The organism is Sphingomonas phyllosphaerae 5.2 (assembly GCF_000419605.1).
Lineage (GTDB): Bacteria > Pseudomonadota > Alphaproteobacteria > Sphingomonadales > Sphingomonadaceae > Sphingomonas > Sphingomonas phyllosphaerae_B.
Window position 1 is genome coordinate 531,443 of record NZ_ATTI01000001.1, and the last position, 57,671, is coordinate 589,113.

Annotated in this window: 47 protein-coding genes (2 of these 47 running past the window's edge); 30 read left to right on the forward strand and 17 right to left on the reverse strand. The window is 69.8% G+C overall.

The window, feature by feature from the left end:
• The 4 genes in view from mutS to SPHPHY_RS0102600 are tightly spaced (at most 25 nt apart) and all read left to right on the forward strand, a layout consistent with a single transcriptional unit that may run on beyond the window.
• On the forward strand, positions 1-319 hold the 3' portion of the coding sequence (gene mutS, locus SPHPHY_RS0102585; RefSeq protein WP_022685155.1) for a DNA mismatch repair protein MutS. Its footprint begins 2,258 nt before the window's first position; 319 of the gene's 2,577 nt are visible here — the last part of the coding sequence; its start codon lies beyond the left edge, outside the window; it ends in the stop codon at positions 317-319.
• A gap of 5 nt (positions 320-324) precedes the next feature.
• Positions 325-615, forward strand: a complete 291-nt coding sequence (locus SPHPHY_RS21695) for a hypothetical protein (protein ID WP_156024977.1) — start codon at positions 325-327, stop codon at positions 613-615.
• Positions 616-624: 9 nt separating this feature from the next.
• A complete protein-coding gene (locus SPHPHY_RS0102595) occupies positions 625-1,005 on the forward strand; it encodes a hypothetical protein (protein ID WP_022685157.1) in 381 nt (126 codons plus the stop codon).
• A 25-nt stretch (positions 1,006-1,030) separates the two neighbouring features.
• Positions 1,031-3,772, forward strand: coding sequence for a [protein-PII] uridylyltransferase (locus SPHPHY_RS0102600; protein WP_022685158.1), 2,742 nt, complete (start codon positions 1,031-1,033; stop codon positions 3,770-3,772).
• Between the two features lie 131 nt (positions 3,773-3,903).
• Here SPHPHY_RS0102600 and SPHPHY_RS0102605 read toward each other — a convergent pair whose 3' ends face one another.
• From SPHPHY_RS0102605 to SPHPHY_RS0102620, 4 genes are read right to left on the reverse strand one after another with little or no spacing between them, the layout of a single operon-like run.
• Positions 3,904-4,845 (reverse strand): Gfo/Idh/MocA family protein, encoded by a 942-nt coding sequence (locus SPHPHY_RS0102605; RefSeq protein WP_022685159.1) that lies wholly within the window; start codon positions 4,843-4,845, stop codon positions 3,904-3,906.
• Entirely contained in the window at positions 4,842-5,837 is a 996-nt protein-coding gene (gene araD1, locus SPHPHY_RS0102610; protein WP_022685160.1) for an AraD1 family protein, read from the reverse strand. The genes SPHPHY_RS0102605 and araD1 overlap by 4 nt, the downstream gene beginning before the upstream one ends.
• Positions 5,834-6,475 carry a 2-dehydro-3-deoxy-6-phosphogalactonate aldolase gene (locus SPHPHY_RS0102615; protein ID WP_022685161.1) on the reverse strand — a complete coding sequence of 214 codons (642 nt, stop codon included), beginning with the start codon at positions 6,473-6,475 and terminating at the stop codon, positions 5,834-5,836. The genes araD1 and SPHPHY_RS0102615 overlap by 4 nt, the downstream gene beginning before the upstream one ends.
• A complete protein-coding gene (locus SPHPHY_RS0102620; RefSeq protein ID WP_022685162.1) occupies positions 6,472-7,350 on the reverse strand; it encodes a 2-dehydro-3-deoxygalactonokinase in 879 nt (292 codons plus the stop codon). The genes SPHPHY_RS0102615 and SPHPHY_RS0102620 overlap by 4 nt, the downstream gene beginning before the upstream one ends.
• 110 nt (positions 7,351-7,460) lie before the next feature.
• Between SPHPHY_RS0102620 and SPHPHY_RS0102625 the strand changes: the two genes are divergently transcribed.
• Positions 7,461-8,333, forward strand: coding sequence for an SMP-30/gluconolactonase/LRE family protein (locus SPHPHY_RS0102625; protein ID WP_028056405.1), 873 nt, complete (start codon positions 7,461-7,463; stop codon positions 8,331-8,333).
• 64 nt (positions 8,334-8,397) lie between these two features.
• On the opposite strand, the gene SPHPHY_RS0102630 is transcribed toward SPHPHY_RS0102625, so the two are convergent.
• Positions 8,398-9,723, reverse strand: coding sequence for a sugar MFS transporter (locus SPHPHY_RS0102630; protein WP_028056406.1), 1,326 nt, complete (start codon positions 9,721-9,723; stop codon positions 8,398-8,400).
• A gap of 167 nt (positions 9,724-9,890) precedes the next feature.
• Between SPHPHY_RS0102630 and SPHPHY_RS0102635 the strand changes: the two genes are divergently transcribed.
• Positions 9,891-11,006, forward strand: a complete 1,116-nt coding sequence (locus SPHPHY_RS0102635; RefSeq protein ID WP_022685165.1) for an aldose epimerase family protein — start codon at positions 9,891-9,893, stop codon at positions 11,004-11,006.
• Between the two features lie 18 nt (positions 11,007-11,024).
• Complete coding sequence (locus tag SPHPHY_RS0102640; protein ID WP_022685166.1) at positions 11,025-12,824, forward strand: IlvD/Edd family dehydratase; 1,800 nt, start codon at positions 11,025-11,027, stop codon at positions 12,822-12,824.
• A gap of 795 nt (positions 12,825-13,619) precedes the next feature.
• On the opposite strand, the gene SPHPHY_RS0102650 is transcribed toward SPHPHY_RS0102640, so the two are convergent.
• Together SPHPHY_RS0102650 and SPHPHY_RS0102655 are read right to left on the reverse strand one after the other, a co-directional pair.
• A complete protein-coding gene (locus tag SPHPHY_RS0102650) occupies positions 13,620-14,327 on the reverse strand; it encodes a FadR/GntR family transcriptional regulator (RefSeq protein WP_022685168.1) in 708 nt (235 codons plus the stop codon).
• A gap of 65 nt (positions 14,328-14,392) precedes the next feature.
• Positions 14,393-15,205: a DUF4336 domain-containing protein gene (locus SPHPHY_RS0102655; protein WP_022685169.1), complete on the reverse strand. Its 813-nt coding sequence runs from the start codon at positions 15,203-15,205 to the stop codon at positions 14,393-14,395.
• Positions 15,206-15,318: 113 nt separating this feature from the next.
• On the opposite strand from SPHPHY_RS0102655, the gene SPHPHY_RS0102660 reads away from it, so the two are divergent.
• The 5 genes from SPHPHY_RS0102660 to maiA are packed head-to-tail and all read left to right on the forward strand — an operon-like array spanning position 15,319 to position 19,241.
• The gene (locus SPHPHY_RS0102660; protein WP_022685170.1) at positions 15,319-16,437 is read left to right on the forward strand and encodes an 8-amino-7-oxononanoate synthase; all 1,119 of its coding nucleotides are present in this window, start codon (positions 15,319-15,321) and stop codon (positions 16,435-16,437) included.
• Positions 16,434-17,057 (forward strand): dethiobiotin synthase, encoded by a 624-nt coding sequence (gene bioD, locus SPHPHY_RS0102665; RefSeq protein ID WP_022685171.1) that lies wholly within the window; start codon positions 16,434-16,436, stop codon positions 17,055-17,057. Before SPHPHY_RS0102660 ends, bioD begins: the two co-directional genes overlap by 4 nt.
• Complete coding sequence (locus tag SPHPHY_RS0102670) at positions 17,054-18,292, forward strand: adenosylmethionine--8-amino-7-oxononanoate transaminase (protein ID WP_022685172.1); 1,239 nt, start codon at positions 17,054-17,056, stop codon at positions 18,290-18,292. The genes bioD and SPHPHY_RS0102670 overlap by 4 nt, the downstream gene beginning before the upstream one ends.
• Positions 18,293-18,314: 22 nt before the next feature.
• A complete protein-coding gene (locus SPHPHY_RS0102675; protein ID WP_022685173.1) occupies positions 18,315-18,551 on the forward strand; it encodes a hypothetical protein in 237 nt (78 codons plus the stop codon).
• Positions 18,552-18,593: 42 nt separating this feature from the next.
• Positions 18,594-19,241, forward strand: a complete 648-nt coding sequence (gene maiA / locus SPHPHY_RS0102680) for a maleylacetoacetate isomerase (RefSeq protein WP_022685174.1) — start codon at positions 18,594-18,596, stop codon at positions 19,239-19,241.
• Between the two features lie 514 nt (positions 19,242-19,755).
• On the opposite strand, the gene SPHPHY_RS18985 is transcribed toward maiA, so the two are convergent.
• The 4 genes from SPHPHY_RS18985 to SPHPHY_RS19000 form a co-directional block, all read right to left on the reverse strand.
• Complete coding sequence (locus tag SPHPHY_RS18985; protein ID WP_022685175.1) at positions 19,756-21,072, reverse strand: MFS transporter; 1,317 nt, start codon at positions 21,070-21,072, stop codon at positions 19,756-19,758.
• A gap of 693 nt (positions 21,073-21,765) precedes the next feature.
• A complete protein-coding gene (locus SPHPHY_RS18995) occupies positions 21,766-23,526 on the reverse strand; it encodes an alpha-amylase family glycosyl hydrolase (protein WP_022685177.1) in 1,761 nt (586 codons plus the stop codon).
• Between the two features lie 204 nt (positions 23,527-23,730).
• Positions 23,731-24,726 (reverse strand): substrate-binding domain-containing protein, encoded by a 996-nt coding sequence (locus tag SPHPHY_RS0102705; RefSeq protein ID WP_022685178.1) that lies wholly within the window; start codon positions 24,724-24,726, stop codon positions 23,731-23,733.
• A gap of 95 nt (positions 24,727-24,821) precedes the next feature.
• Positions 24,822-25,535, reverse strand: a complete 714-nt coding sequence (locus SPHPHY_RS19000; protein ID WP_022685179.1) for a TetR/AcrR family transcriptional regulator — start codon at positions 25,533-25,535, stop codon at positions 24,822-24,824.
• A 92-nt stretch (positions 25,536-25,627) separates the two neighbouring features.
• Between SPHPHY_RS19000 and SPHPHY_RS0102715 the strand changes: the two genes are divergently transcribed.
• The 9 genes from SPHPHY_RS0102715 (at position 25,628) to SPHPHY_RS20815 (ending at position 36,379) form a co-directional block, all read left to right on the forward strand.
• Entirely contained in the window at positions 25,628-26,833 is a 1,206-nt protein-coding gene (locus SPHPHY_RS0102715; RefSeq protein ID WP_022685180.1) for an efflux RND transporter periplasmic adaptor subunit, read from the forward strand.
• 6 nt (positions 26,834-26,839) lie between these two features.
• Positions 26,840-30,064 carry an efflux RND transporter permease subunit gene (locus SPHPHY_RS19005; protein ID WP_022685181.1) on the forward strand — a complete coding sequence of 1,075 codons (3,225 nt, stop codon included), beginning with the start codon at positions 26,840-26,842 and terminating at the stop codon, positions 30,062-30,064.
• Positions 30,065-30,080: 16 nt separating this feature from the next.
• Complete coding sequence (locus SPHPHY_RS0102725; protein ID WP_022685182.1) at positions 30,081-31,637, forward strand: efflux transporter outer membrane subunit; 1,557 nt, start codon at positions 30,081-30,083, stop codon at positions 31,635-31,637.
• 65 nt (positions 31,638-31,702) lie between these two features.
• Positions 31,703-31,960 (forward strand): hypothetical protein, encoded by a 258-nt coding sequence (locus SPHPHY_RS0102730; RefSeq protein ID WP_022685183.1) that lies wholly within the window; start codon positions 31,703-31,705, stop codon positions 31,958-31,960.
• 411 nt (positions 31,961-32,371) lie between these two features.
• Positions 32,372-34,297, forward strand: a complete 1,926-nt coding sequence (locus SPHPHY_RS0102735) for a heme lyase CcmF/NrfE family subunit (protein WP_022685184.1) — start codon at positions 32,372-32,374, stop codon at positions 34,295-34,297.
• Positions 34,294-34,821 carry a DsbE family thiol:disulfide interchange protein gene (locus SPHPHY_RS0102740; protein WP_022685185.1) on the forward strand — a complete coding sequence of 176 codons (528 nt, stop codon included), beginning with the start codon at positions 34,294-34,296 and terminating at the stop codon, positions 34,819-34,821. The genes SPHPHY_RS0102735 and SPHPHY_RS0102740 overlap by 4 nt, the downstream gene beginning before the upstream one ends.
• Before the next feature lie 5 nt (positions 34,822-34,826).
• Positions 34,827-35,210 (forward strand): cytochrome c-type biogenesis protein, encoded by a 384-nt coding sequence (locus tag SPHPHY_RS0102745; RefSeq protein ID WP_051148359.1) that lies wholly within the window; start codon positions 34,827-34,829, stop codon positions 35,208-35,210.
• Positions 35,211-35,264: 54 nt separating this feature from the next.
• Positions 35,265-35,750 (forward strand): hypothetical protein, encoded by a 486-nt coding sequence (locus tag SPHPHY_RS0102750; protein WP_022685187.1) that lies wholly within the window; start codon positions 35,265-35,267, stop codon positions 35,748-35,750.
• Between the two features lie 44 nt (positions 35,751-35,794).
• Positions 35,795-36,379, forward strand: a complete 585-nt coding sequence (locus tag SPHPHY_RS20815) for a hypothetical protein (RefSeq protein WP_022685188.1) — start codon at positions 35,795-35,797, stop codon at positions 36,377-36,379.
• Positions 36,380-36,548: 169 nt separating this feature from the next.
• Here the strand turns inward: SPHPHY_RS20815 and SPHPHY_RS22195 are convergent, their stop codons facing one another.
• Positions 36,549-36,716, reverse strand: coding sequence for a hypothetical protein (locus tag SPHPHY_RS22195; RefSeq protein WP_022685190.1), 168 nt, complete (start codon positions 36,714-36,716; stop codon positions 36,549-36,551).
• Between the two features lie 165 nt (positions 36,717-36,881).
• Here SPHPHY_RS22195 and SPHPHY_RS0102770 point away from each other — a divergent pair, with 165 nt between their 5' ends.
• The 4 genes from SPHPHY_RS0102770 to SPHPHY_RS0102785 all read left to right on the forward strand — a co-directional run bounded on the left by SPHPHY_RS0102770 (position 36,882) and on the right by SPHPHY_RS0102785 (position 45,407).
• Positions 36,882-38,858, forward strand: a complete 1,977-nt coding sequence (locus SPHPHY_RS0102770; protein ID WP_022685191.1) for an autotransporter assembly complex protein TamA — start codon at positions 36,882-36,884, stop codon at positions 38,856-38,858.
• Positions 38,858-42,985, forward strand: coding sequence for a translocation/assembly module TamB domain-containing protein (locus tag SPHPHY_RS0102775; RefSeq protein WP_022685192.1), 4,128 nt, complete (start codon positions 38,858-38,860; stop codon positions 42,983-42,985). Before SPHPHY_RS0102770 ends, SPHPHY_RS0102775 begins: the two co-directional genes overlap by 1 nt.
• Before the next feature lie 66 nt (positions 42,986-43,051).
• Positions 43,052-44,827: an SLC13 family permease gene (locus tag SPHPHY_RS0102780; protein WP_022685193.1), complete on the forward strand. Its 1,776-nt coding sequence runs from the start codon at positions 43,052-43,054 to the stop codon at positions 44,825-44,827.
• Between the two features lie 97 nt (positions 44,828-44,924).
• The gene (locus SPHPHY_RS0102785) at positions 44,925-45,407 is read left to right on the forward strand and encodes a DUF4142 domain-containing protein (RefSeq protein ID WP_022685194.1); all 483 of its coding nucleotides are present in this window, start codon (positions 44,925-44,927) and stop codon (positions 45,405-45,407) included.
• A 150-nt stretch (positions 45,408-45,557) separates the two neighbouring features.
• On the opposite strand, the gene SPHPHY_RS0102790 is transcribed toward SPHPHY_RS0102785, so the two are convergent.
• Entirely contained in the window at positions 45,558-47,207 is a 1,650-nt protein-coding gene (locus tag SPHPHY_RS0102790; RefSeq protein ID WP_028056413.1) for an alkaline phosphatase family protein, read from the reverse strand.
• 98 nt (positions 47,208-47,305) lie between these two features.
• Between SPHPHY_RS0102790 and SPHPHY_RS0102795 the strand changes: the two genes are divergently transcribed.
• From SPHPHY_RS0102795 to SPHPHY_RS0102810, 4 genes are all read left to right on the forward strand, one after another.
• Positions 47,306-49,288: a protein-disulfide reductase DsbD family protein gene (locus tag SPHPHY_RS0102795; protein ID WP_022685196.1), complete on the forward strand. Its 1,983-nt coding sequence runs from the start codon at positions 47,306-47,308 to the stop codon at positions 49,286-49,288.
• An 88-nt stretch (positions 49,289-49,376) separates the two neighbouring features.
• Complete coding sequence (locus tag SPHPHY_RS0102800) at positions 49,377-50,879, forward strand: circularly permuted type 2 ATP-grasp protein (RefSeq protein ID WP_022685197.1); 1,503 nt, start codon at positions 49,377-49,379, stop codon at positions 50,877-50,879.
• Positions 50,879-51,814: an alpha-E domain-containing protein gene (locus SPHPHY_RS0102805; protein ID WP_022685198.1), complete on the forward strand. Its 936-nt coding sequence runs from the start codon at positions 50,879-50,881 to the stop codon at positions 51,812-51,814. Before SPHPHY_RS0102800 ends, SPHPHY_RS0102805 begins: the two co-directional genes overlap by 1 nt.
• A gap of 95 nt (positions 51,815-51,909) precedes the next feature.
• Positions 51,910-52,710, forward strand: coding sequence for a transglutaminase family protein (locus tag SPHPHY_RS0102810; protein WP_022685199.1), 801 nt, complete (start codon positions 51,910-51,912; stop codon positions 52,708-52,710).
• 4 nt (positions 52,711-52,714) lie between these two features.
• Here SPHPHY_RS0102810 and SPHPHY_RS0102815 read toward each other — a convergent pair whose 3' ends face one another.
• The 4 genes from SPHPHY_RS0102815 to SPHPHY_RS0102830 all read right to left on the reverse strand — a co-directional run bounded on the left by SPHPHY_RS0102815 (position 52,715) and on the right by SPHPHY_RS0102830 (position 56,742).
• Positions 52,715-53,482, reverse strand: a complete 768-nt coding sequence (locus SPHPHY_RS0102815) for a hypothetical protein (RefSeq protein WP_022685200.1) — start codon at positions 53,480-53,482, stop codon at positions 52,715-52,717.
• A 143-nt stretch (positions 53,483-53,625) separates the two neighbouring features.
• The gene (locus tag SPHPHY_RS0102820) at positions 53,626-54,393 is read right to left on the reverse strand and encodes an arginyltransferase (protein ID WP_022685201.1); all 768 of its coding nucleotides are present in this window, start codon (positions 54,391-54,393) and stop codon (positions 53,626-53,628) included.
• 114 nt (positions 54,394-54,507) lie between these two features.
• The gene (locus SPHPHY_RS0102825; protein WP_022685202.1) at positions 54,508-55,749 is read right to left on the reverse strand and encodes a threonine ammonia-lyase; all 1,242 of its coding nucleotides are present in this window, start codon (positions 55,747-55,749) and stop codon (positions 54,508-54,510) included.
• 264 nt (positions 55,750-56,013) lie between these two features.
• Positions 56,014-56,742 (reverse strand): DUF4163 domain-containing protein, encoded by a 729-nt coding sequence (locus tag SPHPHY_RS0102830; RefSeq protein WP_022685203.1) that lies wholly within the window; start codon positions 56,740-56,742, stop codon positions 56,014-56,016.
• Between the two features lie 44 nt (positions 56,743-56,786).
• Here SPHPHY_RS0102830 and SPHPHY_RS0102835 point away from each other — a divergent pair, with 44 nt between their 5' ends.
• Positions 56,787-57,671, forward strand: the 5' portion of a protein-coding gene (locus SPHPHY_RS0102835; protein WP_051148361.1) for an amidohydrolase. 786 nt of this gene lie beyond the right edge of the window; the window shows 885 of its 1,671 coding nt (coding positions 1-885); its start codon is at positions 56,787-56,789; its stop codon lies off the right edge, out of view.

Sequence of the window (57,671 nt, forward strand, 5' to 3'; positions counted from 1 at the left end):
GGTGCTGCTCCACGAACTCGCCGACGGGCCGGCCGATCGCAGCTATGGCCTGGCGGTGGCGCGGCTTGCCGGGATGCCCCCTGCGACCGTCTCGCGCGCGAAGGCGGTGCTGGCGAAGCTGGAGGCGGGGCGCGCGAAGACCGGCGGCCTTGCGGCAGGGCTGGACGACCTGCCGCTGTTCGCCGCCGCCCTGCAGGCGGAGGAGGAGCAATGCGACGCGATCCGGGCCGAAGTGGAAGCGCTCGACGTCGACGCGCTCACGCCGCGTGAGGCGCTGTACACGCTCTACCGGCTTAAGGCGCTCGCGCGGGAGGGGTGAGGGGGATGTCGCGCGACGTCGAACTTACGCGGCTAACCCCTGATAACGGTGGTGGACGAAACGGTCCGCCCGGCCGTGTCGCGACGGTGGCCGCATTTGCAGTCGGGTTGTCCACGGTCGGATTGTTGATCCTGCCGGGAATCGTCACGGATGCGATGCCGCTGCTTGCCGACCCGAAGTTTGACCCCGCAGCCGGTATGGCGATCCTCGGTTTCGTGCTGGCGCTCTGGGCGGCTGTCCACATCAGTCGCTTGCCCGTCGAGGAAATCCGGGGATCGCGAGCTGCACGCTGGTAGCTCCGTATCATGCTGCCGCTGTGGCTCGGCTTCGGTGCCGCCAACCTCGGCCGCCGCGCTGCCGCGGCGTCCGGTTTCCGCCATAACGGCATCGTCACTTCTGCGACAGCGCGCGTCCCGGGAAAGAGCGTCACGGCGCTGCGCCGCCGCACGCGCTACGATGTCGCGATCGTCAGCCCGGCCTACTGGGGCATCGTGACGCTGGAGGTCGGCACGACGCTGCACGACCGTCTCGTTCCCGGACGCGATCGCGTGAGCCTGCTGATCGAAACCGCTCCGGACGGCGCGATGCGTCTTCTGCGGCCGCTTCGTTGGAGGGTGCCCTGTGCCCTGGGCGACGCCCCGTTGCTGATGCCGTCGCACTCCGCGCGCAAGGGGGCGACGCGTTAACCGCAATCGCCTATCCCCTCCCGTCATGAACGCCCGTTTCGATCACCTTCCCAATCGCCGCGCCATCGTCGATCGCCGATTGCTTGCCGAGCAGGTCGCCGCCGCCACCGGCAAGGACGCCGCGGCGCTGCGTCATCAGGTCAGCTTGCTGCTCAAGAGTGCGCTCGACGCCGGACGCGCGGAGATCGCACGCCGGATCACCGCCAACCCGACGCGCGGGATCGAGGCGGCGAACGCGCAGGCCTATCTGATCGACCAGTTGCTGTGCGTCCTGGCCGACTTCACGCTCGAACGGCTGTACCCGCTGTCCAATCCCACCGCGGGAGAGCGGCTGTTGCTGATCGCGGTCGGTGGATACGGACGCGGGGAGATGGCGCCGTTCTCGGACGTCGATATCGGCTTCATCATGCCCGGCAAGCAGACCCCGTGGGCCGAGCAGGTGATCGAGTCGATGCTCTACACCCTGTGGGATCTCGGGCTGAAGATCGGCCATTCCAGCCGCTCCGTCGACGAGATGGTGCGGCAGGCGAAGGGCGACGTGACGGTGCGCACCGCATTGCTGGAGGCGCGCTACGTTTGGGGCGACGAGACGCTTTACGAGGAAGCGTCGCGCCGCTTCGCCGACGACGTCCGCCGTGGGACCGAGCGACAGTTCGCCGCCGACAAGCTGGCCGAACGCAATGCGCGCCACATCCGCATGGGCGACACCCGCTACGTCGTCGAACCCAACGTCAAGGAAGGGAAGGGCGGATTGCGCGATCTCCACGCGCTGTTCTGGATCGGCAAACATACCTATCAGGTGCAGCGCGCGAACGAGCTGGTGGCGGTCGGGCTGTTTACGCGTGAGGAATACCGGCTCTTCCACCGCGCCGACAATTTCCTGTGGGCGGTGCGTTGCCACCTGCACCTGATCGCGGGCCGGGGCGAGGATCGGCTGACCTTCGACTATCAACGCGAGATCGCGCAGCGGATGAACTACGCCGACCGCCCCGGCAAATCGGCGGTCGAGCGTTTCATGCAATTCTACTTCCTCCAGGCGCGCACCGTCGGTTCGCTGACCGGACTGTTCCTTGCGCACATGGACGAGCGTTTCTCGCGCCGTCGCCGCCTCGGGCTGACGGTGGCGCGCACGCCCAAGCGGCTGGGCGGCTTCGCCATCGACGGCGGGCGAATCGCGCTGCCTTCCGACGATTTCTTCCAGGCCGACCCGCGGCGCCTGGTCGAGATCTTCGCGCTCGCCGCCGAGCAGGGGATGGAGATCCACCCGCTCGCGCTGCGCTGCGCGACGCGCGATGCGCGGCTGGTCACCGCGATGCGCCGCGACGCGCAGGCCAACGCACGCTTCCTCGATCTGCTCGCGGGGCCGCACGATCCGGAACTGCCGCTGCGGTGGATGAACGAGACCGGAGTGCTCGGACGCTTCGTGCCGGACTGGGCGCGGATCGTCGCGCAGATGCAGTTCGACATGTATCATCACTATACCGTCGACGAGCACACGATCCGCGCGATCGGGCTGCTGGCGCGGATGGAGACCGGCGCGCTCGCCGACGAGCATCCGTTGCCCAGCGAGGTGATGGGGCAGATCGTGTCGCGCCGCGTCCTCTACGTCGCGGTGCTGCTCCACGACGTCGCCAAGGGTCGCGGCGGCGACCATTCGATCCTGGGCGCCGAAGTGGCGGAGCGGCTCTGCCCGCGGTTCGGGCTGACCCCGGCGGAGACCGAGACGGTCGCGTGGCTGGTGCGCCACCACCTGTTGATGAGCGCGACGGCCTTCCGCCGCGACCTGACCGACTTCAAGACGATCCTCGATTTCGCGGAGGTGGTGCAGAGCCCGGAGCGGCTCCGCCTGCTGCTGGTGTTGACCGTCGTCGATATCCGTGCGGTCGGGCCGGGAACATGGAACGGCTGGAAGGGGCAATTGCTCGGCGACCTCTATGACCGTGGCGAGGAGGTGCTCCGGCTCGGCCACAAGCAGAAGGGCCGCGGGGAGCGTGTGCTCGCCAAGCAGGAGGCGTTGCGCGTCGCGCTGCACTGGAACGCGGACATGCTGGCGGGGTACGTCCGACGCCTGCCCGAACCGTATTGGATCGCCGAGCCAAACGACGTGCTGGCGCACAATGCCGCCTTCGTCTCGCAGGCCGGCGAGGTGCCGCTCGCGATCGATGCGCAGGTCTATCCGGAGCGTGGCGCGACGTTGGTAACCGTCTACGCCGCCGACCATCCCGGTTTGTTCAGCCGCATCGCCGGGGCGATCCACGTCGCTGGCGGGAACATCATCGACGCGCGCATCCACACCACGCGCGACGGCATGGCGCTGGACAATTTCCTGGTGCAGGATCCGCTTGGCCGCCCGTTCGACGAGGCGGGGCAACTCATGCGGTTGAAGACCGCGATCGAGGATGCGCTGGCCGGGCGCGGCAAGCTGACCGATCGCCTGAAGGCCAAGCCGCTGCCGCGCGCGCGCGCCGACGCCTTCCGGATCGAGCCCAACGTGCTGGTCGACAACAAGGCGTCGAATCGCTTCACGGTCGTCGAGGTGGCGGCGCGCGACCGCCCGGCGCTGCTCAACCAGCTCGCCTATGCGCTGTTCCTGTCGAAGGTGACGATCCACTCCGCGCACGTCGCCACGTATGGCGAGCGCGCGGTCGACGTCTTCTACCTGACCGACCTGACCGGCGACAAGATCACCGCCGTGGCGCGCGTTCGTACGCTGGAGAAACGCCTGCTGGCGGCCGCGGCGGGCGCCCCGCACGAGGAAGCGGCGTAGAATCCGAGGCGGATGCTCGTCATCGCGACCCCGGCGCGGGCCGGGGAAGCAATCCAGGGCCGGACCAGAACGCCCTGGATTGCTTCGCCAGCTCGCAACGACGGGTCAGCTTGCGCCAACCTGCTCCCGCGTCATTCGACGAACGGCTCGACGGTGACGTGCCGCCCGCGCAGGAACGCGTCGGCGACCAGCCGCAGCGGCGAGACGTCGACGTCGGACACGCCGGCGCGCACGATCGCGGCGAAGCGATGGTAGAGGCCCGGATATTCGCCGTGCAGGTCGGCGTCGTGCGCCACCGCTTCCTTGCCGTCGATCGTCAGCACCGACCCGCCCTTCGACAGCAGCAGCGTGCCGCCGTCGGTAACGACCTCGATATCCCAATGCTGTGGGCCTTCCTGGCGGAAGTCGAGATCCATCGCGATCGCGGTGCCGGCGGTGTCGCGGAATGCGACGCGCGCGGCGATCGGCGCGGCGCGGTTCGACGGCACGTCCAGTTCGGCGGTCTCGACGAAGAACGGCCGCGGCAGGATGCGCGTCGCGATCGACAGCGCGTTGATGCCGGGATCGAACACACCGAAGCCGCCCGGCTCCCAGATCCAGTCCTGACCCGGATGCCAGACGCGCACGTCCTCGCGCCACGTGATCGTCGCCGCCGTCACTTCGCGCTCGCTCAGCCACGCGCGCGCCGGCTCGACCCCGTCGGCGTAGCGCGAGTGCCAGCTCGCGAACAGGCTGACCCCCTTCGCCGCTGCGGCATCGCGCAGCGCGGTGACCTCTGCCAGTGTCGCGCCCGGTGGCTTTTCAAGGAAGACGTGCCAGCCCTGCTCGATGCAGAATTGCGCGATCTCGCGCCGGACCTGCGGCGGGGTGCACAATGCCACGGCATCGACCGCGACGCCGCTGTCGGCCAGCGCCCGCACGTCGCGGAAGAACGGCAGCCCGTTCACCGGCTCGCCGCTGCGGCTGACGGTGGCGACCAGATCGAAGCTCTTGCCGGCCTCGATCGCGGGCAGATGCTGGTCGTGCGCGATCTTGCCCATGCCGACCAGCGCGAGGCGGATGGGGGCCGTCACAGTGCGCGCACCGCGACCGGGGCGGCCGCCGCGTCGGTCAGTCGGTTGCGAAGCGGCAACGCGAACGGCGCCGCGTCGATCTCGAACACGTCCCCGGCCTGCGTCTTCACGCCGTCTGCCACCGACAGCGTCGCGGTGCCGAAGAAGTGCACGTGCACGTCGCCCGGACGGCGGAAGCCGGCGTATTTGAAATGATGATGCTCAAGATTGGCGAGGTGATGCGACATATTGTCCTCGCCGGTGAGGAACGGCTTTTCCCACAGCGTCTTGCCATCGCGGACGATCCGGCTGGTGCCGCGGATATCCGACGGCGGCGTGCCGAGCAGCAATTCGGCGCCCAGCGACGCCTGCCGCAGCTTGGAATGCGCCAGCCACAGGTAATTGTGCTTCTCCGTCACATGGTCGCTGAACTCGTTGGCGAGCGCGACGCCCAGCCGGTACGGCGTGCCGTCCTCGCCGATCAGGTAGACGCCCGCCAGCTCCGGCTCCTCGCCGCCGTCCTGCGCGAAGGCAGGCGACGCGAACGGCGCTTCGGGAGCGACCAGCGACTGGCCGTCGCCCTTGTAGAACCATTCCGGCTGCTGTCCGACCGCGCCGGCGGCGGGCTTGCCGCCCTCCACGCCTTCCAGGAACATCCGCATCGAGTCGGTCTGGTGCTCCGACGACGATGCCGCCTTGTGCATCGCGTCGCGCCCCGAAGCCGAGCCGAGGTGCGTCAGGCCGGTGCCGGCCAGCATCAGCCGCGCGCCGTCTTCATGATCGATCGCGGGCAGCAGGCGCCCGGCGTCCAGCTCGGCGGAGATGTCGACGGTCTCGTCGCTGCGCCGCTTTGCTGCAGCCTCGGCCAGCGTCGTACCGGCGGCGATCGCTTCGTGCGCCAGCGCGCGCGTGGTCTCGACCCCGGTCAGGAAGACCGCGCGGTCGCCCTCGGCCAGGATGACGCGACGCCGCCCGTCGGCACCGCGATGTTGAAGCAGGCGATTGTAGGTCATGCGAGGTCCTTGAGCGCAGAGATGTAGCGGCGTGCCTCGGCACCGACCGCGTCGGCGGTCTTGCCGGGACGATAAAGATTGGAGCCGAGCCCGAAGCCGTCCGCGCCCGCTGCGCGCCACGGCTCCAGGTTATCGGGCACGATCCCGCCGACCGCCAGCAGGCGCGTCGCCTTGGGCAGCACCGCGCGCTGCGCCTTCAGATAGGCCGGCGTGGTGCCATCGGCGGGGAACAGCTTCAGCGCGGTGGCGCCGGCCGCGAGGGCGGCGAACCCCTCGCTGGCGGTGAAGTAACCGGGCAGCGAGATCAGCCCGCGTGCCGCGCTTGCGCCGATCACCGCGGCGTCGGTGTTCGGGGAGACGATCAGCGTTCCGCCGGCGTCCTCGACGCGCAGCACGTCCTCGACCGTCAGCACCGTGCCTGCGCCCACCATCGCGCGATCGCCGAGCCGCGTGGCAAGCAGGCGGATGCTGTCGAACGGATCGGGCGAGTTGAGCGGCACCTCGATCAGCGTGAACCCGGCCTCGACCAACGCGTCGCCGACCGCCGGCGCCTCCGCCGGGGTCAGCCCGCGCAGGATCGCGACCAGCGGTGCGGCCGCGAACGCGACGTCGAACCTTGCATGCGTGTCAGTCGTCATTGGGTCAACTCCCACAAGCGGTGGATACCCGCGGCGAACGCGCGCTCGCTGTCGAGCGTCACCGGACGCCCGCCGGCGTGCGTGATCGCCGCGGCATAGAGATCGGCGAGCGCTCCGCCCGCCAGCAACTGCACCTCGCGGCCCGCCAGATCGTCGCGCGAACCGACGTCGGCGCCGATCAGCACCCCGCTCGCGAACGCCGCGGCGTCGGCCGGCGCAAGCCGCCCCAGCAGCACGCGTGCGCGCACCTCGAACAGCGCCACTGTCAGGTCGCGTGCGCCTGCTCCGCGTGACAGTCCGTCGCGGAAGGGCGCGCCGTCAGCAACATCGCCGTCCAGCATGCCGGCCAGGATGCCATGCCCGCGCAGCAAGGCGAACAGCTCGCCGGTCAACGCGGTGGCGATGTCGCTCACTCGCCCGTCGGCCGTGGCGATCCATTTGTTGTGGGTGCCCGGCTGGCAGAACAGCGCGTCGTCCGGGGCCAGCCCGGCGGCAATCGCGCCGAGCACCTGAACCTCTTCGCCGCGCATCACGTCGGCGCGGCCCGCGCTCCGCAAGGCGACTCCCGGGATCAGCCTGACCCCAAAATCGGCCAGTTCGAGCGTGCCGCGCGCGAGATCCGCGATGTCGGCCGGCGCGTCCACGTATGGCACCTCGCGCCAGCCGCGGTTCGACCCGACCATCCCCGCGGCGATCACCGGCAGGTCGCCGAGTCTTTCACGCAGCGCGCTGATTTCGCTTGGATAATCTTCGGGGGTAAGCGACAAGATGCCGCGCGCGTCCTTGGCCACTTCATCGGGGATCCCGCCGGCGGACATGCGCCATGCCCGTCGGTTGGTCGTTCCCCAGTCGATGGCGATATAGTCGCCCGCCACATGATCCTCCCGCTTTATTTGTAGGACATAAAGCCTTGCGCGAAGAGGTCAAGGCTGTGCGTCCCGCGCGCGATCCTGTACGTGTCCAACCCAATAGCAAGGAGAGAATGATGACCGAGGTGCGGACGGTGTGGCGCGGGGCGGCGACGCTGGGCGAGGGGCCGGCATGGGATCCCGCGCGGGGCGTGCTATGGTTCGTCGACATCAAGCAGCAGCGCGTGCACCGCTACGATCCGCGTGGCGGCGACGTCGCCTCGTGGGACGCGCCAGCGCAGATCGGCTGGGTTCTGCCCGCCGCCGCCGGGACGTTGCTCGCCGGGCTCCAGACCGGGTTGGCGCGCTTCGATCCGGAAAGCGGCGCGTTCGCGCATCTCGCCGACGTCGAGCCGGACCTGCCCGGCAACCGCCTGAACGACGCGACCGTCGCCGCGGACGGCACGGTCTATTTCGGGTCGATGGACGATGGCGAGAGCGCAGCCACCGGGCGGGTTCATCGCTGGGACGGTGCGCAGGTGACGACGACCGCCATCGAACCGGTGGCGATCACCAACGGTCCGGGAATTTCGCCCGATGGTACAACGCTTTACCATGTCGATACCGTCGGCGGGGTGATCCATGCCGTGGTGCTGAACAGCGACGGTACGGTTGGCGCGGCGCGTGAATTCGCCACGATCGACCCGGCCGATGGTCACCCGGACGGCGTGACGGTCGATTCAGGCGGTAACGTCTGGGTAGGGCTGTGGGGCGGTTGGCGCGCACGCTGCTACGCGCCCGACGGCAGCATCCGGCAGGAGGTGAAGCTTCCCGCCGCCAACGTGACCAAGATCGCGCTCGGCGGCCCCGACCTGCGCACCGCCTTCGCGACCACGGCGCGCAAGGATCTCGACGACGCCGCACTGGCCGACCAGCCGGACGCCGGTGGCCTGTTCGCCTTCGAGGTCGAGGTGCCCGGCCAGCCGCTCCCGCCGGTACGCTTGGCCTGATACGACAACGGCCGGCGGCTCCTGTGAGCCGCCGGCCGTCCTTCGTTCCGTCGCGGACCGTGGATCAGTGCGCGGTTTCGTTCACCGGCACGTCCGGCAGCGCATTGGTCGTCTTGGCGCCCCACAGCGCATAGAACAGGATGTAGAGTTCGCACGCCGCGGTGAGCAGGAACGACGGCTGCAACCCATAGCTGTCGGCCAGCTTGCCCTGCACCACCACCAACGCACCGCCGGCGATCGCCATGATCAGCAACCCCGAGCCTTCCTCGGTCAACGGCCCCAGGCCCTTGATCCCCAGCGTGAAGATGGTCGGGAACATGATCGAGTGGAACAGCCCGACCGAGATCAGCGCCCACATCGCGACCGGACCGGTCGTGAAGACGGTGATAAGCATAACGATGAACGCGCCGATCGAGAAGGCGGCCAGCACCGTTTCGGCCGGAATGCGCTGCATGATCGCGGAGCCGGCGAAACGCCCGATCATCATGCCACCCCACAGGAACGTCAGGTAGCGTCCGGCCTGCTCGGCGGTGACGTTGGCGATCTCGGGCTGGCTGACGAAGTTCACGAACAGGTTCGCGACGCCGATCTCGGCGATCAGGTAGATGAAGATCGCCGGGATGCCGAAGACGAGGTTGCGATGCTTCCACAGCGAGTGGTTCTTGCGATCCTCCTTGGCGACCCGGCTGGTCGACGACCCCATCGCCGGCAACGGGAAGCGCGCGATGATGACCGCGAGCACGACCAGCACGATCGCGACCAGGACGTACGGCAGGATCACCGACTGTGCGTCGGCCAACCGCTCCGCCTCTGTCAGCACGGTGCCGGTCGCTGCCGTGCCGCCCTTCGAGCGGCCGAGGATCAGATAGGCGCCGAACAGCGGGGCAAGCATCGTGCCCGCCGAATTGAGCGCCTGCACCAGGTTGAGCCGCGACGAGGCGGTCTCCGGCGGGCCGATCACCGCGACATACGGGTTGGCCGCGACCTGGAGCAGGGTGATGCCGCTCGCGATCACGAACAGCATGATGAGCGTCACGCCGTAGCTCGGCAGGCTGGCGGCGAGCACCATGCCCAGCGCACCGGCCGCCATGATCAGCAGCCCGATGACCAGCGACCTTTGATAGCCGATCCGCTCGATCAGCTTGGCCGACGGAATCGAGGCGAAGAAATAGGCGATGAACCACACGCTCTCGATCAGCGTGGTCTGCGTGTAGTTCAGGTCGAACACGCTGCGCAGGTGCGGCAGCAGCGTGTTGTTGATGACGGTGATGAACCCCCACATGAAGAACAGGCTCGCCAGCAGCGTCAGCGCCCGGCCGTAGCCGGGCATCGCCCCGCCGCCTGCGCTGCCCGCGTGCGTCGCACCCGGGGAAATTGGGGGTCCGGCCATCGTCCTCTCCTCGTCCTGATCATGTTCGCGCGCGGCGGGCTTGCGCCGCGAAGATATGTCTGACTATATTCGCCGCGAACACGTGGTCAATGCGGCAATCACCGCAGACTGGCAAGTGCGGGAGGGTGTCGGTGAGCATTTCGGTGACTCGGTGGGTGATAAGTGCCGTGACGATATCGGTGGCGGGGCTGGCCGGCTCCTCGGCTTACGCCGCGACGGCGCAGCGCGCCGCGTTCGGAACGCTGCCGGACGGTACCGCGGTGGAGGCGGTGACGCTGACCGGCCGCAACGGGGTCAGCGCGCGCATCATGACGCTGGGCGCGACATTGCAATCGTTCAACGCGCCGGACCGCGACGGCAAGGTCGCCGACATCACGCTCGGCTATGACGATGCCGCCAGCTACGTAACCGCGCCGAATTTCTGGGGCCAGACGGTCGGCCGCTACGCCAACCGCATCGCGGGCGGCAAGTTTACGATCGACGGCAAGTCGTATCAGGTCCCGCTCAACGACAAGACCAACTCGCTGCATGGCGGGACCAAGGGTTTCGACAAATACATCTGGCGGATCACGTCGGTGAAGTCGGGCGCGCAGGCCAGCGTGACGATGGTGATGACCAGCGCGGCAGGCGATCAGGGCTATCCGGGAAAGCTTGAGGTCTCCGCCACCTACAGCCTCGACGACAATGGTGCGCTGACCATCGACTTCGATGCGAAGACGGATGCGCCGACGGTCGTCAACCTGACCAACCACGCGCTGTTCGACCTTGCGGGCGAGGGGTCGCCGGGCGGCATCTATGCGCAGAAGATGACGGTGCCGGCCGCGCGCTACACGCCGGTCAACGCCGCGCTGATCCCAACCGGGGAACTGGCGCCGGTCGCGGGTACGGTGTTCGACTTCACGAAGCCGCGCGCGATCGGGCAGAGCGTACGCGACGGACGCGACCCGCAGATCGTGATCGGGCGCGGCTACGACCATAATTTCGTGCTCGACAAGGGCGCGACGACCGAGCCCGAGCTTGCCGCGCGCGTCGAGGACGCCGCGTCGGGCCGTGTGCTGGAAGTGCTGACCACCGAGCCGGGCGTGCAATTCTATTCCGGCAACTTCCTCGACGGAGCGCTGGTCGGCAAGCAGCACCACGTCTATCGCATGGGCGACGGCTTCGCGCTGGAGCCGCAGAAATTCCCGAATACCCCGAACCAGCCGTCGTTCGGCTCGGCGCGGGTCGATCCGGGCAAGCCTTACCATCACCGCATGGTGTACCGCGTCTCGGTGGCGCGTTGATCCCCGGAGTTTGCTGACATGACGGCCCCTATCGATCCGACGAAGCTGCGCAGCCGTGCGTGGTTCGACAATCCGGCGAACATCGACATGACGGCGCTGTATCTGGAGCGCTACTTGAACTTCGGTCTTTCGCTGGACGAGCTTCGTTCGGGCAAGCCGATCATCGGGATCGCGCAGACGGGCAGCGACCTGAGCCCGTGCAACCGCCACCATCTGGTGCTGGCGGAGCGGGTGCGCGAGGGCGTGCGCGAGATGGGCGGGATCGTGCTGGAATTTCCGGTGCATCCGATCCAGGAGACCGGCAAGCGCCCGACCGCCGGGCTGGACCGCAACCTGGCGTATCTGGGGCTGGTCGAGGTGCTGTACGGCTATCCGCTGGACGGGGTGGTGCTGACGATCGGGTGCGACAAGACGACGCCGGCGTGCCTGATGGCGGCCGCGACCGTGAACATTCCCGCGATCGCGCTGTCGGTGGGGCCGATGCTGAACGGCTGGCACAAGGGCGAGCGGACCGGCTCGGGCACGATTGTGTGGAAGGCGCGGCAGCTGCTGGCGGCCGGCGAGATCGACGATGCCGAGTTCATCCGGCTGGTGGCGTCCTCGGCGCCGTCGACGGGCTATTGCAACACGATGGGCACCGCGACGACGATGAACTCGCTGGCCGAGGCGCTGGGCATGTCGCTGCCGGGTTCGGCGGCGATTCCGGCACCTTACCGTGACCGGCAGGAGGTGGCGTACCTGACGGGCAAGCGGATCGTCGAGATGGTGGCGGAGGATCTGAAGCCCTCCGACATCCTGACCAGGGACGCGTTCCACAATGCGATCAAGGTCAATTCGGCGATCGGCGGATCGACCAATGCGCCGATCCACCTGGCCGCGCTGGCGCGCCACGTCGGGGTCGAGCTGCCGTTGAAGGATTGGGAGACCGAAGGGCACAAGGTGCCGTTGCTGGTCAATCTGCAGCCGGCCGGCGAGTATCTGGGCGAGGATTACTACCGGGCCGGTGGTGTGCCGGCGGTGGTCAACCAGTTGATCGAGCAGGGATTGATCGCGGAGGACGCCCCCACCGTCAACGGCCGCACGATGGGCGAGAACTGCCGCGGCGTGGCGATCGAGGACGAGAAGGTGATCCGCCCGTACGACCAGCCGCTGGTCGAGGAGGCCGGGTTCATCGTGCTGTCGGGCAATCTGTTCGACGCCGCGATCATGAAGACCAGCGTGATCTCGCCGGAGTTCCGCAACCGTTACCTGTCGAACCCGAACGATCCCGAGGCGTTCGAGGGCCCGGCGGTGGTGTTCGACGGGCCGGAGGATTACCACGCGCGGATCGACGATCCGGCGACGGGGATCACGCCCGAGACGCTGCTGTTCATGCGCGGCGCCGGGCCGATCGGCTATCCCGGCGCGGCCGAGGTCGTCAACATGCGCCCGCCGGCGTACCTGATCACCGAGGGCGTCCACGCGCTGCCGTGCATCGGCGACGGGCGGCAATCGGGGACGAGCGGGTCGCCGTCGATCCTGAACGCCTCGCCCGAGGCGGCGGCGATGGGCGGGCTGGCCCTCTTGCGCACCGGCGACCGGGTGCGCGTGGACCTTGGCAAGGGCACGGCCAACGTGCTGATCGCGGACGAGGAACTGGCCGGGCGGCGGCAGGCGCTGGAGGCGGCGGGCGGCTTTGCCTATCCGGCTTCGCAGACGCCGTGGCAGGAGATCCAGCGCGCGGTGGTCGGCCAGATGAACACCGGCGCGATCCTGGAGGGTGCCGAGAAGTACCAGCGGATCGCCCAGACGATGGGGCTGCCGCGCGACAACCATTGATGGTTGTTCGCCGCGGCCTCGGCATACGATCGTCGCTGGCGGGGTTCGAGCCGGAGTTCGGCCACTGTCGTGGCGGGGCTCTGGCTCATACCCGAGGTGACGGACTTGCGTTGCCGTTTCGAGGGGCCGTCGACCGGCTTGAAGTGGCTGGCGGGTGAAGACCGAGGTCGGATCGGCCTTCAGCCATTATCGACGATGACCGTGGCGCACCGCTCGATCGCCGGCAACTACCGCGGCGAACGGCGGGGTCAGTTTGAAAGGTGCTCGCGATGATCGCTATCGCTGATGGTCCACGCCTCGCCATCGGGGCGCCGCGATAGCATATCCTCGTGCCCTGACCCACGCACGCGCGCCTGAGCGTACGTCGTAACTCGGCGCTCGCCTGTGTTTGACGTACGCGGGACCCGAAGCGCTCGCCGGAAGGCCTCCTCGCAAGCCGTATACCGGCCTCGGCGTCTGGCGGCGCCGCCTGAGTCTAGCGGCGCGGCCCTGCATCGTCTCGCTGCTCGCGCAGTTGGCCCTATCGTCACTCCCACTGCCCAAGCAGAGGCTGCGACCTGCCATCGCAAGCGGAGTGCTTCGATGACGGGAGGTGCCGGCTTCTGTGGTGACGGTTGATGAGGGCCGTCAGCGATGGATCCGACCCGCATGAGGCGATCAGCGCGACCCCGGTCAGCACGCGCTTCGCCAATCAGCCGTCGATCAATGTGTGCGCCGCCGCATCGTTCGCGATCGCCTAGAAAAGCTCGTGTTCGAGATCATCGCGCAGGATACGCCACGCGGCGCCGACCCACACTAGCCGATCAACGCCACCTCGGTGTCGCGGCGCGCGTCGCCGATCAGCCGTTCCGTCACCGTACGTGCCGCTGCGCCGTCGCCGTTCGCGATGGCCTCGAACAGCTCGCGGTGCAGAGGGATCGGGTCCTTGTACTGGGTGCCGGTGCGATATTTGAAGAAAGTCGTCCAGCGGACCGCCGCGGCGATGCTGCTCGACAGGCTGACCAGCAGCTCGTTGCGCGTCGCCTGCAGGATCGTCGCGTGGAAACGCTGGTCGGCACTCTGCCCTTCCTGCGTGCGAAGTCCCTGGATCGCCATCACTTCCAAGGCATGCCCCATGCGCGACAGTTGCTCCGCGCTACGCTGCACCGCCGCCAGTTCCGCGGCGGCGGGTTCGACGATCATGCGTAGCTGGAACAGGCTGCGCACGAAATCGAGCGATGGCGCACCCTCGAACATCCACGCGAGCATATCGGGATCGAGCAGGTTCCAGTTCGCACGTTCGCGCACGCGGGTGCCGGCCTTCGGGCGGCTCTCTACCAGTCCCTTGGCATTCAGCATCCGCAACGATTCGCGGATCACGCTGCGCGAGACACCGGCCTGTTCGGCAAGCTCGATCTCGCCGGGAAGGGTCGTGCCCTCGGGATGCTGGCCGGTGACGATCGCGATCCCCAGACTGCGCGCGATCGACATGTGCGCCGGACCCCGGCGCTCGCTCTTTTCCACCCTTGTCCCCTCTGCCGGTCGCGCAGCTTAGGCCTGCGAACCCGGCGGGAGCAAGGCAAGGCGGATCACCCCGCCCATGCCAGAGCGCGCCGCAGCCGCTCCGTGGCGTCGTGCGTGAACGGTCGCCCGTGCGCGAACAGCACGCGCTCCGGCGCGAGTGCGACCAGTCCGGCCAGCGTCGCGCGCGTCGCTTGCTCGCCGAAGCGCAGGACCGGGCGCAGATAGCGCGGCGTCGTGCCCGCGGACCCGCCACTCAGCCGCGCCACCCATGCGGTGACGGGCGGCAGGCGCTCGGGTTCCATGCATTGCACCAGATCGGTGAGCACCAGCGTGCGCGACGGCCGATGGTGGAACCAGATTTCGCTGAACCCGGCCGCACCCTGGATCAGTCCCTGCTCGACGGTGTCGGCCCATTCGGCCGGCGCCGTCGCGGCCAGTTCGCGGTCGATGCGGATTTCGCTACGCCGTACCTGCCCGCGCTCGCGCAGCCCGGGCGCCGCCCAGACGGTCGCGCTCGGATAGGCCCGCTGCCATGCCGCCAGCCGCGTCCAGTGGGCGATGTTGGGCGCGATCAGGTGGCGTACCGTGCCAACCTCGGCCAGGGCGGCGGCGAGTGCGGGCGTGAAGCGCGTCGGCGAGTGCAGCATCAGCCCGCGATCGGGCAGGCGGATCACGGTCATACGGATCGGCAGCGACAGTCCCGATGCGATCATCGGCCCGCTGTCGACGATCCACAGCGACTCGGCGAACGGCTTCAGGACGTCGAGCGGTGGATAGGAAGCGGGCGCATCGCTGTTTCGTTCGCGCGCCGCGAGCCACGCGACCGCTCCGGCCGCCACAGCCGCGCCGCCCAGCGCGATTTTCGTGTTGCGGTTCATGATGCTCCTTTCCGTCCGTGACGCCGTCCTGACACGACGCCCCAACGCATAGCGGGCGCGATCGGGGGCAGCGATGCTGGTCAAGCGTGCGACGTCACGGCATAGGCGCGCCGATGCAGCTAGCCGCCCAACGCGCGCATCTCGCGCAGCTCGCCGATGCCGGACGCTTGCGCACCTTGGCGCCACGCACCGGGGTCGACCTGTCTTCGAACGATTATCTCGCGTTATCTACCTCGCCGCGGCTGATCGCGGCGGCGCAGGCGGCGCTGGCGCGCGGCGTCGCGCTGGGATCGGGCGGGTCGCGGCTGCTCCGCGGCAACGATGCCGAGCACGAAGCGCTGGAAGAGGAAGCGGCGCGGTTCTTCGGGTGCGAGACGGCGTTGTTCTTCGGCAGCGGTTATGCCGCGAACACCGCGTTGTTGTCGTCGTTGCCGCAGGCGGGCGACCTGATCGTCCATGATGCACTGGTCCACGCCAGCATGCACGACGGGATGCGGCTGGGGCGAGCGGAATGCGTGGCGGCGACGCATGGCAATGCGCAGGCGGTGGACGACGCGATCGCGGCGTGGCGCGCGCGTGGCGGTACGGGCACGCCGTGGATCGCTGTCGAGAGCCTCTACAGCATGGATGGCGACCTGACCGACGTCGCGGCGCTGGCGGCGGTCGCCGAACGGCGGGAGGCGATGCTGATCATCGACGAGGCGCACGCGACGGGCGTGTGGGGCGCGAACGGTCGCGGCATGGCGGCGGCGCTGCACGGGCGCCCTAACGTCTTGACGCTCAACACGTTCGGCAAGGCGCTGGGGTGCGAGGGGGCGGTGCTGTGCGGGCCGGCTATCGTGCGCGACTTCCTCGTGGCGCGGGCGCGGCCGTTCATCTTTTCCACCGCGCCCGCGCCGCTCGCGGCGGCGGTGGCGCGGGAGAGCTTGCGCATCGTCGCCGACGAACCGGCGCGCAGGGCGCGATTGCACGCATTGATCGACGCCGCGCGACGGCATCTCGCGCCGCTGGGTGCTCGGGTCGAGTCGCAGGTCGTGCCGCTGGTGATCGGCCAGGATCGCGCGGCGATGCAGGTCGCAGCGGCAGTACAGGCAGCGGGCTTCGACGTGCGCGGCATCCGCCCGCCGACCGTCCCGCCGGGAACCGCACGGCTGCGGATCGCGCTGACGCTGCACGTCGGGGAGGCGGAGATCGCGGCGTTGGCGACGGTGTTGCGCGAGGTGCTGCCATGACACGCGCGATCGTCGTCACCGGGACCGATACCGACATCGGCAAGACGGTGTTCGCCGCCGCGCTGACCGTAGCGCTGGGCGCAAGATATTGGAAACCGGTGCAGGCGGGGCTGGCGGATGGCAGCGATGCGGACAGCGTCGTGCGTCTGGGCGTCGACGCAACGCAGGTGGTCCGGGAGGCGTATCGACTGGCGACGCCGTGCTCGCCGCACCGTGCGGCGGAGATCGACGGTGTCACGATCGACCCGGCACGGCTGCCGTTGCCGGCTGGTTCGGGGGCGTTGGTGGTGGAAGGTGCGGGCGGGGTGCTGGTGCCGCTGACGCGCACATGGTCGTTCGCCGACCAGGCGGCGGCGTGGGGTGCGCCGGTGGTGCTGGTCGCGCGCACGGCGCTGGGCACGATCAATCACAGCCTGTTGTCGATCGAGGCGTTGCGCGCGCGCGGCGTGCCGCTGCTGGGCGTCGCGTTCGTCGGCGAGGCAGTGGAGGACAGCGAGGCGACGATCGCGGCGGTCGGCGGCGTGAAGCGGCTGGGACGGCTGCCGATCCTGCCTTCACTATCCGCGTCGACACTGCACGCCGCCTTCGCCAAGGCCTTCACGATCGAGGATTTTCAATGAGTTCGATCTGGCATCCGTTCACGCAGCATGGATTGCAGGAGCCGATCCCGTGCGTGGCGCGCGCGGAAGGGGCGGTGCTGCACACGGCGGACGGACGGCGAGTGATCGATGCGATCTCGTCGTGGTGGGTGACGACGCACGGCCACGCGCACCCGCGGATCGCAGCGGCGATCCGGGCGCAGGCGGAGCGGCTGGATCAGATCATCTTCGCCGGCTGGACCCACGAACCCGCCGAAGATGTCGCGGCGGGGCTGCGCGCGATCATGCCCAAGTCGTTGACGCGAGTATTCTTTTCCGATTCCGGTTCGACCAGCGTCGAGGTCGCGCTGAAGATGGCGCTGGGGTTCTGGCTGGCGCGGGGCGAGGCGCGGCACCGGATCCTGGTGCTGGAGCACGGCTACCACGGCGACACGATCGGGGCGATGTCGGTGGGGCAGCGCGGGGTGTTCAACCGTGCCTATGCGCCGCTGCTGTTCGATGTGGAAACCGTTCCTTTCCCTGGGGTTGGCGCCGAGCAGGCCGCACTGGACGCGCTGGAACGGGCCTGCGCGCGTGGCGACGCCGCGGCGTTCATCGTCGAGCCGCTGGTCCTGGGGGCGGGGGGCATGTTGTTCTATTCCGGCGACATTCTCGCAGAGATGCGCGCGATCTGCGAACGGTACGGCGTGCTGTTCATCGCCGATGAGGTGATGACCGGATGGGGCCGGACCGGCACGTTGCTGGCATGCGAGCAGGCCGGGGTGGTGCCGGATATCCTGTGCCTTTCCAAGGGGCTGACCGGAGGTGCGGTGCCGCTGGCGGTAACGATGGCGAGTGAGCCGATCTTCGAGGCGCATTGGTCGACCGACCGGTCGCGGATGTTCTTCCATTCGTCGAGCTACACCGCCAATCCGATCGCCTGCGCGGCGGCGGCGGCGAACCTGGCGATCTGGCGGGAGGAGCCGGTCGCTGAGCGTACTCAACAGCTTGGCGACTGGCAGCGGCAACAGGTCGCGGCGCTGGACGGGGTGCGCAACGCCCGCGTGCTGGGCACGATCGCGGCATTCGAGGTCGGGTCCGGCGAAGGATATCTGGCCGACATCGCGCCGCGATTGATGGCGTATTTTCGCGAGAACGACGTGCTTCTGCGTCCTTTGGGCGACACGGTGTACGTGATGCCACCGTATTGCATCGAAAAAAGCGACCTGGTGCGCGTTTATGCCGCGATTTCGGGGGCACTGGAACGACACCGATAGCGCGCCGGGGCGTTGGTGCGGAATGGACGATCGTTCCGCCACCGCGCCCGGTCGCCGCGGCGTCTGGCACCGCTTCCGCGACTGGTGGACCGACCACCGCGCGGTGGCGCGGGATCGGGCGGCGGCACTGGACGCGAGGGCGCATGACGCGCCGTCGCTGGACGAGGCGCAGCGCTTGTCGATGGAGGCCGCGGCGCTGCGGGCGGTTGCCGACGGCGGCGGGCGGCGCAAGGGGATCATACCGCTGCTGCGCAATTGACGCGCGACGGTTAGGCTTCGCCCGGTGTTGATGGGAGGATGCATGACCGAGACGACGGGCCGGCCGGTGCTGCACGGCTATTTTCGCTCGACCGCGGCGTATCGCGTGCGGATCGCGCTCAACCTGAAGCGCGTCGCGTGGCACGACGTGTTCCACCACCTGCGGCACGGCGAACAGCGCGATGCCGACTATCTGCGTCTCAACCCGCAGGGGCTGGTCCCCGCGCTGGAGTGGGAGGGCGCGGTACTGACGCAAAGCCTCGCGATCTGCGAATTCATCGACGAGGTGGTGCCAGAGCCGCCGTTGCTGCCGGACGCGGCGGTGGCGCGCGCGACGGTGCGAGCGTTCGCGCAGGCGATCGCGTGCGACATCCATCCCGTGCAGAACCTGCGCGTGCTGCAGCGGCTGCGCGCGGCGGGGCTGGAGGAAACGGCGGTGACCGCCTGGGCGCACGACACGATCGCCGACGGGCTGGCGGCGTGCGACGCGCTGCTGTCCGGGCGGGACGGGCCGTATTGCTTCGGGGAGCGGGTGACGCTCGCCGATCTGTGCCTGGTGCCGCAACTGGTGAATGCTCGGAGGTTCGGAGTGGCGCTGCGGTGGCCGCGGTTGCTGGCGGTGGAGGCGGCGTGTCTGGCGTTGCCGGCGTTCGCGGACGCCGCGCCGGAGCGGCAGCCGGATGCGGAATAGCGCTTGGCGATGGTGTTGCCGGTCGAGCACGGTTGGCTCGGGGCTATGGCGGGGACAAGCGACAGCCGGCGGGTGAGCGGCGGTCAGGTTTGCGACACGTGGGGCACTACGGGTCGAGTCCGGCGCGACGCGGCCGGGTGGCCTGGATTGCGCTGTCGCGACCGCCGGACGTGAATGTCGGTGTTCGGATGAGGCCCGCGTTCGCCGATAGCGGCGGCTCGACCCTCCCGCGATCTGGTGGCGGCAGCGGCGCGAGACCGGCCTCAAGCCGTGGTGACGAAATCGGCCGATCTTGCCGCTCGCGTACGCAGGTCGCTCGCGTCACGGCCTGCGAAACGCCACGCGAGGACGAGGTCGAGGTCGTGCGCTCGTCATGGCGAGCGTAGCCGAGCGATTCCGCGCTGGATTAGGACGCCCTGGTTGCTTCGCTACGCGCGCAATGACGGGCGGCGCCTCCGCGCGATTGCGACTTTACCGGGGATGACGCTCGACGTTCGCTGCGCGGGGCACCTTTTCACACCTGTGCCGCCACGCGGCGCGGGCCGCGCCCGACCAGCACCGTGGCGAGCGCGCCGAGCAGCATCAGCGCGCCGCCGAGCAGGATCACCCCGCGTGCGTCGCCGCCGAGCAGGCTGCGGTAGAACAACGGCACCGACAGGCTCTCGATCATCATCGGAATGACGATGAACATGTTGAAGATGCCCATGTAGACGCCGTTGCGCGCCGGCGGGATCATGCCGGTCAGCATGATGTAGGGATTGCCCATCATCCCGGCCCAGCCGATGCCGATGCCGATCATCGCGACGAACAGCCACCCCTCCGACGGCAGCGCCGGGATCGCCAGCATCGCCACGCCCGAGGCGGCGAGACAGCAGGCGTGGACGCGCTTTGCGCCATGGCGCTTCGCCAGCGGCATCAGCGCGAGCGCGGCGGCGAAGGCGACGGCGTTGTAGAAGGCGCCGAGCTGCCCGACGGTGAGGACGGTGTCGCGGAACGCGGTGCTCGCCGTGTCGACGGTGCCATGCAGCGAGCGGGCGAGCGCGAAGGTGATGAACTGCCAGTAAGCGAACATCGCATACCATTGGCAGAGCATCGCGAGCGCGAGCTGGCGCATCGGCTTCGGCATCTCGACAAGCGCGATCTTCAGGTCGGCGAGCGCCACGCGCAGTGTCAGCGGCTCGGCATCGAGGCGCGCCTGTTCCGCGGGCGGAAGCGGCAGTTCGGGGACGCGCCACACCGACCAGACGATCGTCGACAGCGACAGTATAGCGCCGATCAGGAACGCGATCCGCGTGATGTCCGGAATGCCGTTCGCATCGACGGCGTCCTTGTCGAAGCCGATCCACACCAGCAGCGACGGCGCGAGATAGGAAAGCGTCTGCGCCAGGCCGGTGAAGGCGGACTGGGTGAGGAAGCCGGTGGCGCGCTGATCCTCCGCCAGCCGGTCACCGACATAGGCGCGATACGGCTCCATGGTGACGTTGTTGGCGGCGTCGAGGATCCACAACAGGCTGGCGGCGATCCACAAGGCGCGGCTGTACGGCATCGCGAGCAGGCACAGGCTGCAGAGGACCGCGCCGATCAGGAAATACGGTGTGCGCCGACCGAGGCGGGTGTTGGTGCGGTCGCTCATCGCGCCGATCAGCGGCTGTACCAGCAGCCCGGTGACCGGGCCGGCGAGCCACAGCAGCGGCAAGGTCGCCTCGTCCGCGCCGAGATAGCCGTAGATCGGCGCCATATTGGCCTGTTGCAGGCCGAACGAGAATTGCAGGCCGAGAAAGCCGAGATTCATCTCGACGATGCGGGCGAGCGACAGGCGGGGCTTGGTCATCTCACGCTTTCTCGGACACGGGGTGGATGCGGTGTATCCGTTGCCGGCGTGCGGGGCAGAAAGACGGCCCGGCGCATCGGGCGTGGCTCTGGATTGCCTCGCTTCGCCCGCAATGACGGCCGGGGCGATTGCACTGCTGCGATGCACGGGTGGCGCGGCGCGCCGCTGGTGCCGGTGCGGTCGCGTGCGACGCGGCTGGCGATGAATTGCTTCGCTTCGCTCGCGACGGCGCTCGGGGAGGCTGCGTTTCTGCGATAGGCCGGGGGTGCGGCGCGCTGCTGCTGTCGATGCGGTCGACTGCGCGGCGATCGGTGCGGGGTTTTGCGACGCGATCCGGTGCGTCGTGCGATGGGAGACGGATAGATGCGCTTCGTTCGCGATGGCGATCGGGGAGGTGGCCTTTCCGCGATGCGCCGGGGTCGCGGCGTAACCCGGTGCGTGCCGCTGGTGACTCTGGATTGCCTCGCTCAGTCCGCAATGAGGGCCGGGGAGGTGGTGCGTCACATGCGATCGGCTCGCGGCGTGAGGCAGGTTCGCCATGGCGCGTGCTGCGCGGCGGTTCGGTGCGTGGCGGGGCCGGGTCGGGATGGTGGCGCTTCGCTCGCGAGGACGGCGCGGACGATCTCGCGTCATGCGGGTGCGTGGTGCCGCTGCGCAGTGCGCTCGTCTTGCGTACGCCCGGCGATGACGCGCTTATCCCTCCAGCCATATCACGCCCCATGCCGGGATCTGCGTGCACCGTGCGCCGGTCAGGCGATCGCGGCCGGTCTCGGGGAGCGCGAGCGGGCGGTCGCCGAAGTTGAGGTAGACCGCATCGCGGCCACAGGCGATGCCGAGCAGCGCCGGGTCGCCGGTGGGAAGCGTCGTCGGTGCGCCGGCGCCGCGGCTGGCGATGCGCGCCGCGTACAGCGCGGCGAGATCGGCGGTGATGCGCCGCGCCGCGGGCGTATCCAGCGCCGTCCAGTCCATCGCCGGACGGTGGAGCCAGCGGCCGTCGTGCGCGCGCTCGGGGTCATCGGCATAGCCATAATCGTTGATGAGGCCGGCTTCGTCGCCCATGTATGTCGTCGAGAGCCCGCCACTGGCGATCGACAGGGCGTTCAGGAGCGCGATGCGGCGGAAAGCGGCCTCGCGTTCGGCATCGTCGCTCGCCGCCTCCAGCCCGGCGAGCGCGGCGAGCGTGCCGTTGCTGCCGTGGAGTATCGCGCCGTCCGACTGGAAGGGCACGCCGCGCGCCCAGCTGTCGCCCGCGCCGTGCAGGAAGCGCGCGGCGGCGGCGAGCCGCCGCTCCGGAGCGGGGTCGAACGCGCGCAGGTCGCCGAGCACCGCGCCCCAGCCGATGTCGTCGTGGCAACGCGCATAGCTGAGCCAGTTGGCACCCGGCGGCAGCCCGCCGCTCGCCGCGACGATCGCCTGCGGGAGCTGTGCGGAGCGCTCCGCAAGCCCGACCCAGCCCGCGACCATCAGCGAGTTGTTGTAGACGAGGTGGCATTCGGGCTCGAAGCCCTCGCCCTCGTCGACGCCGAAATAGGGCGGCACCAGCGCGGTCGGGACGATCGCCTCCGCCTTGAGCAGCGTCGCCGGGGCGACGATGTCCAGCGCGGCGCGCAGCGCCCGGACGATGTAGTGCGCCTCGGGCAGGTTGCGGCAATCGGTGCCGGCCTGCTTCCAGAGGAAGGCGGTGCTGTCGAGCCGGAACGCCTCGAACCCGTGGTTGGCGAGCCGCAGTGCGATGTCGAGCATCGCGAGGAAGACGTTCGGGTTGCGCCAGTTCAGGTCCCATTGGAAGGGATAGAATGTGGTGCGGACGTGGCCGCCCAGTTCCGGCACGGCCGTGAAATTGCCGGGCGCGGTGGTGGGGAAGACCTGCGGCAGTTCGGCGTCGCGCGCGGCAGCCTCGGCCGCGTCCACGATGATGTAGAAGTCGCGGTAGAAGGGGTCGCCGGCGCGCGCGGCCTGCGCCCAGCGGTGGTCGTCGGCGGTGTGATTGAGCGCGAGGTCGACGCACAGGCTGATCCGCGCCGCGCGCAGGCGTTCGGTGAGCTGCTCGACATCGGCCATCGTGCCGAGCCGCGGTTCCACGGCGAGATAGTCGGCGACCGCGAAGCCGCCGTCGCTGTCGCCGACCCGCGCCTTGAGCAGCGCGAGCACATGAAGATAGCGCGTGCCGAGCGCCTGGAGATGGTCGACGTGCGCGGCGAGGCCGGCAACGGTGCCGCCGAAGCGATCGACATAGGTGGAATAGCCGAGCATGTCGGGGCGGACGAACCAGTCGGGGTCGGCGACGCGCGCCGCGTCGAGCGCCTGCATCGCGGGCGGGCGCTCCGCGGCGCGGGCGTGGAGCAGCGGCTCGACCTGCGCCCACAGCGCCGCCTGATCGTGCGACGGATAGAGCCGCGCGAGCTGGCGCCGCAGTCGCGGGGCGATCGCGTCAAGGCGGTGCGCGATCGTCATCGTGCGCGATCCCCGTACGCCGGCGCCCCATATGCCAGCGAGCCGCACGCGACCGGCACCGTCGCGAACCGACCGATGATGACCCCGATAGCCGGCGACGTCATGAACCTCTCCCTACGCCGCCTTTCGCGGGCGGGTGCGCTAGCAATAACGCGGCGGCAAACGGCTGCAACGTGAATCTCGCAATCGTTTGCGTAGATGTCTTCAGGCGGAGGCGCGGACGATGAGTTGCGGTGCGACGATCGCGCTGTCGACGGGCTCGCCCGCGATGCGACGTAGCAGCGCGTCCGCCATCAACGCGGTGCCGGCGACCAGATCCTGGCGGATCGTGGTGAGCGGGGGCGAGGTGTGCGCGGCGAGCGACACGTCGTCGTAGCCGATGACCGCAACGTCGCCGGGAACGTCGAGCCCGGCCTCGCTCAGGGCGCCGAGCGCGCTCATCGCGACGACGTCGGACACGGCGAAGAGCGCGTCGGGGGGCGTTCCCCGCGCGAGCCGCGTGCGTACGGCATCGTGGACCAGGCCGGGCGCCATATCGCACGACAGCACCTCGACCTCGCAATCCGCGGCGGCGGCGGCATCGCGCAGCCCGGCGAGCCGGTCGGCGAATTCGGGTGGGGCGGGATCGCCGACGAACAGCAGGCGACGTCGGCCGCGGGCGAGCAGGTGCTCGCCTGCGATGCGGCCGCCGAGCCGGTTGTCGGAGCCGATCGTGAGGTGGCACTGGCCGGGACGGTTCACGCCCCACACCACGAGCGGGGCGTAGCGGGCGGCGACGCGCTCGATCGTGTCCCATTGATCGGACTGGCCGACCAGCAGCACGCCATCCACCCGCCCGCTGTCGACCAGCCGGTCGAGCCAGTCGTCGCTGTCGGGCAGCACGCGCGAGAGCAGGATGTCATAGCCACGATCGACCAGCAGGTCGGCGAGGAAGCCGAGCAGGCTGAGGAAGAACGGATCGGTCAGATGCTGCGTCCGCGCGTGGCCGAGCGGCATGGCCAACGCGATCGCGCCGGTGCTGCGCAGCCGCAGATTGCGCGCCAGCTGGTTGGGACGGACGCCGTGTTCGCGGGCGAGCGCCCGGATGCGTTCCTGCGTCACCTTGCTGACGGAGGGATGGCCCGACAGGGCGCGCGACACCGTCGCGGTGGATACTCCCGCCATCGCCGCGAGATCGGCCAGCTTCATCGACGTCGGCACCGCGCGTCGTTCCCCCTTTTTGCGTTCAAAGTCCGATACGTGGCCGCACGATCGTTCGCAATGCGACTAAGGACGCAAACGCCGCTCGATTACAATCAGGAGCCCGGCTCCGGCTCGACCGTGGTTTGCGGCTGAAGGGTCGCGCTTGTCTCTCGGCCGATCGCGGCGATCTCCGTATCGATGAAGGTCATCAGCAATGCGAGCGCGTCCGGATCGGTGTAGCGCGCCTTCATCAGCCGGCGCTGGCACATCCCGCCGGCGATGATGAGGATCGATTCGGCAAGCTGCGCGACGCGCGCCACGTCGGTCGCCTGCGGGACGATGATGCGCAACGCGCGGACCAGCTGCCCGCGCAGCCGGTCGTCCATCGCGTCGAAGATCTCGGCGATCCGCGGGTTGCGGTTCGCCTCCGCCATGATCTCCGCGATCAGGCGCGTGTCGTTCAGGTCTTCGCAGGCGATGAAGCGCGCGATCCATTCGCGTACCATCATGCGGTCCGCGGTGCAGCGCGCCGCGCACAGCTCGTCGCCACCCAGATATTCGTCGAGATCGTGTTCGACCAGCGCGGCGACGATCGCCTCCTTGTTGGCGAAATCGCGGTAGATCTGCCCCACAAGCACCCCGGAGCGTTCCGACAGCCGCGCCATGCTGGTGGCGTGGAACCCGTGTTCGGCAAAAAGTTCCCGCGCGGCCTGAACAATCTTCGCGCGTCGCGCGTTGGCCTTCCCGCTCCGATCCCGCGGGAGGTCGGCCTGCGTGTCTGCGTCCCTTGCCTGATGTCGTTCGATCAACTCGCGGTCGGCCATCATCTTCCTGTCTTGACGCTGCCCGCTCTTCGCAGTAGCAGCATTCGTGAGTGAGCGATCACTCACACACTTCATAAGAGATGTCCATGCCGAAAATGGGGCCGAAAACGGGGTTCGCGGTCGCCGCGCTGGTGCTGGCGCCGCTCGCCGCATGTGGTGGCAAGAGCGAGTCGCAAGAGCAGCAGCAGCAGGCGCAAGCCGGGCCGCCGCAGGTGAGCGTGTTGACGGTGCAGCCGCAGACGGTGACGCTGACCACGGTGTTGCCGGGGCGGACCACCGCCTATGAAACGTCGGAGGTGCGCCCGCAGGTGAGCGGGCTGGTCACCGCGCGCCTGTTCACCGAAGGCGACACGGTGCGCGAAGGGCAGCCGCTCTATCGCATCGATCCGCAGCCCTACCAGGCACAGGTCGCCAGCGCGCGCGCCTCGCTGGCGCGGGCGCGGGCATCGATCGCGTCGAGCGCGGCGCTTCAGCGGCGTTATGGCGAACTGGTCAAGATCAACGCCATCGCGCGGCAGGACTTCGAGAATGCGGTGACCACCGCCGAGCAGGCGCGCGCCGATGTCGCTGCGCAGCAGGCGGCGGTGCGGACGGCGCAGATCGATCTGGCGCGTACCACGATCCGCGCGCCGATCTCGGGGCGGATCGGGCGGTCGGTGACCACCACCGGCGCGCTGGTGAGCGCGGCGCAGACCAACGCGCTGACCACGATCCAGCGGCTCGACCCGATCTACGTCGACGTGTCGCAGTCGAGCGCGGACCTGCTGAAGCTGCGCCAGCAGCTTGCGGCGGGCGACCTCTCGCGCGGCGGGCAGGCCGCCCGCGTCCAGCTGCGGCTGGAGGATGGCTCGGTCTATCCGATCGAGGGCAAGTTGCAGTTCGCCGACGTCAGCGTCGACCCGAACACCGGCACGCAGACGATCCGCGCGTTGTTCCCCAATCCCAAGGGCCTGCTGCTGCCCGGCATGTATGTTCGCGCCGAGCTGGTGCAGGGCACGCAGGCCGGTGCGATCCTGGTGCCGCTGCGCGCGGTGACCCGCGACGAACGCGGCAACCCGACGGTGATGGTGGTGGGGCAGGACGGCAAGCTCCAGCCGCGCAACCTGACCGCGCCGCGCACGATCGGCGACAACTGGCTGGTGACGGCCGGGCTGAAGCCGGGCGACAAGGTGGTGATGGAAGGCGCGATGATGCTGCGCCCCGGCATGCCGGTGAAGGCCGTGCCGTACAACCCGAACGCCGCGCCGGCGCAGGGTCAGGGTCAGGGCCAGCCGCAGGGCCAGCAGGCGGCAGGAAAGTAACTCCCCATGTCGCGCTTTTTCATCGACCGGCCCATCTTCGCATGGGTCATCGCCATGGTGCTGATGCTGGCCGGGGTCATCGCGATCCGCAGCCTGCCGATCGCCCAGTTCCCCGAGATCGCGCCGCCCGCCGTCGCGATCGCCGCCAATTATCCGGGCGCCGATGCGGAAACGCTGGAGCGCACCACCACGCAGATCATCGAGCAGCAGCTACGCGGCATCGATAATCTGCGCTATTTCTCGTCGTCGTCCTCCTCGGCCGGCGTGGTCACGATCACGCTGACCTTCGAGCAGGGCACCGATCCCGACATCGCGCAGGTGCAGGTCCAGAACAAGCTGCAGGCGGCAACCCCGCTGCTGCCGCAGGAAGTGCAGCGCCAGGGCATCCAGGTCACGAAGTCGTCGGCCAGCTTCCTCGCGGTGGTGGGCCTGGTGTCCACCGACGGATCGCACAGCAACAACGACCTGGCCGACATGGTCGTGTCGAAGTTCCAGGACCCGATCAGCCGCGTCAGCGGCGTCGGCGAGTTGCAGGTGTTCGGATCGCAATATGCGATGCGCATCTGGCTCGATCCGCTCAAGCTCAACAATTACGCGCTGACCGTCGCCGACGTGACCGCCGCGGTGCAGGCGCAGAACGCGCAGGTCTCCGCCGGGCAGATCGGCGCGCAACCCGCGCCCAAGGAGCAGATGCTCAACGCGACCGTCTCGGTACAGTCGCGGCTGCAGACGCCCGAGCAGTTCGGCAACATCCGTCTGAAGACCAGCGCCGACGGCGCCGTGGTTCGCCTGCGCGACGTCGCGCGGATCGAGATCGGCGCGGAGAACTACGGCTTCGACGTGCAGTATAACGGCAAGCCGGCATCGGGCTTCGGCGTCCGTCTGGCCGCGGGCGCCAACGCGCTCGACGTCGTCGACACGCTGAAGGCGCGCGTCGCGGAGATCGGCAAGACGCTGCCGCCGGACGTGAAGGTCATCTATCCGTACGACATCACGCCGTTCGTGCGGCTGTCGGTGGAGCAGGTGATCCACACGCTGATCGAGGCGGTGGTGCTCGTCTTCCTCGTGATGTTCCTGTTCCTCCAGAACTGGCGCGCCACGTTGATCCCGACGATCGCGGTGCCGGTGGTGCTGCTGGGCACGTTCGCGGTGATGGCGCTGGCCGGCTACACCATCAACACGCTGACGCTGTTCGGCATGGTGCTGGCGATCGGCCTGCTCGTCGACGACGCGATCGTCGTGGTCGAGAACGTCGAGCGCCTGATCGTCACCGAGCATCTCAGCCCGAAGGAAGCCGCGCGCAAGTCGATGGACGAGATCAGCAGCGCGCTGGTCGGCATCGGGCTGGTGCTGTCGGCGGTGTTCCTGCCGATGGCGTTCTTCGGCGGATCGACCGGCGTGATCTACCGCCAGTTCTCGATCACGATCGTCTCGGCGATGGTGCTCTCGGTGCTGGTCGCGTTGATCCTGACGCCGGCGCTGTGCGCGACGATCCTGAAGCCGCACGACCCGGACCGCAAGGAAGGCACGGGGCCGCTGGCGCGCTTCTTCCGCTGGTTCAACGACAAGTTCGACCGTGCGCAGCACCGCTACGAAGGCGGGGTGAAGAGCACCGCGCGCCATTGGAAGCGTTCGCTGCTCGTCTATCTGCTGATCGTGGCGGGCATGGCGCTCGTCTTCATCCGGCTGCCCTCGGGCTTCCTGCCGGACGAGGACCAGGGCTTCGTCATCGCGCTGGTGCAGGGGCCGGCGGGCGCGAGCACCGCACGCACCGAGAAGGGGCTGGCGATCACCCGCGACCACTTCCTGAAGCAGGAGAGCGCCAACGTCGCCGGCGTGTTCACGATCAACGGCTTCAGCTTCGCCGGGCAGGGCCAGAACACCGGCCTCGTCTTCGTCAACCTGAAGCCGTGGGAGGATCGTTCCGGCGGCGACAATCGCGCGCAGGCGATCGTCGGCCGCGCGATGGGGTCGTTCTCGCAATATAAGGACGGCCTGATCTTCGCGCTGATCCCGCCGGCGGTGCAGGAGCTGGGCAATGCCACCGGATTCGACGTGCAGCTGGTCGATACCGGCGGCGTCGGGCACGAGAAGCTGACCGAGATCCGCAACATGATGCTGGGCATGGCCGCGCAGGACAAGCGGCTGGCACAGGTCCGCCCGCTCAGCCTCGAGGACGCGCCGCAGCTGAAGGTGAAGGTCGACGAGGACAAGGCGCGTGCGCTGGGGCTCGACCTGTCGGCGGTGAACTCGACGATCGCGACCGCGTGGGGCGGTGGCTATATCAACGACTTCATCGACCGTGGCCGCGTGAAGCGCGTCTACGTCCAGAACGATGCGCAATATCGCATGAGCCCGGAGAGCATCGGCGATCTGTACGTGCGCAGCAGCAACGGGCAAATGGCGCCCTTCACCGCCTTCTCGACGCAGGAATGGGCCAATGCGCCGGTTTCGCTGACCCGTTACAACGGGCAGCCGGCGATGCAGCTGCAGGGCTCTCCGGGGCCGGGGCAGAGCACGGGCGCCGCGATGGAGGCGTTGCAGGAGATCCACGCCAAGCTGCCACCGGGCACGACGCTGGAATGGACGGGCCTTTCCTATGAGGAACGGCTGTCGGGCGGGCAGGCGCCGGCGCTCTACGGGCTGTCGCTGCTGATCGTGTTCCTCTGTCTCGCCGCGCTCTACGAAAGCTGGTCGGTGCCGATCTCGGTGCTGCTGGTGGTGCCGCTCGGGATCATCGGTGCGGTGCTGGCGGCGTGGCTGACCGGGCTGAACAAGGACATCTACCTGCAGGTCGGCCTGATCACCACGATCGGCGTGTCGGCGAAGAACGCGATCCTGATCGTGGAATTCGCCGAGGAGCGGATCGCCGAGGGGTTGAGCGCCTTCGACGCGGCGGTGGAGGCGGCCAAGCTGCGGCTGCGCCCGATCCTGATGACCAGCCTCGCGTTCATCTTCGGCGTGATGCCGCTCGCGGTATCGACCGGCGCGGGCGCCGGCGGCCAGAACGCGATCGGTCGCGCGGTGGTGGGGGGCATGTTGTCCGCCACGGTGCTCGCGATCTTCTTCGTGCCGATGTTCTTCGTCGTCGTGCTGCGCCTGTTCGGGCACGGCAAGGACGAGGGCGGCAAGCACGAAGCGGGCCGCGACGAGACGACCGCGCACGACCACCCCCATGACGACCGGCCGGCGGGCGACCCGGACAACCGGCACGCCCCTCAGGGAGCCTGATGTGACCCGTTCCACGATGATCGCCGCGCTGGCGCTGACCAGCGCGCTTGCCGGGTGCAACATGGCACCCAAGTACGAACGCCCGACCGGGGCGATCCCGGTCGCCTTGCCGGAGGGTGGCGTGTATCCGCGCGCCGCCACCGACGCGCCCGACGTGACGCAGATCGGCTGGCGCGACTTCTTCCTCGACACGCGGCTGCGGCAGGTGATCGAGAGTGCGTTGACCAACAACCGCGACCTGCGGATCGCGGCGGGCAACGTGTTGCAGGCGCGGGCGCAATATCGCGTGCAGCGTTCTGCGATCGTGCCGTCGACCGGGCTGAACGGATCGGCGACCTATACCAACAACCTGTTCGGCGCGATCGGCGCCGCCGGGGGCGGGGCGACCGGCGGTGCGGGGGCCGGGACGGGCACCGGCATAGGCACGGGTACCGGGACGGGAACGGGCGGCGCCGGAACGGGTGGCACCGGTGGCGGCGGCGGTGCTGCGGCCGGCGGGGCAGTCGGCGAGAGTTCGTCGAACATCCAGTTCTATTCCGCGAACGTCGGCTTCTCGGCGTTCGAGCTCGACCTGTTCGGCCGGATCCGCAACCAGAACCGTGCCGCGCTGGAGCAATATTTCGCGACCGAGGAGGCGCAGCGCAGCGCGCGGATCAGCCTGATCGCGGAGGTGGCGAGTGCCTGGCTGACGCTGGCGTCGGACCAGGAGCAGCTGCGCCTCAGCCGCGAGACGCTGAAGACCTTCGAGGAAACGGTGCGGCTGACGACGGCGCAGTTCCGGATCGGTGTCGCCTCCGAGCTGGAGTCGCGGCAGGCCGAGACGAACTACCAGGCGGCGCGCAACGACATCGCGGCGCTGACCGCGCAGGTGGCGCGCGACCAGAATGCGCTGAACCTGCTCGTCGGCACCACCGTGCCCGCCGAGCAACTGCCGGCCGGGCTGGACGGGACTGCGGTGACGCGCGACGCGTTGCCGGGCAACGTCTCGTCCGAGGTGCTGCTGCGCCGTCCCGACGTGCTGCAGGCCGAGCACCAGTTGATCGCGCAGAGCGCCAACATCGGCGCGGCGCGCGCGGCGTTCTTCCCGAGGATCTCGCTAACCGCGACGATCGGGACGATCTCCAGCGCGCTGTCCGGGCTCTTCGGTGCGGGCACGTTCAACTACAATGCCGCGCCGTCGCTGGCGCTGCCGCTGTTCGACGGCGGGCGCAACGCCGGCAACCTGGACTATGCCAAGGCGTCGCAGCAGGTGGCAGTCGCGACCTACGAGCGGTCGATCCAGACCGCGTTCCGCGAGGTCGCGGACGCGCTGGCGCAACGCGGGACGATCGGCGAGCAGGTCGCCGCGCAGGGCGCGCGCGCCAACGCCGCATCGGTGGCGGCGCGGCTGTCCGATGCGCGCTATCGCGCCGGGGTCGACTCGTTCCTGACCTCGCTCGATGCGCAGCGTACCGCATATTCGGCACAGCAGCAGCTGGTGACGACGCGGCTGACGCAGGCGAACAATTTGATCGAGCTGTACCGCTCGCTGGGTGGCGGTCTGGCAGGCGATCCGCCGCGTAGCACGGACTGACGAACCCTCTTGCGCGCCGCGCCGATCGGCGTACCCTTCCTTGCAAAATAGCAAGGAGAGAGGCGATGGACACCCAGGGTGCGCGCGCAGGAGAGGAGGGTCTGGTGATCCTCCAGACGCTGTTGTGTCTGTTGCGCGAGAAGAACGTGCTGTCGCGCGCCGACATCGAGACGCTGTGCGACCGCGTGGCGATGCGCGCGGCGGCGGCGGAGCGCGATCCCTTCCCGTGCTGCGCCGAGGCGACGCGCGCCGCAGCCAGCGAGATGGCACGGGTCGGTAGCTATATCGGGCAGCATTACGGCGGAAAGCATCGGCGCGCCTGACGCCGTCCGGACGGCGGGCGGAGCGACGCGCGCGGCCCGGAAAGCCGGATGGTTCGTCGTCGCGCGACGGGTTCGGTGCTCTCGTCGGGCTGGGGGTGATCCGGGCTCCGGCTATCGCCCGGTCGCGACAGAAGCCGGACCCCGGATCAAGCCGGAGCGACGGAAAGCGCGAGCACGTCGACATGGGACGGTATCGTCCGCGGTGCGCGGCCTTCGTCATTGCGAGCGCAGCGAAGCAATCGAGGGCCGCATCCGGACGCGCTGGATTGCGTCGCAGCGCTCGCAACGACCTGGGAGGTGTTCGCTCTCTTCGACGGTTCGTCTTGGGCGTGCCTGCCGCCGCACGATGGCTCGACGTGGGCAACCGTTCCGGCGTAGAGGCTTGCGCGTGAACCAAGGGCGTTTTTCCGCATGACCGCCGAAACCGGACTCGCCGCATTGTGGCTCGCCGCGGCACTGGCTGCGTTGCAGGTGTTGCTGGGCGTGCTGGCGTTGCGGCGCGGGCGCGCGGAGGCGGTGGTGGCGATCCGGGCGGTCGCGATCGTACAGGGCGCGCTGGCCGCGGTGGCGATGGCGGCGTTGATCGCGGCGTTCCTCGATACCGACCTGTCGGTGGCGCTGGTCGCGGCGAACAGCCATTCCGCCAAGCCATGGCTCTACAAATTCGCGGGCGCTTGGGGCAACCACGAGGGCTCGATGCTGCTGTGGGTGACGATCCTGGGTGTCGCGGGCGCGGCGGTGGCGCGGTTCGAGCGACGGCTGGACGAGCCGACGCTGGTCGCGACGCTGGCGGCGCAGGCGGCGATCGCGCTGGGCTTCTACGCCTTCCTGCTCTTCGCCTCGAACCCGTTCGCGCGGTTGCAGCCTTCGCCGCCCGACGGCGCGGGGCTGAACCCGCTGTTGCAGGACCCCGGTCTCGCGTTCCACCCGCCGACGCTTTACGCCGGCTATGTCGGACTGTCGGTGGCGTTCTCGTTCGCGGTCGGCGCGCTGGTGACGCGCGGGGTCGGCCCGGCGTTCGCGCGCGCGATGCGGCCGTGGGTACTGGGCGCGTGGGTGTTCCTGACCCTCGGGATCACCGCCGGCAGCTATTGGGCCTATTACGAGCTGGGCTGGGGCGGCTGGTGGTTCTGGGACCCGGTGGAGAATGCCAGCCTGATGCCGTGGCTGGCGGCGACCGCGCTGCTGCATTCGGTCACGGTGCTGGCGACCCGCGACGGGCTGCGCGCATGGACCGTGATGCTGGCGGTGGTCGCCTTCTCGATGAGCATGATCGGCACCTTCCTGGTCCGCTCGGGCATCCTGACCAGCGTCCACTCCTTTGCGGTGGATCCGCGGCGCGGCAGCTTCATCCTCGTGCTGCTGCTGCTGTACATCGGTGGTGCGCTGGCGCTGTTCGGCGCGCGGGTCGGCACGGTGCGGCAGGGCAAGTTGTTCGAACCGTTCAGCCGCGAAGGCTCGCTGGTCGCCAACAACCTGCTGCTGACGGTCATCCTCGGCATCGTGCTGATCGGCACCTTCTACCCGATCGTCGCCGGCGCGTTCGACGTGCAATTGTCGGTCGGGCCGCCGTTCTTCGATTCGACCGCCGGGCCGATCGCGCTGCTGCTGGTCGCGGTGATGGCGATCGGGCCGCTGCTGCGGTGGCGGCGCGACGAGCCGGAGGCGGTGATCCAGCGGCTGTTCCCGGCGATCGCGGCGGCGCTGTTCGCGGGCGTGGCGACATTCCTGCTCGGCGGGCCGATCGGGGTGCGGCCGCTGGCGGGCGTGGCGCTGGCGGCCGGGCTGGCCGTGGCGAGCGTCGCGCCGCTGGCGAAGCGCAATCTCGCGCGTGCGCCGCTCCAGCTCTACGGCATGGTCGTCGCGCATCTGGGCATCGCGGTCGCGCTGGCGGGAATGGCGATCAGCACCGCCTACACGCAGGAAACGTTGCTGGCGGTCGGCATCGGCGATCCGGCGCGGGTCGCCGGCTATACGGTGCGCCTCACGGGCGTGCGCCCGCTGGTGAGCGACAATTGGACCGCGCTGGAGGGCCGGCTGGCCATCGAGGACGAGAGCGGCGCGCGCTTCGTGCTGCGCCCGCAGGTGCGCTACTTCACGACACCGGCGACGACCACCAATGAAAGCGCGATCGCGACGCGCTGGAACGGGCAGCTCTACACCGTGCTCGGCGCGCTCGGCGACGACGGGCGCTGGCAGTTGCGCTTGTGGTGGAAGCCGTTCGTGACGCTGATCTGGCTGGGGGGCGCGATGATCGCCTTCGGAGGCCTGTTGTCGCTGGTCGGGCACCAGTGGCGGCTATGGCGCACGAAGCAGCGCGCGGAGCTGTACGCGTGAAGCGCTGGCTGGTGTGGGCGCCGCTGTGCGCGTTCGGGCTGGTGGTGGCGGTGATCGCCTGGGGACTGTGGCGACCCGCCGATCGTACGGTGCGCTCGGCGCTGGTCGGGCGCGCGCTGCCCGATTTCACGCTGCCGGCCATCGCGCCCGGCAAGCCGGGGCTGGCGAGCGCCGACTTCCGGCAGGGAAAGCCGCGGCTGCTGAACGTCTTCGCAAGCTGGTGCGTGCCGTGCGTGGCGGAGGCGCCCCAGCTGATGACGCTGAAGGCGGCGGGCGTGCCCATCGACGCGATCGCGATCAAGGATACGCCGGGCGCGATCGCCGGATTCCTGGCACGCAACGGCGACCCGTATGCGCGGATCGGCGCGGACGCGCACAGTCGCGTGCAGCTGGCGCTCGGCTCCTCGGGCGTGCCGGAGACGTTCGTGGTCGACGGCAAGGGTGTGATCCGTGCGCAGCATGTCGGCGATATCCGGCCGGACGATGTGCCGGAACTGCTCCAGGCATTGGCGGCGGCGCGGTGAAGGCGCTGGCGGCGGTCGCATTGCTGGCGGCAGTTCCGGTCGCCGCACAGACGGCGCTGCCGCGGCTGGCCTATACGCAGCTGCGCGATCCCGATCAGGAGCGGCAGGCGCGCGCGCTGATGGAGACGCTACGCTGCGTGGTGTGCCAGGGCCAGTCGATCGCGGATTCGGATGCCGACATGGCCGGCGAGATGCGCGCGCTGGTGCGCACGCGGATCGCGCGCGGCGAGGGGCCGGAGACGGTGCGCGCCTGGTTGATCGCCCGCTATGGCGATTACGTGAGCTATGCTCCGCCGATCCGTGGAGCGACGTTGCCGCTGTGGCTGGCGCCACTGGTGCTGCTGGCGGTGGGGGCGTGGCTGGCGCGCGGATCGTTCCGCCGGCGCTGACGGGACCGATGGCGGGGCGGCGGCGTTAGGGCTGCGTTCCATCGGGAGATTGTCATGCGCTCGCTTCTCACCACCGTCCTGATCGGCGCCGGCGCCGGGCTGGCCGCGTCGTTCGTCATGGATCGATTCCAGGACGTTGCTGCGCCCGCATTCGGGATGGACGAAGGCAACGACGATCCTGCGACGGTGAAGGCCGCCGACACGCTCAGCAACGCGGTGGAGGGACGGCCCGTCACGCAGAAGCATCGCGCCGCGGCCGGCTCGGCGATGCATTATGCGGTCGGGGCGGCGATCGGTGGTGGCTATGCGCTGGCGGTGCGGCAATGGCCGGAACTGGCGAAGGGCTGGGGCGTGCCGGCCGGCCTGACGACGATGCTGCTGCTCGACGACGTGCTGGTGCCCGCCGCCGGTTGGGGGCCGTGGCCGCAGGCGGAGGTGCCGGGCAACGCATACGGCCTCGCCTCGCATCTGGTGTTCGGCGTTGCGATGGAGGGCGCGCGGCGTGCGGGCGCGGGAGCGATCGGGGCGTTGCCGGCGTGACGCGGGCGCGCTACCCCGGACATCACACTATAAGGGGCCGCCGCATGTTCTCGCCGATCGTTCGCTCGCTGGCGTTGCTGGGCAGCGGGGCCGTGCTGTGGATCGCAGCGCCGGCGGCCGCGGAATGCGCGCATGACAAGGTGCGCGTGAACCTGCCGGCGCAGCGGCTGGACGAGCGGGTGCTGGCGCTGGCGAAGGCCAGCGGGTGCTTCATGGAAGTCGACACCACTTCGCTCGCCGACAAGCAGGCGCGACGGTTGCGCGGGCGGATGACCGCGGGCTCGGCGCTGTACCGCTCGCTGCGTGGCAGCGGGCTCGAGGCGGCGCCCGTCAAGGGACATTGGCGGATCGACCGGCGGCAGCAGGAGCGGTTCGCGCGCCGCGTCGCCACGCTGCGCGCCACGACCGCGGCGCAGCGCGAGCGCGACGCGATCACGGCACCGCGCGCGCGCGACGCGGATCAGAGCCTGCGGCATGTCGAGCGGGCGCTGCCGCGTCGCGTGAACGAGCAGGCGCATCTGAGCGTGACGGAGCGCGTCCGCTATGATGCGAAGCTGGACAGGGTGGCGCGCAGGATCGGCGCGCCGCCGACGCCGCTGCCGTCGGGGTGGGTCGCGCCGGCGCTGTGAAGCAGGTTCCGCGGGGAACCGTCGCCGCTCGGCGTTGCGGCGGCACGACCCCGGACGTGATCCGGATCGCCGCGATCACCAGCAGCGAGTAGCAGGACTCCAGCGCGGTCGGTAGCGCAGGCCTGCTGGCGTGCGCCGGAAGGTCGGCGTGATCCGGAGGCGACGCGCCTCAGCGGTCGCGCCACCAGATCAGCAGCGCCAGCGCGACGCCGGCGGCGAGGCCGGCGAGGAAACCGATCGAGGGCTGGCCGGTGTACAGGCCGAGCGCGGTGCCGCCCAGCGCGCCAAGGGCGATGGGGAAGCCGCCGGCGGACGGGGAGCGCGGGGAAGGTGCCATGCCGCGTCGCATGCCACGCCGCGACGCGCCGCGCCAGCGCGCGTAAGTGGCTGGGGTTTCGTGAGAGCCCGCGCGACCGGACGTCTCGCGCATGCGACGAGGGGGCAGGTGCGAGGGCCGCTTTCGCCCTTCTTCTTGCGCGGGGGAACCGCTAGACCGGCGCGCATGTGGCCGGACGTGGGGCGGCATGGCGTGCTGGTCCGCGTCGTGTGCGGCGCGATGACAATGAGCGGGATCGCGACGGTCCCGGCGTTCGCGCAGCAGGCGCCGGCGCCGCCCGTCGTCGTGCCCCCCGCACCGATGATCGACGTCGACCCCAACGATGCGCTGGCACCGCTGCCCGATATCGGCGTCGACTGGCCCGATCTGTCCGCGACGCCCGCCGGCGCAGCGGCGGCGAAGGCCCAGGTGGCGGCGAACTTCCGTTATGGCTGGCGGATCGACGGGGTCGACGAGATCGGCGGCGCGCTGCTGCGGCAGCGGTTCAGGGAATTGTCGGTGCTGGCCGGCGCGGAGGGCAAGGAGGCGAATGCCGCGCAGCTGGACCAGCGCGCGCGGCAGGATGCCGAACTGCTCGTCACGCTGCTGAAGGGCGATGGCTATTACGACGCCGCCGTCGCGACGCGGGTCGAGCGCGACGGGCGCCGGCCGGTGGTGGTGCTGGGCGCGACGCCGGGGCCGCTGTATCGCTTCGCCGGGGTGACGCTGGCGGGGGTCGAGGCGGCGGGCGCGAAGACGACGGCGCTGCGCGAGGCGTTCGGGGTGAAGCCCGCCGATCCGGTGAATGCGGATGCGATCGCGGCGGCGGAGGCGAACCTGCGCACGCGCGTCGGCGAGGAGGGCTTTCCGTTCGCCGAGGTGGGTGAACCGGAGGTGGTGGTCGACCGTGCGACGCAGACGGCGACGCTGGCGATGCAGGTGGCGCCGGGCACGGCGCGCCGCTTCGGCCGGATCACCGTCAACGCCGACAACAAGGTGTTCGACGCTGCGCACGTGCAGGACATCGCGCGCTTCGCGCCTGGCGACGCCTACGAGACGTCGGAGGTCGACGACCTGCGCCGCGCGCTGGTGCAGACCGGGCTGGTCTCCACCGCGCAGGTGCGTGCCGTGCCCGGCGCGACGCCGGACGCGGTCGACATCGCGGTACGGCTGGAGCCGGCGCCGCCGCGAACCGTCGCGGTCGAGCTGGGCTATGGCACCGGCGAAGGCGCGCGGTCCGAAGTGAGCTGGACGCACCGCAACCTGCTGCCCCCCGAAGGCGCGGTGACGCTGCGCGGCGTGGCGGGCACGCGCGAGCAGCTGGGGCAGGTCACCTTCCGGCGCAACAATTTCCACGCGCGCGACCGCGTGCTGACCGCGCAGCTTTCCGCCGCGCACCTGCGCCGCGACGCGTTCGACGCGCAGACGATCTCGCTGTCGGCGGCGCTGGAGCGGCAGACCAACATCTTCTTCCAGAAGACGTGGACATGGTCGCTGGGCGCCGAACTGGTCGCCACCGACGAGCGCGACGTGATCGCCTCCACCGGCGAGCCACGACGCCGGACCTTCCTGATCGGCGCATTGCCGACCAGCCTCGGCTACGACGGGTCGGACGACCTGCTGAACCCGACGCGCGGGTTCCGGCTGGCGGGACGGGTGAGCCCCGAGGTTTCGTTGCAGGACACCGTGTTCGGCTACACGCGCGTGCAGCTGGACGCGAGCAAGTACCAGCCGGTCACCGACAGCGTCGTGCTGGCGGGCCGCGTGCGGCTGGGCACGATCCTGGGCGCGCCGCGCGACCGGATCGCGCCGTCGCGGCGCTTCTACGCCGGCGGCGGCGCATCGGTGCGCGGCTATGGCTTTCAGTCGATCGGGCCGCGCGACGTCAACAACGATCCGATCGGCGGCCGCAGCCTCGCCGAATTCGGGATCGAGGCGCGGGTGCGGGCATTCGGCAACTTCGGGGTGGTGCCGTTCCTCGACGCCGGCAACATCTCGACCGGCGAGCTGCCGAGCCTGACCGGGCTTCGCTACGGCGCCGGGATCGGGGTGCGCTATTACAGCAATTTCGGGCCGCTCCGCGTCGATGTCGGCACGCCGATCAACCCGCAGCCGGGCGATTCGCGGATCGCGGTCTACGTGTCGCTGGGGCAGGCGTTCTGATGGGCGCCCTGAAACGCCCGGCGCGGATCGTCGGCGCGATCGTCGCCGCGCTGCTGGCGCTGGTCGCGGTGGTGGGGGTGGTGCTCGACACCGACATCGGGCACCGGATCGTCGCCGACCGCGTCAACGCGCTGACGCCGGACAACGGCCTGCGCTTTCGCCTCGGGCGGATCGACGGATCGCTGTACGGTGCCGCCGAGCTGGTCGACTTCCGGCTCTACGATCCGAAGGGGCTGGTGCTGTCGGTACCGCGCGCGCGGCTCGACTGGTCGCCGCTGGCGTGGTGGCACAACCGGCTGGACATCACCGCGCTCGATATCCCGGTCGCGACGCTCGCCAAATTGCCCGAGCCGCGCGACACCGGACGCGCCGGACCGCTGCTGCCGAAGTTCGACATCGCGATCGGGCGGCTGGCGATCGCGCGCCTGATCGTCGCGCCGGCGGTGACCGGGCGTGTCCGCGACGGGCGCGTGCTGGCGCGCGCCGACATCCGCGACGGCCATGCCGTGGTCGCGCTCGACGCGGTCGTCGCCGGCAGCGACCGCGTGGCGCTACGGCTCGACTCGCGACCTGCCGCGGGCAAGTTCGACATCGATGCGCGGGTGCGCGGCGTGGCGGGCGGCGTCCTCGCGCAGCTGACCGGGCTCAAGCGCGCGGTCGCGCTGGACGTGCAGGGTGCGGGCGACTGGCGGCAGTGGCGCGGGCGCGCGGTGGCAGATGCGGCCGGGGTGCGCATCGCCGACCTGACGCTGGGCAATGCCGCGGGCCGCTACACGCTGACCGGCGAAGTTGCGCCGGCGAGCATCACCAAGGGCAAGCTGCCCGCGTTAACCGCGCCGCGCGTGGCGGTGAACGGCGCGGGGACGTTCGCCGACCGTCGGCTCGACGGGACGCTGGCGCTGCGGTCGCGCGCGCTGGCGGTACAGGCCGAGGGGATGGTTGACCTGGCCGGCAGCGCGTTCCGCAACGTCCGCGTCACTGCGCGCCTGCTGCGGCCCGAGGCGCTGTTCCGCAACATGACCGCGCGCGACATGCGGCTGCGCGCGATCCTCGACGGCAATTTCCGCACCTTCGCCTTCGACTATCGGCTGAGCGCGGCGCGGTTCGCCTTCGACAACACCGGGTTCGAGCAGGCGCGCGCCGCCGGGCGCGGGCATTGGGGACCGCGCCCGGTCGCGGTGCCGGTGGCGTTCGGTGCCGCGCGCGTGACCGGGGTCGGCGACGTCGCCGGCGGCATCCTGCGCAACCTGTCGCTCGCGGGCGTGCTGCGCATCACGGCGGACACCGTCACCGGAGACGGCCTCCGGCTGCGCTCCGACAAATTGTCGGGCGATGTCGGGTTGACGCTGGACCTGCATACCGGGCGCTACGACGTGGTGCTGTCGGGGGCGCTGGGGCGGTATGTCATCCCCGGGCTGGGAGTGGTCGACGTCCAGTCGCAGTTGCGCGTGGTGCCGGGGCCGGACGGGCATGGCACGCGCGTGGTCGGGCGCGGGACCGCGCGGATGCTGCGCCTCGACAATGCGTTTTTCCGGAGCCTGGCGGGCGGGCTGCCGCGCGTCGAGACGCTGCTGGAGCGGACGCCCGACGGGGTGCTGCATTTTACGAAGCTGGTGCTGACCGCGCCGTCGATCCGGCTGGCGGGCACCGGCTATCGCCGACGCGACGGGACGTTCGTGTTCGAGGGATCGGGCACGCAGTCGAGCTATGGCCCGGTACAGCTGAAGCTGGACGGGAAGATCGAGAAGCCGGTGATCGACCTGCTGTTCGCGCGCCCCAATGCCGCGATGGGCCTGCGCAACGTCCGCGCGCATCTCGATCCGACGCCACAGGGTTTCACCTTCACCGCTGCGGGCGGATCGCGGCTGGGCCCGTTCGAGGGCGCGGGCGCGATCCTGCTGCCGCGCGGCGGGCAGGCGCAGGTGGCGGTCGCGCGGCTGGACGTGAGCGGCACACGCGCGAACGGCACGCTCGACATCGTCGATGGCGGTTTCCGTGGGCGGATGACCGTGGCGGGCGGCGGGCTGGGCGGCGCGCTCGACTTCGCGCCGGTCGGCGACGTGCAGCGGATCAGCGGCAGGATCGACGCGCGCAACGCGCGGATCGGCGGCGGTGCGAGCGTTCGGCAGGGGCGCGTCGACTTCAACGTGCTGCTGGAGCCCGAGGGCGCGCGCGTGACCGCTACGACCAGTGGCGCCGGGCTGCGGCGCGGCGCGCTGTCGGTGTCGCGCTTCGCCGGGCAGGCGACGCTGGCGGGCGATACGGGCGAGGTGCGTGCGTCGATCGCGGGCTCGCGCGGGGTGGGCTTCCGCGTCGAGGCGGTGACGCAGATCACCGCCGATGGCTATTCGGTGCGCGCCAACGGCACGATCGGGCGGCAGCCGATCCGGCTGGAGACTCCCGCCGTGCTACGCCGCGACGGTGACGCGTGGACGCTGGCGCCGACGCGGCTGACGTTCGCGGGCGGCAGCGCCGAAGTGTCGGGACGGGTCGGCGCGGGCGAGACCGCGGTGCGCGCGACGCTGGCGCGGTTGCCGCTGGGTGTGCTCGACATCGGCTATAGCGGGCTGGGGCTGGGCGGGACCGCAACCGGCACGCTGGAACTGTCGGCACGTGACGGCGCGGCGCCGACGGGACGCACCAACCTGACGGTGCGCGGGTTGACGCGATCCGGGCTGCTGAGTTCGTCGGCGCCGATCGACATCGGCGTGGCGGGCGTGCTGGGCAGCGACCGGCTTGGCGTGCGGATGGTGATGGCGTCCGGCGGCAGGACGGTGGGGCGTGCGCAGGCGCTGCTCAAGCCGCTCGGGTCGGGCGACCTCGTGCAGCGGCTGACGCGGGCGGGCGTGTTCGCGCAGCTACGCTATTCGGGTCCGGCGGACACGCTGTGGCGGCTGACACGGATCGAGCTGTTCGACCTGTCCGGACCGGTCGCGATCTCCGCCGATGTGACGGGGACGGTCGCGAGCCCGCAGATCCGCGGGCTGGTGCGCGCGTCGGGGGCCCGCATCCAGAGCGCGACGACCGGCACCGTCGTCACCAATATCGAGACGGCCGGGCGCTTCGACGGATCGCGGCTGCGGATCGAGCGCTTCAGCGGCGACGCCGGGCGCGGCGGGAAGGTGAGCGGCACGGGCAGCTTCGATTTCGGTGCGGCGAATGGCGTGGCGCTCGACCTGCGCATCGCCGCCGATCATGCGGTGCTGATCGACCGCGCAGACATCGGCGCGACCGTGACCGGGCCGATCGCCTTCACCTCCGACGGGGTCGGCGGCGTGATCTCGGGCGATGTGCGGCTCGACAGCAGCCGGTATCGGCTGGGGCAGGCGACGGTCGCCAGCGCCCTGCCGCAGATCAACGTGCGCGAGATCAACGTGCCCGGTGGCGAGGTGCTCGACGACGATGCGGCCGCACCGTGGCGGCTCGACCTGCATGCGCATGCCCGCAACGGCCTGATGGTGTCGGGGCTGGGGCTGGCCAGCGAATGGACCACCGACGTCAAGATCGCGGGCACGCCGACCAATCCGGCGATCACCGGACGCGCCGACCTGGTCCGCGGCGACTACGAGTTCGCCGGTCGCGAGTTCGACCTGTCGCGCGGGATCATCCGTTTCGCGGGCGAGGTGCCCGCCAATCCCGCGCTGGACATCGAGGCCGCGGCGAACACCACCGGGCTGAACGCGACGATCCGGGTGACCGGGGTGGCGCAGAAGCCGGAGATCAGCTTTTCGAGCACGCCCGCGTTGCCGCAGGACGAATTGCTGTCGCGGCTGCTGTTCGGCACCTCGATCACCAACCTGTCCGCGCCGGAGGCGTTGCAGCTGGCCGCGGCGGTGGCGGCGTTGCAGGGCGGCAACGGCGGGCTGAACCCGATCAACGCGGTGCGGCGCGCGGCGGGGCTCGACCGGCTCCGCATCCTGCCCGCCGACCCGCAGACCGGGCAGGGCACGTCGATCGCGGCCGGCAAGTATGTGACGCGGCGGCTGTATGCCGAGATCATCACCGATGGCGCCGGCTATTCCGCGACGCGGGTCGAGTTCCAGGTGACGCGCTGGCTGTCGTTGCTGTCGTCGATCTCGACGCTGGGGCGGCAGAGCGGAAACGTGCGCATCTCGCGCGATTATTGACGCGCAGGTGACCCAATTCGATCGCGCCGGAACCCCGCAGCCCGGCGCGCGGTTGAGCGCGGAACGATGACGACGCCACAACTTCTCTCGATCGCGACCCTGATCGGGATGATGGCGCTCTTCATCTGGGGACGCTTTCGCTACGACGTGGTGGCAATCATCGCGTTGCTCGCCAGCCTGGCGCTGGGCATCGTCAAGCCGAACGAGGCGTTCAAGGGTTTCTCCGACGACATCGTCATCATCGTCGCGTCGGCGCTGGTGTTGTCGGCCGCGGTGCAGCGGTCCGGCGTCGTCGAACGCGTGCTGCGGCAGGTCGCGCGGCGCGTGCGGCGTGTGCGCGGACAGTTGCTGGTGCTGACCGGATCGGTCGGCGTGGCGAGCGCGCTGGTGAAGAACATCGGCGCGCTGGCGATGCTCATGCCGGCCGCGATCCAGATGGCCAAGAAGAACGAGACCTCGCCGTCGGTCTTCCTGATGCCGATGTCCTTCGCGTCCTTGCTGGGCGGGTTGATGACGCTGGTGGGCACGTCGCCCAACATCATCGTCAGCCGTTCGCGCGAGCAGATGATGGGCGAGCCGTTCGGCATGTTCGACTATACGCCGGTCGGGCTGGGCCTGCTGGTGATGGGACTGCTGTACCTGAGCATCGCCTACCGGCTGATCCCCGCCGACCGTCGGGCGGCACCGAGCATGGCCGAGGCGCTCGACATCACGGGATACGTGACCGAGGTGGTGATCCCGGAGGCGTCGCCCGCGGTCGGCGAGACGGTAGCGGCGTTCCTCGATCGGCACGAACATGAAGTGACGATCACGCGGATGGTGCGGGCCGGGATGCGCAGTCATCCGCAACCGGATACCGAATTGCGCGCCGACGACACGCTGATCCTGGGCGGCGATCCCGACGCGCTGGAACGCGCGATCGCGGGCGACCGGCTGACGCTGGAAAGCGAGGAGCGCGAGAAGCGTACCGACCGCGGCGAGAGCGAGATCGGCGTGATCGAGGCGGTCGTGAACATCGGTTCGCCGCTGGAAGGCCAGTCGGCCGGGCGGCTCGATCTTCAGGCGCGTTACGGGGTGAACCTGATCGCGATCTCCCGTCGCGACGTGCGGCTGTCGCGGCGGCTGGGCAGCATCGCGCTGCGCACCGGCGACGTCGTCGTGTTGCAGGGAACGCTGGAGTCGCTGCCGGAGAAGCTGCGCGAGCTGGGGTGCCTGCCGCTGGCGGAGCGCGAATTGCGGCTGGGGACGAGCCGGCGCGGGTGGTTGCCGGTCGCGGTGCTGGGATTGGCGATGTTCGCGACGGCGATGGGCTGGGTGCCGGTCGGCGTCGCGTTCTTCGCGGCCGCCGGCGTGGTGGTGGTCACCGGGCTGCTGCCGGTGCGCGAGGCGTACAACCATATCGAATGGCCGATTCTGGTGATGCTCGGCGCGCTGATCCCGGTGTCGGATTCGCTGCGCACCACCGGCGCGTCGGATGTGATCGCGACGTGGCTGGCGCAGACCGCCGCGGTGCTGCCGGCATGGGGCGCGGTGATGCTGATCCTGGCGGCGGCGATGGCGGTGACGCCGTTCCTGAACAATGCCGCGACGGTGCTGGTGATGGCGCCGATCGCGGCGCAGTTCGCGGGCGATCTGGGTTATCGACCGGAGGCGTTCCTGATGGCCACGGCCGTTGGCGCGGGATGCGATTTCCTCACGCCGATCGGCCACCAGTGCAACACCCTGGTGCTGGGGCCGGGCGGCTATCGCTTCGGTGATTATGCGCGGCTGGGGGCGCCGCTGTCGGCGTTGGTGCTGGTGTTCGGCACCGTGTTGATCCTGTTCTTCTGGCCGCTCGCTTGATCGGGATCACATAGAAAAAGCGGTTACTTTCCGGGCCGTTCGTGTCGGCAGGGCGTTTGCAACGTCACGTTTCCACGACCTTCGACGGAGAGAGAAAATGAAGCGTTTTCTGCCGGCTGCCGCCCTCGCGATCCTGCTTGCCACCCCCGCCGTGGCGCAGCAGATGACGCCGGACGCCTATGTCGCGGCGGCAGGGGCCAGCGACCTCTACGAAAAGACCTCGAGCCAGATGGTGCTGCAATCCACCAAGGACCCCAAGGTGCGCTCGTTCGCTCAGGGCATGATCCGCGATCACAACAAGAGCACTGCGATGGTCAAGAGCGCCGCCAGCAAGGCAGGCGTGACGCCAAAGCCGCCGGTGCTGACGCCCGAGCAGAACGACATGGTGGCGCAGCTGCGCACCGCCACCGGCACCGCGCGTGACCGTGCCTATCTGACGCAGCAGCAAACGGCGCACCAGAAGGCGCTGGCGCTGCACCAGGGCTATGCCTCTGCCGGCACTGCCGCGCCGCTGAAGACCACCGCCGGCCAGATCGCGCCCGTGGTCCAGCACCACATCGATATGCTGAAGGGCATGTAAACCGCCCACCACCGGTCATCCTTGGGTCCCGCTCTTTCGCCATCGCTTGCGAACGAGCGGAACCCGATCACGTCCGGGGTGGCGAGGGTGGCTGGTCCCCATGACCATCACCGCTCCACATCAAACGACGCTTACGCCTAGGAGCGGTCGTTACTTCGGACAGGTGTCCGCAGCGCTGGCATCCAGATCGAGGCAGCGCCCGTCCAGCCCCGACACGGGTAGCCCGATCGTCGCGGCGAGCGTCGGCGCGATATCGACCGTCTCCACCGACAGCGGCTGTTCGAAGCCCGCCATTCCCTTGCGCCAGAACAGGATCGGCACGCGGCGATCGTAGTCCCACGGGCTGCCGTGCGTCTCGACATAGAAGGGCGCCGGGTTGACGATCGTGGTCACGCGCGGGCGCAGCATCACCATGAGGTCGCCCGACCGCTCGGCATCGTAGGAGGCGCGCGCACGCTCCAGCAGCGTCCATGCCTCGGGCGGGGTCCTGGCGAATGGCGTGGCGGCGATCTCCTCGCGCGAGAAGGCGGCCGCGACCTGCGGCATCGCGAGGTAGCGACGCTTCGCCTCCGCCAGCACCTGCGCACGGCGCGCCTTGGGCACGCTGTCGGCGACATAGATGTCGCTTTCCGAGCCGAGCAGCACCGGGCCGGCGATCCCCAGCGACTGGCCGATCGCCGCGCCGACCAGCTTGGCGGCGTTGGTCGGGCTGGCATGTTCTTCCATCGGCATCGCGCGCTGCTGCTGCCGCTCGGTCATGTCGTGCGCGCCGTGGTCGGCGGTCAGCATCACCTCGTAATCCACGCCCCATTCGTCGAGCCTGGCGAGGAACGCGCCGATCGTCTGGTCGAGCTGCGCCATCTGGATGCACATTTCCGAACCCTGCGTGCCGAGCGCGTGGCCGACGTAGTCGGTGGCCGACGCGCCGATCGCGATCAGGTCGGTAGCCTTGCCCTGGCCGAGCTTCATGTCCTGGATCATCCCGGCGGCAAGCGCGAAGACCGCGCCGTCGAGCGCGGGCGAGGCGCGGAACGACTTTACGTCGCCGCCCGCGCGCTGGAACTGCCCGGTGCCGATCGTCTGCGTGCCGACGGTGATCGGCTGCGCCAGCGGCTTGCAATAGCCGGGCAGCGGCAACGCGGCCTGCGGGGCGGCGAGCAACTTGCCGACCGCGCCGTTGGCCCGCGTCACCACCGCAGGAACCGGCGCGGTGCTGCGCGAGGGCAGGGTGATGAAGCGGTCGGTCGCCCAGAACCACATCTGGTCGGTGTTGTGACCGCCCATCATGATCGCGGCGCGATCCTTGCCCGCGACCGCCACGACGCGCGTCGCCGGATCGGTGCGCTTCATCATGTCGCCGAGCGTCGCCACGCGCAGGTGGAGGTCCGATGGGGCGTACTTATCGTGATCGCTGCCGGGCGCGCGCTCGTCTTCGGCGCAATAGACGGTCTTGTCGGGACGGCCGACCCGCTGGTCGAGCCAGCTGTTGGCGATGATTCCGGTATGGGCGGGGCGCATGCCGGTGAGGATGGTCGAGTGCCCGGGGCAGGTCTCGGTCGCGGCATGGCTCTGATAGCCGGACGGAAAGACCACGCCCTGCTGCAGCCGCGCCAGCCCGTCGGTGTAGCGCGTGCGATATTGCGCGAACAGGTCGGCGGAGAATTGGTCGACCGAGATCGCGACGATCAGCTTCGGCTTCGCGGTCGGCACGGGGGCGGAAGGGGCGGGCGCCTGCTGCGCGCCGGCAGGAGCCACGGCGGCAACGGAGGCAAGCAAAACGGCGGCGAACAGGGCTTTCATGGAGCAACCTTGATGCAACGGAGGAGCGGACCGGCTATGGTCGCGCGCAGATGGTCAGGCAAGCTGTGCGCGCGGCGCTTTTCACCCTTATGACAGCCATGGCGCTGCTGCTACCGCCCGACGCGGCGATGGCGCAGACGCGGCATGTCGCGATGACGCTGACCGCCGAAAGCGAGCGGCCGGCGCCGGGCAGCGACGTGGCGCTGGCAATCCGGGCGGTGCCGCAGCCGGGGTGGCACGGCTATTGGTCGAACCCCGGTGACGCCGGCGTGGCGACCCGCGCGACGTGGACGCTGCCGGCCGGGGCAAGCGCGGGCTCGCTCGACTATCCCGCGCCGACTCGGCTGTCGATCGCCGGGCTGATGAACCACGTGTACGAACGGCCGTGGACGATGCTGACGACGTTGCGCGTGCCGCAGGGCGTGGCGTCGGGCAGCGCGCTGCCGGTGCGCGTGAAGCTCGACTATCTGGTGTGCACCGAGACGATCTGCGTACCCGAGATGCAGGAGCTGGCGACGACGCTGACGATCGGCGACGGCACGATCGACCCGGCGCGGCGCGCGAGCTTCGATGACGCGCGGCGGGCGTTGCCGCGGCCGTTGGGCAGCAAGGCGACGTGGCAGATCGACGGCGGGCGCTTCCGGCTGTCGGTGCCATACCCGCGCGACGCGCCGTTGGGACAGGCGTGGTTCTACCCGGCGCGCGGCGGCGCGATCGATTACGCCGCCGCGCAGCAAGTAACCCGCGACGGCGAGCGACTGGTGGTGGAGACCAAGGCGGCGGCGGTGCCGGAGCGCGGGCCGCTGGCCGGCGTGCTGACGCTCGGCAGCGGCCCGGGGCTGTCGCTGGTCGCCGATCCCGGCACGGTCGCGGCGGCGACGGGGACGGCCGCATTCGACTGGGGCGTAGCGCTGGCGGCGTTCGGGGGCGCGTTGCTCGGCGGGCTGTTGCTCAACGTCATGCCATGCGTGTTCCCGATCCTGAGCCTGAAGGCGCTGGGCTTGGCACGTTCGGGCGAGAGCGAGCGGCATGCACGTGTCGAGGCGCTGGCCTATACCGCCGGCGTCGTGTCGGTGTGCCTGGCGCTGGGCGGTACGTTGCTGGCGCTGCGGGCGGGTGGCGCCAGTGCCGGCTGGGCGTTCCAGTTGCAGGACCCGCGCGTCGTGGGCGTCCTGCTGTTGCTGGTGGTCGCGATCGCGCTGAACCTCGCCGGGTTGTTCGAGCTGCCGACCCCGGCGTTCGCGGGCCGCGGCGGCGCGGCGGGCGCGTTCATGACCGGCGCGCTGGCGGCGTTCGTCGCGACGCCGTGCACCGGGCCGTTCATGGGCGCGGCGCTGGGCGCGGCGCTGGTGCTGCCGGCGGCCGTGGCGCTGCTGGTGTTCGCCGGCCTGGGGCTGGGGATCGCGGTGCCGTTCCTGCTGATCGGGTTCGTGCCGGCGCTGCGGCGGCGATTGCCGAAGCCGGGGATGTGGATGGTCCGGTTGCGCCACCTGCTTTCGGTGCCGATGTTCGCGACCGCGCTGGCGCTGGCATGGGTGCTGGGGCGGCAGGCCGGGGTCGACGGCATGACGCTGGGGCTCGCCGCGGCGCTGCTCGCCGCGCTGGGGCTATGGTGGACCGGGCGGCGGCAGCTGGGCGCGGGGCGGCTGGCGTGGGTGCCGGGCGTGCTCGCGCTGCTGGTTGCGGGCGCCGTGATCGCGACGGTGCGGCCGCAAGTCGCGCGCGCGGCGGCCACGGGCTTGCCGGGGGCGGAGCCGTTCTCGGAAGCACGGCTGGCGGCGTTGCGCGCGGAGGGGCGGCCGGTGTTCGCCTATTTCACCGCCGACTGGTGCCTGACGTGCAAGGTCAACGAGAAGGCCGCGATCGAAACCGCGGCGGTTGCCGACGCTTTCGGGCGCGGCAAGGTGGCGGTGCTGATCGGTGACTGGACCGATGGCGATCCGGTGCTCGGACGCTTCATCGCACAGCACAATCGCGCCGGGGTGCCGCTCTATCTCTGGTACGCGCCCGCCGCCACGGCGCCGCGCGTCCTGCCGCAGGTGCTGACCCGCACGATGCTGACCGATCTGCCGCCGCGATGATGCGGGTGCGCTGATGTAATCGGGTTGCGTGTGCGGCCGATCTCCACCAGCATGGCTCCAAACCGCGACGGAGGCGTTCAGAGCATTGATGGGGAAGATCGCGTTCGACGAAATCATGGGGGCCGGCGGCGCTGACGGCGCACGACCGGAATTGCGTGAGCTGTGCCGGTGGCTTGCCGACACGCCGGACGGCGAGTTGCGCCGCCGCCAGCAATCGGCCGAGACGACCTTCCGCCAGCTTGGCATCACCTTCGCGGTTTACGGCGAGAGCGAGGCGAGCGAGCGGATCATCCCGTTCGACATCGTGCCGCGCGTGTTCCTGCCCGACGAATGGGCGCGGCTTTCCGAGGGGCTGGTCCAGCGCGTCGACGCGATCAACGCCTTCCTCGTCGATATCTATGGCGACCAGAAGATCCTGCGCGACGGCGTGCTGCCGGCCGACCTGATCCTCGGCAACGCGCAATTCCGCCCGGAGGTCGCCGGCATCCGCCCGCCGCACGACGTGTGGGCGCACATCTGCGGGATCGACCTGGTGCGCACCGGACCGGACGACTTCTTCGTGCTGGAGGACAATGCGCGCACGCCCTCGGGGGTCAGCTACATGCTGGAGAACCGCGAGGCGATGGTGCGGCTGTGCCCCGAATTGTTCTCCAACTTCCGCGTTGCGGCCGTCGACAGCTATCCCGACCGGTTGCTGGAGACGATGCGCTCGGTGGCGCCGCGCGGGTGCGGCGGGCGCCCGACGTGCGTGGTGCTGACGCCGGGCCATTATAACTCGGCCTATTACGAGCACAGCTTCCTGGCCGATTCGATGGGCGTCGAACTGGTCGAGGCCGCCGATCTCGTCGTGGATGACGACATGGTCTACATGCGGACGATCGAGGGGCGGGTGCGCGTCGACGTGATCTACCGCCGCGTCGACGACGATTACCTCGATCCGCTGGTCTTCCGTCCCGATTCGATGCTGGGGGTGCCGGGGCTGATCGCCGCTTATGCCGCGGGCAACGTCGCGATCATCAACGCGCCGGGTAACGGCATCGCCGACGACAAGGCGATCTACAGCTACATGCCGGAGATCGTGCAATATTATTCCGGCGGCGCCGCACGGCTACCGAACGTGGAGACGTATCGCTGCCGCGAACCCGATGCGCTGAAATACGTGCTGGAGCATCTCGGCGACCTCGTGGTGAAGCTGGTCGACGGTTCGGGCGGCTACGGGATGCTGGTCGGGCCGACCGCGTCGTCGGCGGAGATCGAGCGGTTCCGCGAGGCGCTCGTCGCGCACCCCGAGCGCTATATCGCGCAACCGACGCTGGCGCTGTCGACCGTGCCGACCTTGGTCGAGCAGGGCGTGGCGCCGCGACATGTCGATTTTCGGCCGTTCGTGCTGACCGGTGCGCAGGGGGTACAGGTGGTGCCCGGCGGGCTGACGCGCGTCGCGCTGCGCGAGGGCTCGTTGGTCGTCAATTCCTCCCAGGGTGGCGGCACGAAGGACAGTTTCGTGCTGATGGACGAACGCGGTGCGATGACCCAGACGATGGATGGGCCGGGCGGCACCATGACGCAGACGCTGGGCGGGGGCGCGTTCTGATGCTGAGCCGGACCGCCGCCTCGCTCTACTGGCTGGGACGCTATGTCGAGCGTGCCGATTTCGTCGCGCGACTGGTGGAAGCGACACTGCGTCTCGACGTGCTGTCGACGCGTTCGGCGGGGGAGGATGCGTGGCGCACCGCGCTTGCCGTCAGCGAGACGACCGAGGCGTTCGAGGCGAACGGCGCCACGCTGACCCGCGAGGAGGTGGTGCACTTCCTGCTGGCGAGCAGCGCGCATCCCGGTTCGATCCTGCGCTGCCTGGCGCTGGCGCGCGACAACGCGCGCGCGGTGCGTACCGCGCTCAGCCGCGAGGCGTGGCAGGCGATCAACGGTGCGTGGCTGATCTTCGACCAGCGGATGGGGCGGCTGGATCCGACCGCCACGTTGTCGATCGTCGATGCGGTCAAGGCGGAGACGCGCGGGTTCGAGGGCGCGGTGCACCGGATGCTGCGCAACCAGACGACGTCGTTCATCCGGCTGGGGCAGGCGGTGGAGCGCACCGACAATACCGCGCGGTTGCTCGACGTGAAATACCACATCCTGTTGCCGGCCGGCGAGCGGGTCGGCGGGACGGTCGACCGCGATCAGTGGACGACGATCCTCCAGACCGTGTCGGCGGTCACCGCCTTCCGCTGGCTCTACACCGACGGGCTGAACCCGACCAACGTCATCGACCTGCTGCTGAGCCGCGCGGAGCTGCCGCGCAGCCTCGCCGCGTCGATCGAGGAGACGGTGGCCGCGTTGACCGCACTGGCGCGCGCCAGCGGGACGCAGGGAGAGGCCGACCGCATGGCACGGACACGGCAGGCGCGGGTCGCCAAGACGCGGACCGGCGACGTGATCGCCGCCGGGCTGCACCAGCACCTGCGCGCGCTGATCGTCGAGAATGCCCACCTGCACGACGCGATCGGGCGGCAGTTCAAGTTCCAGTGAAACGACGACCGTCATGGCGAGCGCGGCGGAGCGATCCGGAGCCCGGCGCACCACGCCGCGTCGCCGAGCACGTGCCGAGATAGAGTAACCGCACCATGCGCCTGACCATCGACCATCGCACGACCTATCGCTTCACCGCGCCGCAGGGGCGCGTCGTGCAGCTGTTGCGGATGACGCCGCGCAACACCCATGACCAGACGGTGGCGGACTGGAACATCGCGGTCGATTGCGACGCGCGGCTGCGCCAGCATCGCGACGGCTTCGGCAATCTGACGACGATGCTCTATGCCGAGGGGCCGCTCGATACGCTGGAGATTGTCGTGTCGGGCGAGGTGGTGACCAGCACGTCGCGCGGCGTGCTGCACGGCACGTTCGAGCCGCTCGCCCCGGCGCTGTACCTGCGCAGCACCCCCGCGACGCAGGCCGAACCGGCGCTGGTGGCGTTCGCGCGCGAGGCGACCGCGGATCGCACGCCGATCGGCGCGCTTCACGCGCTCAACCGTGCCTTGCATGCGCGCTTCGAGCTGGTCGGGGGACGGCCCGAGGCGGGGCTGACCGTCACCTCCGCCTTCGCGCGCGACACCGCGACGTCGCGCGATCTGGCGCAGATGTTCGTCGCGGCGGCGCGCGCGGTGGCGGTGCCGGCGCGCTACGTCACCGGATATTGCGATTTGCAGGCCGGGGAACGCCCGACCCCGCATGGCTGGGCGGAGGCGTGGGTCGAGGGACTAGGCTGGATCGGGTTCGATCCCACGCTGGGCGAATCACCGGAGGAGCATCATGTCCGCGTGGCGGTGGCGCTGGATGCCGCAGGCTGTTCGCCGGTCGCGGGGTCGCGGCTGGGCGAGGGACGCGAAAGCCTCGACGTCGAGGTGCAGGTCAGCGGCGAGGCGTGAGCGGCTACAGCGGCGGGAACGGCGGATAGGCGTCGGGCGCGACCGCTTCCGCTCCGCCGCCGCGCATCACCAGATGATACAGCGCCAGCCCCGGCGGGCTTGCGGCGACGATGCCGATCGCGAGCTGGATCGCCGTGATCGTGCCCGTGCCCCACCACCACGCAGCGTGGACGCGGCCGCGGCGACGAAGGTCGGCGAGCATTCCCGCCGCCGGGAACAGCAGGACGGCGGCGAAAACGCCCCATGCCGCCCACGGGATCATCAGCGGCAGCGGCAGGATTCGACCGAACGCCGGACCGGTGAGGATCGCCATCGCGCAGATCATCAGCCGCCGGTGCCATTCGGTCCGGCGCCGCAAGCGGATCGCGGCGGCGACGAGGCCCCCGAACCCCGTCACGAACAGCGCGTTCATGAAAAGGAAGTAGGCGGGGGTGAAGAAGAACGGCGCGCCGCCGCGCCGCACCATCATCGCCGTTGTGTAGACGCCGACGATCACCACCGCGCTCGCCCAGCCGGCGCCGATCCACCCCAGCCGCCGGTGCAGCTTCCGGTCAGCGCGGCCGGCGAAGGCGGTCTGCACGACGAACAGCACGGTCCAGCCGAAGAACAGCAATGCATGGACATGCACGGCGACCGGCACCGCGAAGGTGGATCGCCCCATCACCCATTGCAGTGAGAAACCGACGAAGATGACGACCGCCATCGCGATCGCCAGTTTCAGGAAGAAGCGTGGGCCGACCGGTCCCGATCGCTCGACGAAGACGGATGCCATGACGTTGTCCCCCCGGATAACGGCGGGAGCGTACCACGAAGACGGGCGATCCATCCAGCCCGTCCTGCGGCGGGCATCGCAGCGTCGGTGGCGGCGGGGGGCTCGCAACCCGCTCCGGTGCGCCTCCCCGAGGCGCCGCGCGGTTATACGCGGGTCGGCACCGCCGCGATCTCTTCCTCGGGCAGCACCACCCAGCCGTTCGGGCCGAGCATCTCGAGCGGGCGATAGCGGGTCTTGTAGGCCATGCGAGTCGACCCCTTCACCCAATAGCCGAGATAGACATAGGGCAGCGCGGCCTCGCGGGCGCGGGCGATATGATCGAGGATGATGAAATTGCCGAGCGCGGGGCGCGCATCCTGATCGGTGTCGAAGAAGCTGTAGACCATCGACAGCCCGTCGGCCTGCCGGTCGGTCAGGCAGCAGCCGACCAGCTTGCCGGGGCGGCCACCGGCGCCGGACGGCTCGCGATATTCGACGATCACCGAATTGACGGGCGAATGCTCGACCATGTCGGAGAAGTCGCTCTCGTCCATCGCGGCCATCCCGCCGCCGGGATGACGCGCCGAGAGGTAGCGACGCATCAGCGTATATTGCTCATCGGTCGCCCACGGGCGGCATGCCGCGACGTCGAGGTCGGCGTGGCGGCGTACCAGCTTGCGCTGCGTCGCATTGGGCTCGAACTCGTGCGTGCGCACCCGCACCGAGACGCACGCGGCGCAACCCGCGCAGCTAGGGCGATAGGCGACCGACTGGCTCCGGCGGAAGCCGATCCGGCCGAGCGCGTCGTTCAGCTCGGCGGCATTGGGGCCGGACAGCTCGGTGAACACCTTCCGCTCCTGCCGCCCCGGCAGATACGGGCACGGCTGCGGGCTGGTGACGAAGAAGCGCGGGAAACGGAACGGTGCCGTCATGCCGACCGACCTTTCCGTGTGCTGACCATGTCGAGCCCCATGCCTGCGAAAGACTTCATATGAGATGAAGCGTGCGCGCTGAAAAGCCGCTTTACCAACAAAGCGGTTCCGGGGTCACGCCAGTTCGACGGTGCTCACCTCGTAACCGGCCTCGCGCAGGCCGGTCATCAGCCGGTCGAGGTGCGCGCGGTCGCGCGACTCGCACTCGATATCGGTGATCAGTCCCTTGGCGGGCAAGGTGGTGAAGACGCGCTGGTGGTAGATCTCGATGATGTTCACGCGCTCGCGATCGAACACGCGCATCACGTTGAAGAGCGCGCCCGGCTGATCCTGCAGCCGCAGCCGCAGCCGTGCGAGCCGCCCGGAGCGCGCGAGATCGCGCAGCAGCACGTTGGCGAGCAGGCGCGTGTCGATGTTGCCGCCGCACAGCACGATGCCGACGGTCTTGCCGCGGAACCGCTCCGGATGCGCGAGCAATGCGGCGAGCCCGGCGGCACCGGCGCCCTCCACCACGGTCTTCTCGATCTGCAGCAGCAGGCTGACCGCCTCCTCCAGCGCGCGTTCGGAGACGAGCACGATGTCGTCGACGATCCGCGCCACCATCTGCGAGGTGATGCCGCCAGGCTCCTTGACCGCGATCCCCTCTGCCAGCGTGTCCCCTGCGCACGGCATGTCGGTGCCGTTGATGCGGTTGTACATCGACGGATAGAGTTCCGCCTCGACGCCGACGACCTCGATCGGGCGGCCGGCGGCGCGCGCGACCGTCGCCATGCCCGAGATCAGCCCGCCGCCGCCGATCGGCACGATCAACGTGTCGATCTCCGGATGGTCGGCCAGCATCTCCAGCGCGACCGTGCCCTGCCCGGCGATCACGCGCGGGTCGTCGAACGGGTGGATGAAGGTGAAGCCGCAATCGGCCTCCAGCACGCGGGCGTGCGCATAGGCGGCGTCGAACGTGTCGCCCTCCAGGATCACGGTTGCGCCGTGCCCCTGCGTCTGCACCACCTTCACCACCGGCGTGTTGCGCGGCATCACGATCGTCGCGGGCACGCCGAGGCGGTTGGCGTGATAGGCGAGCCCCTGCGCATGGTTGCCCGCCGAGGCCGCGATCACGCCCTTGGCGCGCGCCGCGTCGGAGAGTTGCAGCAGCGTGTTGAGCGCGCCGCGTTCCTTGTAGGCGGCGGTGAATTGCTGGTTCTCGAACTTCAGGTAGACGGTCGCGCCGGTCATCGTCGACAACGTCTGGCTGATCAGCGTCGGCGTGCGCACGATCTTGTCGCCGATCCGCATCTGCGCGGCGCGCACATCCTCGATCGAGACGGGGAGGGCGGCGTCGGATGCGAGCTGTGTTGCCATCGCGGCGGCGTAGCGGATCGCCGCCGCGAAAGGAACACCCGCACGTCGGGCGGCTGCCCGGATGTTGCCGATGCAGGCGGTGGCCCGTGTCCGTGCCGTTCTCCGGTTCATCGGGAAAGGTGGCGAGCGCTTCGTTGGCTGCGCCACATCGGATCGTTCGTCATTGCGCGCGCAATGACGGCGTAGCCCAGAGGGATGTCGTTTGACTTCAGTGGATAAGCATCCGCCCGTGCCTATGCACCAAAGGCCGTTCCCAACCGACGCTCAGCGTCCGACGGCGAACGCGCGGCGCCATTCCGGCCTTACGATCTCCAGCAATGCCGGGGTGACGGGCAGCGTCACCTCGTACATCCCCTCGGCATAGGACCCCGCGACATATTGCCCGGCGATCAAGCCAATGCGGTCGATCGCGCGGCCATCGGTGGAGCCGAGCAGCAGCGTCAGTTCGGCGATCGGCGGGCACGGGAAGATGTCGTCGGCGGCCGGGGCGCCCTGCATCCGGCGGGTGCGTTCGGCCTTCAGCTTGCCGCACCAGGTCGCGCCCCACAAACGCTGGAGCGCGACCGGCGAGGCGAACATCTTCCGTGGATCGACCCGCGCAGCGCGGGCCTTGTCCCACACCAGCGGCTCCAGCACCGTGTTGCCGTGCGCGCCGCCGGTGAAGCGGTAGGTCTCGCCCGACAGGCTGAGCAGCCGCGGCGTTTCGGTCACCACCTTCCACGTGCGGGTCGCGTCATGTTGGTGGAAGGGGAAGCCGGCGCCGCGTTCGCGTCGATCGTCGTCGGCGCCGCGCAGGGCGCGGGTGCGCAGTCGCGCCCGGTCGGCGTCGAGCCAGCGCCGCAGCGGCGCGATCCGCGCCGCGACGGCGGGATAGCTATAGGAGAAATCGAGCGCGGCGGTCTTCTGCGTCACCGCGACCGCCGCGGGGGCGTGCTGCGCGGCTGTCGCCGGGAACGCCATCGCCAGCATCATCGCACCCGCCGTCCACCGCATGACACACCTCGCCAAAAGCCCGCGCCCGCCATATGGCAGCGGACATGAACCGACGCCATCTGACTGCCGCGCTGGGCGCACTCGCCGGCCTTTCCGTCGCCGCGAGCGCCGCCGCCGACGCGCTGATCGACAACGTCACCGGCCTGACGCTGAATCGCGACCGGCAGGTGGTGCGCTTCAAGGCGATGGTGATCGATCCGCAGGGCAAGGTCGTGCGGCTGATCGCACCCGACGAAGAGCCGCCGAAGCGGACCAAGAAGAACCCCGGCCCGCGCTACGACTGGCGCGCCGACATGAAGGGGCGCGTGCTGGTGCCCGGCATGATCGATGCGCACACGCATGTCGTGGAGCTGGGGCTGGCGGCGCTGACGCTCGACCTGTCCGACACCCGCACGCTGGAGGAGGCCAAGGCGAAGGTCGCGGCCTATGCGCGCGACAACCCCGAGCGGCAGTGGATCATCGGGCGCGGCTGGAACCAGGAGGTGTGGAAGCTGGGCCGCTTCCCGACCGCCGCCGATCTCGACGCCATCGTCGGCGATCGCCCGGTGTGGCTGGCGCGTGCCGACGGCCACGCCGGCTGGGGCAACAGCGCCGCGTTGAAGCTGGCGGGCGTCTCCGCCGCCACCGCGGCGCCGGCCGGCGGGCGGATCGAGAAGCCGCTGGGCGTGCTGGTCGATCGCGCGACCGACCTGGTCACGCGCGTCGTGCCGAAGGTCAGCCCGAAGGACCGCACCGCCGCCTTCCTGAAGGCGCAGCAGATCCTGCTCGGCTACGGCATCACCGCCGTCGGCGACATGGGCACCAGCGTCGACGACTGGATGACCTATCGCCGCATGGGCGACATCAACGCGCTGCGCGTGCGGATCATGTCCTACGGCATGGGGATCGATACGGCGGTGACGATCGGTGGCACCGGGCCGACGCCGTGG

Bases quoted from the DNA above. Each gene is read 5' to 3' on its own strand.
- SPHPHY_RS21695 (WP_156024977.1), top strand. From the start codon at position 325: ATGTCGCGCGACGTCGAACTTACGCGGCTAACCCCTGATAACGGTGGT.
- SPHPHY_RS0102595 (WP_022685157.1), top strand. From the start codon at position 625: ATGCTGCCGCTGTGGCTCGGCTTCGGTGCCGCCAACCTCGGCCGCCGC.
- SPHPHY_RS0102600 (WP_022685158.1), top strand. From the start codon at position 1,031: ATGAACGCCCGTTTCGATCACCTTCCCAATCGCCGCGCCATCGTCGAT.
- araD1 (WP_022685160.1), bottom strand. From the start codon at position 5,837: ATGACCTACAATCGCCTGCTTCAACATCGCGGTGCCGACGGGCGGCGT.
- SPHPHY_RS0102615 (WP_022685161.1), bottom strand. From the start codon at position 6,475: ATGACGACTGACACGCATGCAAGGTTCGACGTCGCGTTCGCGGCCGCA.
- SPHPHY_RS0102625 (WP_028056405.1), top strand. From the start codon at position 7,461: ATGACCGAGGTGCGGACGGTGTGGCGCGGGGCGGCGACGCTGGGCGAG.
- SPHPHY_RS0102630 (WP_028056406.1), bottom strand. From the start codon at position 9,723: ATGGCCGGACCCCCAATTTCCCCGGGTGCGACGCACGCGGGCAGCGCA.
- SPHPHY_RS0102640 (WP_022685166.1), top strand. From the start codon at position 11,025: ATGACGGCCCCTATCGATCCGACGAAGCTGCGCAGCCGTGCGTGGTTC.
- SPHPHY_RS0102655 (WP_022685169.1), bottom strand. From the start codon at position 15,205: ATGAACCGCAACACGAAAATCGCGCTGGGCGGCGCGGCTGTGGCGGCC.
- SPHPHY_RS0102660 (WP_022685170.1), top strand. From the start codon at position 15,319: ATGCAGCTAGCCGCCCAACGCGCGCATCTCGCGCAGCTCGCCGATGCC.
- bioD (WP_022685171.1), top strand. From the start codon at position 16,434: ATGACACGCGCGATCGTCGTCACCGGGACCGATACCGACATCGGCAAG.
- SPHPHY_RS0102670 (WP_022685172.1), top strand. From the start codon at position 17,054: ATGAGTTCGATCTGGCATCCGTTCACGCAGCATGGATTGCAGGAGCCG.
- SPHPHY_RS0102675 (WP_022685173.1), top strand. From the start codon at position 18,315: ATGGACGATCGTTCCGCCACCGCGCCCGGTCGCCGCGGCGTCTGGCAC.
- maiA (WP_022685174.1), top strand. From the start codon at position 18,594: ATGACCGAGACGACGGGCCGGCCGGTGCTGCACGGCTATTTTCGCTCG.
- SPHPHY_RS18985 (WP_022685175.1), bottom strand. From the start codon at position 21,072: ATGACCAAGCCCCGCCTGTCGCTCGCCCGCATCGTCGAGATGAATCTC.
- SPHPHY_RS18995 (WP_022685177.1), bottom strand. From the start codon at position 23,526: ATGACGATCGCGCACCGCCTTGACGCGATCGCCCCGCGACTGCGGCGC.
- SPHPHY_RS19000 (WP_022685179.1), bottom strand. From the start codon at position 25,535: ATGATGGCCGACCGCGAGTTGATCGAACGACATCAGGCAAGGGACGCA.
- SPHPHY_RS0102715 (WP_022685180.1), top strand. From the start codon at position 25,628: ATGGGGCCGAAAACGGGGTTCGCGGTCGCCGCGCTGGTGCTGGCGCCG.
- SPHPHY_RS19005 (WP_022685181.1), top strand. From the start codon at position 26,840: ATGTCGCGCTTTTTCATCGACCGGCCCATCTTCGCATGGGTCATCGCC.
- SPHPHY_RS0102725 (WP_022685182.1), top strand. From the start codon at position 30,081: ATGATCGCCGCGCTGGCGCTGACCAGCGCGCTTGCCGGGTGCAACATG.
- SPHPHY_RS0102730 (WP_022685183.1), top strand. From the start codon at position 31,703: ATGGACACCCAGGGTGCGCGCGCAGGAGAGGAGGGTCTGGTGATCCTC.
- SPHPHY_RS0102735 (WP_022685184.1), top strand. From the start codon at position 32,372: ATGACCGCCGAAACCGGACTCGCCGCATTGTGGCTCGCCGCGGCACTG.
- SPHPHY_RS0102750 (WP_022685187.1), top strand. From the start codon at position 35,265: ATGCGCTCGCTTCTCACCACCGTCCTGATCGGCGCCGGCGCCGGGCTG.
- SPHPHY_RS20815 (WP_022685188.1), top strand. From the start codon at position 35,795: ATGTTCTCGCCGATCGTTCGCTCGCTGGCGTTGCTGGGCAGCGGGGCC.
- SPHPHY_RS22195 (WP_022685190.1), bottom strand. From the start codon at position 36,716: ATGGCACCTTCCCCGCGCTCCCCGTCCGCCGGCGGCTTCCCCATCGCC.
- SPHPHY_RS0102770 (WP_022685191.1), top strand. From the start codon at position 36,882: ATGTGGCCGGACGTGGGGCGGCATGGCGTGCTGGTCCGCGTCGTGTGC.
- SPHPHY_RS0102775 (WP_022685192.1), top strand. From the start codon at position 38,858: ATGGGCGCCCTGAAACGCCCGGCGCGGATCGTCGGCGCGATCGTCGCC.
- SPHPHY_RS0102780 (WP_022685193.1), top strand. From the start codon at position 43,052: ATGACGACGCCACAACTTCTCTCGATCGCGACCCTGATCGGGATGATG.
- SPHPHY_RS0102785 (WP_022685194.1), top strand. From the start codon at position 44,925: ATGAAGCGTTTTCTGCCGGCTGCCGCCCTCGCGATCCTGCTTGCCACC.
- SPHPHY_RS0102790 (WP_028056413.1), bottom strand. From the start codon at position 47,207: ATGAAAGCCCTGTTCGCCGCCGTTTTGCTTGCCTCCGTTGCCGCCGTG.
- SPHPHY_RS0102795 (WP_022685196.1), top strand. From the start codon at position 47,306: ATGGCGCTGCTGCTACCGCCCGACGCGGCGATGGCGCAGACGCGGCAT.
- SPHPHY_RS0102800 (WP_022685197.1), top strand. From the start codon at position 49,377: ATGGGGAAGATCGCGTTCGACGAAATCATGGGGGCCGGCGGCGCTGAC.
- SPHPHY_RS0102805 (WP_022685198.1), top strand. From the start codon at position 50,879: ATGCTGAGCCGGACCGCCGCCTCGCTCTACTGGCTGGGACGCTATGTC.
- SPHPHY_RS0102810 (WP_022685199.1), top strand. From the start codon at position 51,910: ATGCGCCTGACCATCGACCATCGCACGACCTATCGCTTCACCGCGCCG.
- SPHPHY_RS0102815 (WP_022685200.1), bottom strand. From the start codon at position 53,482: ATGGCATCCGTCTTCGTCGAGCGATCGGGACCGGTCGGCCCACGCTTC.
- SPHPHY_RS0102820 (WP_022685201.1), bottom strand. From the start codon at position 54,393: ATGACGGCACCGTTCCGTTTCCCGCGCTTCTTCGTCACCAGCCCGCAG.
- SPHPHY_RS0102825 (WP_022685202.1), bottom strand. From the start codon at position 55,749: ATGGCAACACAGCTCGCATCCGACGCCGCCCTCCCCGTCTCGATCGAG.
- SPHPHY_RS0102830 (WP_022685203.1), bottom strand. From the start codon at position 56,742: ATGCGGTGGACGGCGGGTGCGATGATGCTGGCGATGGCGTTCCCGGCG.